The 47,184-nt window shown below is 57.8% G+C and carries 51 protein-coding genes (1 of these 51 only partly in view); 26 read left to right on the top strand and 25 right to left on the bottom strand.

Annotated elements, in window-relative coordinates:
- Positions 1-122: 122 nt before the first annotated feature.
- On the bottom strand, positions 123-2,081 hold the full coding sequence (gene parE, locus GOX73_RS16750; RefSeq protein WP_171135010.1) for a DNA topoisomerase IV subunit B: 1,959 nt from the start codon (positions 2,079-2,081) through the stop codon (positions 123-125).
- A 174-nt stretch (positions 2,082-2,255) separates the two neighbouring features.
- Here parE and GOX73_RS16745 point away from each other — a divergent pair, with 174 nt between their 5' ends.
- Positions 2,256-3,068 (top strand): class I SAM-dependent methyltransferase, encoded by an 813-nt coding sequence (locus GOX73_RS16745; RefSeq protein ID WP_171126457.1) that lies wholly within the window; start codon positions 2,256-2,258, stop codon positions 3,066-3,068.
- A gap of 120 nt (positions 3,069-3,188) precedes the next feature.
- Entirely contained in the window at positions 3,189-3,797 is a 609-nt protein-coding gene (locus GOX73_RS16740; protein WP_171126458.1) for a carboxymuconolactone decarboxylase family protein, read from the top strand.
- Positions 3,798-3,801: 4 nt separating this feature from the next.
- On the opposite strand, the gene GOX73_RS16735 is transcribed toward GOX73_RS16740, so the two are convergent.
- Positions 3,802-4,677, bottom strand: a complete 876-nt coding sequence (locus GOX73_RS16735) for an alpha/beta fold hydrolase (protein WP_171126459.1) — start codon at positions 4,675-4,677, stop codon at positions 3,802-3,804.
- Between the two features lie 126 nt (positions 4,678-4,803).
- Between GOX73_RS16735 and ppk2 the strand changes: the two genes are divergently transcribed.
- Positions 4,804-5,727, top strand: coding sequence for a polyphosphate kinase 2 (gene ppk2, locus GOX73_RS16730; protein WP_171126460.1), 924 nt, complete (start codon positions 4,804-4,806; stop codon positions 5,725-5,727).
- Between the two features lie 104 nt (positions 5,728-5,831).
- Positions 5,832-7,205 carry an MATE family efflux transporter gene (locus GOX73_RS16725; RefSeq protein ID WP_171122076.1) on the top strand — a complete coding sequence of 458 codons (1,374 nt, stop codon included), beginning with the start codon at positions 5,832-5,834 and terminating at the stop codon, positions 7,203-7,205.
- Here GOX73_RS16725 and GOX73_RS16720 read toward each other — a convergent pair whose 3' ends face one another.
- Together GOX73_RS16720 and GOX73_RS16715 are read right to left on the bottom strand one after the other, a co-directional pair.
- Entirely contained in the window at positions 7,206-7,607 is a 402-nt protein-coding gene (locus GOX73_RS16720) for a hypothetical protein (RefSeq protein ID WP_171126461.1), read from the bottom strand.
- A gap of 11 nt (positions 7,608-7,618) precedes the next feature.
- Positions 7,619-8,821 carry a pyridoxal phosphate-dependent aminotransferase gene (locus tag GOX73_RS16715; RefSeq protein ID WP_171126462.1) on the bottom strand — a complete coding sequence of 401 codons (1,203 nt, stop codon included), beginning with the start codon at positions 8,819-8,821 and terminating at the stop codon, positions 7,619-7,621.
- A 91-nt stretch (positions 8,822-8,912) separates the two neighbouring features.
- Here GOX73_RS16715 and GOX73_RS16710 point away from each other — a divergent pair, with 91 nt between their 5' ends.
- The 3 genes from GOX73_RS16710 (at position 8,913) to GOX73_RS16700 (ending at position 10,135) form a co-directional block, all read left to right on the top strand.
- Entirely contained in the window at positions 8,913-9,305 is a 393-nt protein-coding gene (locus GOX73_RS16710; protein ID WP_171122079.1) for a helix-turn-helix domain-containing protein, read from the top strand.
- Entirely contained in the window at positions 9,302-9,559 is a 258-nt protein-coding gene (locus GOX73_RS16705; RefSeq protein WP_171126463.1) for a succinate dehydrogenase assembly factor 2, read from the top strand. Before GOX73_RS16710 ends, GOX73_RS16705 begins: the two co-directional genes overlap by 4 nt.
- Before the next feature lie 78 nt (positions 9,560-9,637).
- Entirely contained in the window at positions 9,638-10,135 is a 498-nt protein-coding gene (locus GOX73_RS16700) for a MarR family winged helix-turn-helix transcriptional regulator (protein WP_171126464.1), read from the top strand.
- Here GOX73_RS16700 and GOX73_RS16695 read toward each other — a convergent pair whose 3' ends face one another.
- Genes GOX73_RS16695 through GOX73_RS16685 form a run of 3 tightly spaced genes read right to left on the bottom strand, consistent with a single transcriptional unit; the run spans position 10,136 to position 11,984 of the window.
- Complete coding sequence (locus GOX73_RS16695) at positions 10,136-10,858, bottom strand: DUF1194 domain-containing protein (protein ID WP_171126465.1); 723 nt, start codon at positions 10,856-10,858, stop codon at positions 10,136-10,138.
- Positions 10,855-11,559, bottom strand: coding sequence for a DUF1194 domain-containing protein (locus GOX73_RS16690; protein ID WP_171126466.1), 705 nt, complete (start codon positions 11,557-11,559; stop codon positions 10,855-10,857). Before GOX73_RS16690 ends, GOX73_RS16695 begins: the two co-directional genes overlap by 4 nt.
- Complete coding sequence (locus GOX73_RS16685) at positions 11,556-11,984, bottom strand: VOC family protein (RefSeq protein WP_171126467.1); 429 nt, start codon at positions 11,982-11,984, stop codon at positions 11,556-11,558. The genes GOX73_RS16690 and GOX73_RS16685 overlap by 4 nt, the downstream gene beginning before the upstream one ends.
- A 175-nt stretch (positions 11,985-12,159) precedes the next feature.
- Here GOX73_RS16685 and thyX point away from each other — a divergent pair, with 175 nt between their 5' ends.
- Together thyX and GOX73_RS16675 are read left to right on the top strand one after the other, a co-directional pair.
- Positions 12,160-13,071 (top strand): FAD-dependent thymidylate synthase, encoded by a 912-nt coding sequence (gene thyX / locus GOX73_RS16680; RefSeq protein WP_171126468.1) that lies wholly within the window; start codon positions 12,160-12,162, stop codon positions 13,069-13,071.
- Between the two features lie 61 nt (positions 13,072-13,132).
- Positions 13,133-13,441, top strand: coding sequence for a hypothetical protein (locus GOX73_RS16675; protein WP_254429224.1), 309 nt, complete (start codon positions 13,133-13,135; stop codon positions 13,439-13,441).
- Between the two features lie 78 nt (positions 13,442-13,519).
- Here GOX73_RS16675 and GOX73_RS16670 read toward each other — a convergent pair whose 3' ends face one another.
- Positions 13,520-13,726, bottom strand: coding sequence for a cold-shock protein (locus tag GOX73_RS16670; protein WP_170382500.1), 207 nt, complete (start codon positions 13,724-13,726; stop codon positions 13,520-13,522).
- Positions 13,727-13,941: 215 nt separating this feature from the next.
- Between GOX73_RS16670 and GOX73_RS16665 the strand changes: the two genes are divergently transcribed.
- Both GOX73_RS16665 and GOX73_RS16660 read left to right on the top strand, forming a co-directional pair.
- A complete protein-coding gene (locus GOX73_RS16665) occupies positions 13,942-14,259 on the top strand; it encodes an ArsC/Spx/MgsR family protein (protein ID WP_171126603.1) in 318 nt (105 codons plus the stop codon).
- A gap of 41 nt (positions 14,260-14,300) precedes the next feature.
- Positions 14,301-14,669, top strand: coding sequence for a hypothetical protein (locus tag GOX73_RS16660; protein ID WP_171122087.1), 369 nt, complete (start codon positions 14,301-14,303; stop codon positions 14,667-14,669).
- A gap of 1 nt (position 14,670) precedes the next feature.
- Here GOX73_RS16660 and GOX73_RS16655 read toward each other — a convergent pair whose 3' ends face one another.
- The 5 genes from GOX73_RS16655 to thrS form a co-directional block, all read right to left on the bottom strand.
- Positions 14,671-15,189, bottom strand: coding sequence for a DoxX family membrane protein (locus GOX73_RS16655; RefSeq protein ID WP_171122088.1), 519 nt, complete (start codon positions 15,187-15,189; stop codon positions 14,671-14,673).
- Positions 15,186-15,947 (bottom strand): DNA-binding domain-containing protein, encoded by a 762-nt coding sequence (locus GOX73_RS16650; RefSeq protein ID WP_171126469.1) that lies wholly within the window; start codon positions 15,945-15,947, stop codon positions 15,186-15,188. The genes GOX73_RS16655 and GOX73_RS16650 overlap by 4 nt, the downstream gene beginning before the upstream one ends.
- The gene (locus GOX73_RS16645; RefSeq protein ID WP_171126470.1) at positions 15,944-16,801 is read right to left on the bottom strand and encodes a DUF692 family multinuclear iron-containing protein; all 858 of its coding nucleotides are present in this window, start codon (positions 16,799-16,801) and stop codon (positions 15,944-15,946) included. Before GOX73_RS16645 ends, GOX73_RS16650 begins: the two co-directional genes overlap by 4 nt.
- A 70-nt stretch (positions 16,802-16,871) precedes the next feature.
- Positions 16,872-17,174 (bottom strand): DUF2282 domain-containing protein, encoded by a 303-nt coding sequence (locus tag GOX73_RS16640; RefSeq protein WP_171122091.1) that lies wholly within the window; start codon positions 17,172-17,174, stop codon positions 16,872-16,874.
- Between the two features lie 220 nt (positions 17,175-17,394).
- Positions 17,395-19,353: a threonine--tRNA ligase gene (gene thrS, locus GOX73_RS16635; protein WP_171126471.1), complete on the bottom strand. Its 1,959-nt coding sequence runs from the start codon at positions 19,351-19,353 to the stop codon at positions 17,395-17,397.
- Between the two features lie 253 nt (positions 19,354-19,606).
- Here thrS and GOX73_RS16630 point away from each other — a divergent pair, with 253 nt between their 5' ends.
- The 4 genes from GOX73_RS16630 to GOX73_RS16615 all read left to right on the top strand — a co-directional run bounded on the left by GOX73_RS16630 (position 19,607) and on the right by GOX73_RS16615 (position 22,780).
- A complete protein-coding gene (locus GOX73_RS16630) occupies positions 19,607-20,356 on the top strand; it encodes a carboxylesterase (protein ID WP_171126472.1) in 750 nt (249 codons plus the stop codon).
- On the top strand, positions 20,353-21,336 hold the full coding sequence (locus tag GOX73_RS16625) for a carboxylesterase (protein WP_171126473.1): 984 nt from the start codon (positions 20,353-20,355) through the stop codon (positions 21,334-21,336). Before GOX73_RS16630 ends, GOX73_RS16625 begins: the two co-directional genes overlap by 4 nt.
- 31 nt (positions 21,337-21,367) lie before the next feature.
- Positions 21,368-21,982 carry a hypothetical protein gene (locus GOX73_RS16620; RefSeq protein WP_171126604.1) on the top strand — a complete coding sequence of 205 codons (615 nt, stop codon included), beginning with the start codon at positions 21,368-21,370 and terminating at the stop codon, positions 21,980-21,982.
- Between the two features lie 81 nt (positions 21,983-22,063).
- Positions 22,064-22,780, top strand: coding sequence for an alpha/beta fold hydrolase (locus tag GOX73_RS16615; protein ID WP_171126474.1), 717 nt, complete (start codon positions 22,064-22,066; stop codon positions 22,778-22,780).
- Here GOX73_RS16615 and GOX73_RS16610 read toward each other — a convergent pair.
- Together GOX73_RS16610 and phaZ are read right to left on the bottom strand one after the other, a co-directional pair.
- Positions 22,771-23,355, bottom strand: a complete 585-nt coding sequence (locus tag GOX73_RS16610; protein WP_171126475.1) for a DUF6151 family protein — start codon at positions 23,353-23,355, stop codon at positions 22,771-22,773. The two genes, GOX73_RS16615 and GOX73_RS16610, sit on opposite strands and share 10 nt — an antisense overlap.
- A 5-nt stretch (positions 23,356-23,360) precedes the next feature.
- Positions 23,361-24,632, bottom strand: a complete 1,272-nt coding sequence (gene phaZ, locus GOX73_RS16605) for a polyhydroxyalkanoate depolymerase (protein WP_171122097.1) — start codon at positions 24,630-24,632, stop codon at positions 23,361-23,363.
- A gap of 110 nt (positions 24,633-24,742) precedes the next feature.
- On the opposite strand from phaZ, the gene GOX73_RS16600 reads away from it, so the two are divergent.
- The 3 genes from GOX73_RS16600 to phaR all read left to right on the top strand — a co-directional run bounded on the left by GOX73_RS16600 (position 24,743) and on the right by phaR (position 27,816).
- Positions 24,743-26,545 (top strand): alpha/beta hydrolase, encoded by a 1,803-nt coding sequence (locus tag GOX73_RS16600; protein ID WP_171126476.1) that lies wholly within the window; start codon positions 24,743-24,745, stop codon positions 26,543-26,545.
- A 130-nt stretch (positions 26,546-26,675) separates the two neighbouring features.
- Positions 26,676-27,122 carry a phasin family protein gene (locus GOX73_RS16595; RefSeq protein WP_171122099.1) on the top strand — a complete coding sequence of 149 codons (447 nt, stop codon included), beginning with the start codon at positions 26,676-26,678 and terminating at the stop codon, positions 27,120-27,122.
- Between the two features lie 139 nt (positions 27,123-27,261).
- Entirely contained in the window at positions 27,262-27,816 is a 555-nt protein-coding gene (gene phaR / locus GOX73_RS16590) for a polyhydroxyalkanoate synthesis repressor PhaR (protein WP_171122100.1), read from the top strand.
- A gap of 62 nt (positions 27,817-27,878) precedes the next feature.
- On the opposite strand, the gene GOX73_RS16585 is transcribed toward phaR, so the two are convergent.
- The 7 genes from GOX73_RS16585 to GOX73_RS16555 form a co-directional block, all read right to left on the bottom strand.
- Positions 27,879-29,093, bottom strand: a complete 1,215-nt coding sequence (locus GOX73_RS16585; RefSeq protein ID WP_171126477.1) for a DegT/DnrJ/EryC1/StrS aminotransferase family protein — start codon at positions 29,091-29,093, stop codon at positions 27,879-27,881.
- Positions 29,094-29,197: 104 nt separating this feature from the next.
- Positions 29,198-30,502: an FAD-binding oxidoreductase gene (locus GOX73_RS16580; protein WP_171126478.1), complete on the bottom strand. Its 1,305-nt coding sequence runs from the start codon at positions 30,500-30,502 to the stop codon at positions 29,198-29,200.
- 9 nt (positions 30,503-30,511) lie between these two features.
- Complete coding sequence (locus GOX73_RS16575) at positions 30,512-31,870, bottom strand: glutamine synthetase family protein (protein WP_171126479.1); 1,359 nt, start codon at positions 31,868-31,870, stop codon at positions 30,512-30,514.
- Positions 31,870-32,550: a type 1 glutamine amidotransferase gene (locus GOX73_RS16570; RefSeq protein WP_171126480.1), complete on the bottom strand. Its 681-nt coding sequence runs from the start codon at positions 32,548-32,550 to the stop codon at positions 31,870-31,872. Before GOX73_RS16570 ends, GOX73_RS16575 begins: the two co-directional genes overlap by 1 nt.
- A 59-nt stretch (positions 32,551-32,609) precedes the next feature.
- Entirely contained in the window at positions 32,610-33,929 is a 1,320-nt protein-coding gene (locus GOX73_RS16565) for a glutamine synthetase family protein (RefSeq protein ID WP_171126605.1), read from the bottom strand.
- Between the two features lie 110 nt (positions 33,930-34,039).
- Entirely contained in the window at positions 34,040-36,226 is a 2,187-nt protein-coding gene (locus tag GOX73_RS16560) for a xanthine dehydrogenase family protein molybdopterin-binding subunit (RefSeq protein ID WP_171126481.1), read from the bottom strand.
- A 3-nt stretch (positions 36,227-36,229) separates the two neighbouring features.
- On the bottom strand, positions 36,230-36,694 hold the full coding sequence (locus tag GOX73_RS16555) for a (2Fe-2S)-binding protein (protein ID WP_171122106.1): 465 nt from the start codon (positions 36,692-36,694) through the stop codon (positions 36,230-36,232).
- A gap of 141 nt (positions 36,695-36,835) precedes the next feature.
- On the opposite strand from GOX73_RS16555, the gene GOX73_RS16550 reads away from it, so the two are divergent.
- The 5 genes from GOX73_RS16550 (at position 36,836) to GOX73_RS16530 (ending at position 41,027) form a co-directional block, all read left to right on the top strand.
- A complete protein-coding gene (locus tag GOX73_RS16550; protein ID WP_171126482.1) occupies positions 36,836-37,438 on the top strand; it encodes a TetR/AcrR family transcriptional regulator in 603 nt (200 codons plus the stop codon).
- 156 nt (positions 37,439-37,594) lie between these two features.
- Positions 37,595-38,629, top strand: a complete 1,035-nt coding sequence (gene dusA, locus GOX73_RS16545) for a tRNA dihydrouridine(20/20a) synthase DusA (RefSeq protein ID WP_171126483.1) — start codon at positions 37,595-37,597, stop codon at positions 38,627-38,629.
- A 31-nt stretch (positions 38,630-38,660) separates the two neighbouring features.
- Complete coding sequence (locus GOX73_RS16540; RefSeq protein WP_171126484.1) at positions 38,661-39,485, top strand: sulfite exporter TauE/SafE family protein; 825 nt, start codon at positions 38,661-38,663, stop codon at positions 39,483-39,485.
- Entirely contained in the window at positions 39,482-40,264 is a 783-nt protein-coding gene (locus tag GOX73_RS16535; RefSeq protein WP_171126485.1) for a hypothetical protein, read from the top strand. Before GOX73_RS16540 ends, GOX73_RS16535 begins: the two co-directional genes overlap by 4 nt.
- Before the next feature lie 34 nt (positions 40,265-40,298).
- Positions 40,299-41,027, top strand: coding sequence for an STAS/SEC14 domain-containing protein (locus GOX73_RS16530; protein WP_171122111.1), 729 nt, complete (start codon positions 40,299-40,301; stop codon positions 41,025-41,027).
- Positions 41,028-41,281: 254 nt separating this feature from the next.
- On the opposite strand, the gene GOX73_RS16525 is transcribed toward GOX73_RS16530, so the two are convergent.
- The 3 genes from GOX73_RS16525 to ccmI are packed head-to-tail and all read right to left on the bottom strand — an operon-like array spanning position 41,282 to position 43,221.
- Positions 41,282-41,515: a DUF1289 domain-containing protein gene (locus tag GOX73_RS16525; protein WP_171126486.1), complete on the bottom strand. Its 234-nt coding sequence runs from the start codon at positions 41,513-41,515 to the stop codon at positions 41,282-41,284.
- 15 nt (positions 41,516-41,530) lie between these two features.
- Positions 41,531-41,995, bottom strand: a complete 465-nt coding sequence (gene ruvX, locus GOX73_RS16520; RefSeq protein WP_171122113.1) for a Holliday junction resolvase RuvX — start codon at positions 41,993-41,995, stop codon at positions 41,531-41,533.
- Positions 41,992-43,221, bottom strand: coding sequence for a c-type cytochrome biogenesis protein CcmI (gene ccmI / locus GOX73_RS16515; RefSeq protein WP_171126487.1), 1,230 nt, complete (start codon positions 43,219-43,221; stop codon positions 41,992-41,994). The genes ruvX and ccmI overlap by 4 nt, the downstream gene beginning before the upstream one ends.
- A gap of 196 nt (positions 43,222-43,417) precedes the next feature.
- On the opposite strand from ccmI, the gene GOX73_RS16510 reads away from it, so the two are divergent.
- From GOX73_RS16510 to GOX73_RS16500, 3 genes are all read left to right on the top strand, one after another.
- On the top strand, positions 43,418-44,662 hold the full coding sequence (locus GOX73_RS16510; RefSeq protein ID WP_171126488.1) for a sarcosine oxidase subunit beta family protein: 1,245 nt from the start codon (positions 43,418-43,420) through the stop codon (positions 44,660-44,662).
- A 76-nt stretch (positions 44,663-44,738) separates the two neighbouring features.
- Positions 44,739-45,068 carry a sarcosine oxidase subunit delta gene (locus GOX73_RS16505; protein WP_171126489.1) on the top strand — a complete coding sequence of 110 codons (330 nt, stop codon included), beginning with the start codon at positions 44,739-44,741 and terminating at the stop codon, positions 45,066-45,068.
- Positions 45,069-45,111: 43 nt separating this feature from the next.
- Positions 45,112-47,184, top strand: the 5' portion of a protein-coding gene (locus GOX73_RS16500) for a sarcosine oxidase subunit alpha family protein (protein ID WP_171126490.1). 942 nt of this gene lie beyond the right edge of the window; the window shows 2,073 of its 3,015 coding nt (coding positions 1-2,073); its start codon is at positions 45,112-45,114; the stop codon falls past the right edge of the window.

Below are 47,184 nucleotides of genomic sequence, written 5' to 3'. Positions count from 1 at the left end.
CTCTGCAATCGCGCTCGCCGCACTCGTTATCTTTTGGCTATGAGTCCTGAGCCTAAAATCGGAGCGTCCGTTGTTTATTTCTGAAAGCCAGTTGCTGCGGTTAATGGCACAGTAACCCTATCTCAAACATCCAACTCCTCCACAAACCGCGCGTTCTCCTGAATGTATTGGAACCGCAGTTCGGGCTTCTTACCCATCAGGCGCTCGACCAGATCGCCGGTTTCGCCGGGTTCGTCCTCATCAATCGTGACGCGGATCAGTTTGCGGGATGCCGGGTCCATCGTGGTCTCTTTCAGGTCTTTGGCGTCCATTTCACCCAGACCCTTAAAGCGCGAGACGTCGATCTTGCCTTTGCCGCCCAGACCTTTCTCCAACCATTCGTCCCGCTCGGCCTCGTCCAGACAGTAGACGCGCTTGGCGCCTTGGGTCAGGCGATAAAGGGGCGGGCAGGCGAGGTACAAGTGGCCCGCGTCGATCATCGGGCGCATCTGGGTGAAGAAGAACGTCATCAGCAAGGACGCGATATGCGCCCCGTCCACATCCGCGTCGGTCATGATGATGATCTTGTCATAGCGCAGGTCGTCGACGTTGAACTTGGTGCCAAGCCCCACGCCCAGCGCTTGGGTCAGGTCGTTGATCTCGGCATTGGTGCCCAGCTTGGAACTGGCCGCGCCCAGCACGTTCAGGATCTTGCCGCGCAGGGGCAAAAGGGCCTGTGTTTTGCGGTCCCGGCCCATTTTTGCGGAGCCGCCCGCAGAATCTCCTTCGACGATGAATAATTCGGTTCCGTCGCGTGTTGGACTAGAGCAGTCCACCAACTTTCCGGGAAGACGAAGTTTTTTAGTGGCGGACTTGCGTTGTGTCTCTTTCTCGGCCCGTCGGCGCAGACGTTCCTCGGCTCGGAGTATCACAAAGTCGAGGATCGCGCCGGCGGATTTCGTATCCGCCGCCAGCCAGTTATCGAAATGGTCGCGGACCGAATTTTCGACCAGTCGCTGCGCCTCGACCGTGGCAAGGCGGTCTTTGGTCTGGCCCACGAACTCCGGCTCGCGGATAAAGCACGAGACCAGCGCGCAGCCGCCAGTGATCAGATCTTCGCGAGTGATCTGCGCGGCTTTCTTGTTGTTGATCAACTCGCCGTAAGCCTTGATCCCCTTGAGGATCGCGGCCCAGAATCCCGCCACATGGGTGCCGCCTTCGGGGGTGGGGACGGTGTTACAGTAGGATTGGATGAACCCGTCGCGCGAGGGCGTCCAGTTGATCGCCCATTCGACCTTGCCCGGTGTGCCGAATTTCTCGGTGAAGTCCACGGTGCCCGCAAAGGGCTGCTCGGCATAGGTGGACGAGCCGTTCATCGTCTCCTTGAGGTAATCGGACAGGCCGCCGGGGAAGTGGAACGTCGCCTCGGTCGGGGTCTCGCCGTCGTCGATATGTGATTTCCAGCGGATTTCGACGCCCGAGAACAGGTAGGCTTTGGACCGGATGGACTTGAACAGTCGTGCCGGTTTGAATTTGTGGTAGCCAAAGATTTCGGCATCCGCATGGAAGGTGACCGTGGTGCCGCGCCGGTTGGGGGCTGCGCCGACCTTTTCCACTGGACCCAAAGGGATACCGCGCGAGAACCGCTGTTCGAACAGCGTCTTGTCACGGGCCACCTGCACAACCATAGAATCCGACAACGCATTCACCACCGAAGCACCGACACCGTGCAGACCGCCCGATGTCTGGTAGGCCTTGCCCGAGAACTTACCGCCCGCATGTAGGGTACACAGGATGACCTCAAGCGCGGACTTGTCAGGGAATTTGGGGTGCGGATCAATCGGGATGCCGCGTCCGTTGTCGCGCACGGTCAGCGCATAATCTTCGTGCAGCTCAACCTCGATCCGGTTGGCGTGACCGGCGACCGCCTCATCCATCGAGTTGTCGAGGATTTCCGCGACCATGTGGTGCAAAGCGCGCTCATCCGTGCCGCCGATATACATGCCGGGGCGTTTGCGAACGGGTTCCAGACCTTCAAGAACCTCGATTGAAGAGGCGTCATATGTAGCGGTCGCGCTGGGCGTCAACAGATCGTCGGGCATCGGTGCTGCTCTTGTTTTTGGGTTTTGCCCATTATGGCAGGTGATGTGGTCCGGGGGAAGAGGGACGCGAAGTGTTGTGGGATTTTGCCAAACCCAGGCCGCCATTCGCGCGTTAGCCCGTTTTCGCATAAGATTGGGACACTTGGCATTATCAATTAATTGGGGGAATTTGAAATGACCACGAACTCGGCCAGTTTCGTAGGAGATATACCGACACATTACGACAAGGGTCTGGGGCCAAATATCTTCGTCGACTACGCGGCACTCATTGCTGAAAAGTGCTGCGATGAGCCCGCCAGTTCGGTGATTGAACTGGCGGCGGGTACCGGAATAGTCAGCAGAGTCTTGCGGGACAAGTTACCGGCAGAGGCAAGTCTGTTGGTGACCGACCTGAACGCGCCGATGCTGGAAGTGGCGAAGGCCAAGTTTTCCGGTGACGAGAACATTCAGTTTGCGGTTGCCAATGCGATGGAGCTTCCGTTTGACGGGCCGGAATTTGACTTAATGGTCTGTCAGTTCGGCGTAATGTTCTTTCCCGACAAAATCGCATCATATCGAGAAGCAGCGCGCGTTTTGCGGCCGGGCGGCAGATATGTCTTCAATGTCTGGAGCCCAATGTCAGAGAACCCATTTTCGCAGATGGCACACGAGCTTATGCAGAAGGTTTTTCCTGACGACCCGCCTGGGTTCTACAAAGTTCCTTTTCACTATGGCGATCCTGCCACCGTTCTTGGCGATCTGTCTTCCGCCGGGTGGAGCAACGTAACGCATGAAACCATTAAAATTCAAAAGAAGATTCAGGATCTGGAGGTTTTCTCCAGATCGTTGGTTTTTGGGAACCCGCTGATTGACGAAATCAATGAACGAGGCGGTGTCGACCCCGAGGACGTCGCGGGGGAATTTGCGACCGAATTGGAAAATCGCTTTGGCCCAGATGGCATGACGATGCCTTTGTCCGCCACAATGTTTGTTTGTCGCTTGGACTGAGAAATCTCGGCACCGCATCCGGGGTGATAAACAGAAAACTGGTCCGCGATAGGCCCTCGTAGATCTTGTCGCGGGCGTCTAAGGTGCGCTCGTTGTGTGTGAAAAAAGCAAGGAAACCGAATGAGTTGGATCAAGACAGTTCCGTTCGATCAGGCATCGGGCAGGTTGAAAAAACTGTACGACCGTGTGACCGGCCCCGGAAATAATGTGGATAATATTATGATGGTGCATTCCTTGCGGCCGCATTCGATGGAAGGCCACATGGCGCTTTATAAGAATGTCCTGCACCATTCTGCCAATACGATCCCGAAATGGTTTCTTGAGGTGCTGGGTGTTTGGGTAAGTTCCTTGAATCGCTGCGCCTATTGCGTTGAACATCATTTCAGCGGATTGCAACGCCTGTTGAACGACCCCGATCGCGGCAATGCCATTCGCGCGGCAATCGAGGCAGGTTCCCCCCAATCCGCCCCACTGGACGCGGCACAAATCGCCGCGATGATGTATGCGCGCAAATTGACAGAAGCCCCGTCAGACATGGTTGCGGCCGATGTCGAGGCGTTGCGGAAGGCCGGGTGGGATGACGGCGAAATCCTCGAGATCAATCAGGTCTGTGCGTATTTCTCCTATGCCAACCGGACGGTTCTGGGGCTTGGCTGTTCGACGGATGGTGATGTTCTTGGGCTATCGCCGAACAACTCGGACGACCCGGCCGATTGGGGGCATCGCTAGGCGGTCAAGACGCCATCCAGTTCTTGATTTCCTGCGCCAAAACCTCGGGGCGCTGATGGTGCAGCCAATGATCAGCGCCGGGAATGTCGATCCTGGTCAGGTCCGGGGCAAAGTCCTCCAGCCCGGCAGTCGACTCGGGCAGCAGCGCGGTGTCTTCGGGTCCCCAAAGCAACAGGTGCGGACATTTGATCATTAGCCGATCCAAGGGCAAGTCCGGCAGGTCAGTCAGGGGCTTATCCGGGTCGGCAACAATCAGAGGTGACGCCCGGTACCAATTCAGCATCGCATCAAGCCGCCCGGGGCGCGCCCATTCGGTGCGGTAGTCCTGCATTTGTTCGTCAGATAGCCAGTCAACCCCCATGCCGCGCCGGAAAAAGCGTTCCAATAGGGAAAAATCATCGGCCGAGAACCGCTGGGCCGCGTTTGGGTCGCGCAGGTCGTTGATGTATTGGGATGCTTTTGACTGTGCGCCTCCTTCCGCAAGGGCACGTTGAAACGGAACCGGATGAACCCCGTTTGCGATAATCAGCTTGCTGACCAGTTCCGGACGGAACATTGCCAGCCCGTAGGCCACTGCCGCGCCCCAGTCGTGACCCAGAACGCAAACGGGTGCACCGACATCCTCGATGAGGGCTGCCATGTCGGAAACCAGTTTGGACAGGGCAAAGTGATCAGTTCCCGCTGGGGCCCAACTTTGACCAAAGCCGCGCTGATCGGGGGCGATGCAATGGAAGTGTTCTGACAGGTGCGGGGCCAGATCGCCCCACGCACCGCCATATTCAGGGAAGCCGTGCAGCATCAGCATCACCGGCAGCGAAGGGTCGCCCCAACTGCGCAGATAAAAACTCTGACCATTAAGCTCGATAAACCTGTTTTCCATAGCGGAACCCCTTGGAGTGTTTACGTAAACGCGACAAGAAAGATGTAGCAGTTTGACACCAATCAAAGCGCGTTTTTTCACATTCTGCTAGATGCCTTGTCGGACAGTGTAGCAAGGAGAGACTGAATGGAAACAGCGGCGCAGATCGAACAGAAAAACGGTCAGGTTCAAATCGTACCACCTTTGGCCGACACAGAACGCCAGCCCAGCCCGGACAAGATTCGCCATGCTTTCGAAAGCGGCAAATATCCTTATGACCGCAAGTTGGCCCGTAAAACGTACGAAGAACAAAAGGCCCAGTTGCAGGCCGAATTGCTGAAAGTTCAGCTATGGGCGCAGGAGACCGGTCAGCGGTTCGTGTTGCTGTTTGAGGGGCGCGATGCCGCAGGCAAGGGGGGGACCATCAAAAGGTTCATGGAGCATCTGAACCCACGGCAAGCCCGCGTTGTGGCCTTGAACAAGCCGACATGGGAAGAAAAAGGCCAATGGTATTACCAGCGTTACGTGCAGGAATTGCCAACGGTTGGGGAAATGGTTTTCTACGACCGCTCCTGGTACAACCGTGCGGGTGTCGAGCGGGTCATGGGGTTCTGCTCTCCGAATGAATACCTTGAGTTCATGCGGCAAACCCCAGAGCTAGAGCGTATGTTGGTTCGTTCCGGCATTCAGCTTTACAAATACTGGTTCTCGGTCACGCAAACCGAACAGCAGCGCCGGTTCAAAAGCCGCGAGACTGATCCGTTGAAGCAGTGGAAGCTGTCTCCCATCGACAAGGCCAGCCTGGACAAGTGGGAGGACTACACCGAAGCGAAAGAGGCGATGTTCTTCTATACAGACACAGCCGACGCCCCGTGGACCATCATCAAGTCGAACGACAAGAAGCGCGCGCGCCTTAATACGATGCTTCACTTCCTGTCGACGCTGGATTATCCGGATAAGGACCATGACATCGTGGGTGAACCCGATCCGCTGATTGTCGGACAGGCACATCACGTGATCCATCGGTCCGAGCATATTCTGGGTAACTCGCTGCACCCTGACGCGCGATAAGGGGTGTCCGGGGCGTGGATTTTGTCTTGGGTTTCATAGTCTCACTGTGAAATTTCACTGTTCTGGTCTTGTCCCGGCCTCTGGCCGGGCATAAGGCTGGGGCAATGAACAAGGTGATGACATATCGCGGCCATTTCCGGGCTATTGCCGTACTGGGCCTGCCGTTGATCGGCGGGCATCTGGCGCAGTTTGCCATCGGTCTGACCGATACCATCATGCTGGGATGGTATGGGGTCGAGGCGCTGGCCGCAGTCACGCTGGCCAGCAGCTATTACTTTGTGTTGTTTCTGTTTGGTGCTGGGTTTGGGTGGGCCGTCATGCCCATCGTAGCCACCGCCGCCGCCGAAGAGGACGAGACGAGCATTCGTCGCTCGACCCGCATGGGGCTGTGGCTGTCGCTGATCTATGCGGCGTTGATGATGCCGCTTTTGTGGTGGTCGTACCCGATCTTGATTGCATTGGATCAGGAGCCGGAGGTGGCCAAAACCGCATCCGAATACCTGCGGGTTGCAGGCTGGGGGTTATTTCCGGCGCTTATAGTAATGGTGTTGAAATCCTATCTGGCGGCGCTCGAACGCACTCAGATCGTGTTGTGGATCACCGTCACAGCCGCCGTGGTCAACGGGTTCACCAACTATGCGCTGATCTTTGGAAACTGGGGCGCGCCAGAGCTTGGCGTTATTGGTGCGGCTATTGCCTCGGTCGTGACACAGATCGTTTCATTGGTATTCGTCGTAATCTATGCAGTGCGCGTTTTGCCTGAACACAGCCTGTTTCAACGCTTTTGGCGGCCGGATTGGGAATTCTTCTTCAGCGTGCTGCGTTTGGGCGTGCCCATCGGCTTGACCACATTGGCCGAGGTAAGCCTGTTTGCAATGTCAGCGATCATGATGGGCTGGCTGGGTCAGGTGCCTCTGGCGGCCCACGGGATCGCGCTGAACCTCGCATCGGCCACGTTCATGGTGCATCTCGGGCTGTCCAATGCGGCCACGATCCGTGCGGGCAATGCGTTGGGGCGCAAAGATCGGGCGCATCTTGAAAAAGGGGCGATCGCGGTGACGGGGATGTCATTGGTGATGTCGATCCTGACGGTGATCCTGTTCCTGACCTGCGCCGAGCCGTTGATTTCTCTGTTCATGGAACCCGATGATCCGCAGCGCTCGCAAATCTTGCTGATCGGCACCGGGCTTCTGGCGATGGCGGCACTGTTTCAACTGGTGGACGGAGCGCAAGTTATCGCCCTGGGCCTGTTGCGAGGGTTGCAGGACGCCAAGATACCGATGGTGATGGCGGGGCTCAGCTATTGGGTAATTGGAATCCCGGCCTCGTATTACTTTGGCTTTGTCCGCGGGATGGACGGCATCGGCGTCTGGCTCGGCCTCGTTCTGGGACTGGCCTGCGCAGCCGTTCTTCTGATGGCCCGGTTTTGGCTACGGTCCGTTCGCGGGGTTCCGATGGCCGCCAGCAATTCGGCCTGATCAGCTTTTGTCCAAGCGATCAGCTTTCTTGCGCACCAGCACCGACCGCAGATCGTGCATCGCCAGCAGCAACCGGTCCGTAACGTCTTCAAGCTGTTCGTCGGTTGCCTTGGATTGCGCCCATTGCGCGGTCAGATTCAGGTAGTCGACCGCCCGGTGAATGTCGTCGATATCCCGGTGGGCCAACAGCTCTTTGCGCTCGTCCATCCACCGCTCGATTTCAGTCCGATCCGCCTCGGACAGCGAGCGTTGGCCATGTGGTTTGACCTCACCGTTGCGGATGTTGATGACAGCGATCTGATCCATTTCGATCCGGCGCTGGCGGTTTTCAGTGTAGATCTTGAAAACCGCTGCACCGTTCTCTCGAACACGGAAATAGTATTCAGGCAACATTGCTGTCATGAAACCTCCGATCAGGTTAGGGACGCGCAAAAGCGTTGTATGCGTGTGCAAGCTTCGGTCAGCGCCTCGTCCGACGTCGCATAGCTGACGCGGAAATTCGGCGACAGGCCAAAAGCTGCGCCGAACACGACGGCCACATCCGCTTCTTGCAGCAGGGCGGTTGCGAACGCCTCGTCGTTTTCGATCACAGTGCCTGCGGGCGATGTCTTTCCGATAAGCCCCGCAATGGATGGATAGACATAGAATGCGCCCTCGGGCGTGGGGCAGGTGATGCCGTCAATATCGTTCAGCATCCGCACCACCAGATCGCGGCGACGTTTGAACGTCACGTTGTTCGGGTCCAGAAACGCCTGAGTGCCGTTCAAAGCCTCGACCGCTGCCCATTGGCTGACGGAACAGGGGTTCGACGTCGACTGAGATTGGATTTTGCGCATCGCCGCAATCAATTCCACCGGTCCCGCCGCGTATCCGATCCGCCACCCGGTCATGGCATAGGCCTTGGACACGCCGTTGCAGGTCAGTGTGCGTTCGTACAGCCCAGGTTCAACCTCTGCCGGCGTGCAAAACTCGAACCCGTCATAGGCCAGGTGTTCATACATATCGTCCGACATGATCCACACATGCGGATGACGCATCAGAACATCCGTCAACGCCTTCAGTTCCGCGCGGCTATACCCTGCGCCGGTGGGATTGGACGGAGAGTTAAAGATGAACCACTTGGTCTTAGGCGTGATCGCGGCCTCAAGCTGGTCTGGGGTCAGTTTGAAACTGTTCTCAAGCGTTGTTTCCACGACCACCGGAGTACCGCCCGCCAGCAACACCATATCAGGGTAGCTAACCCAATAGGGGGCGGGAATAATCACCTCATCGCCCTCGTTCATCGTGGCCATCAGCGCGTTATAAAGCGTCTGCTTGCCCCCGGTGCCAACTGAAATCTGCGCAGGGGTATATTCCAGCCCGTGATCGCGCTTCATCTTGACGCAAGCGGCCTCTTTGAGTTCGGGGATGCCGTCGGGTGCTGTGTATTTCGTCTTGCCCGCGGCGATGGCGGCGACCGCTGCGTCCTTGATATTCTGAGGGGTGTCAAAGTCCGGTTCCCCGGCGCTTAGACCGATAACGTCACGTCCTGCGGCCTTCAATTCGGCGGCTTTTGCCGTCATTGCGATTGTAGGCGACGGTTTTACGCGTGACAGTGTCGCAGACAGGAAACTCATTGGGGCCCTCTGTTTGAATGATCAACTTGTCTGTCATAGGGTGCGCCCGAATGACGTTCAAGCAATATGACCTATAGAATTGGAGACCCGAATGAACGATGAAAACGACTGGTATGGGCCGGACGCTGCAACATTCGGGGATCGGTTGGCTGGCGCGCGGGAAGCCGGTGGAATGACACAGTCTCAATTGGCGCGCCGATTGGGGGTAAAGAAGGCCACGATCGCGGCGTGGGAAAATGACCTGTCCGAGCCTCGGGCCAACCGTCTGTCGATGCTGGCTGGCATGGTCAATGTCTCGATTATGTGGTTGCTGACGGGCGAAGGCGAGGGGATGGATGCGCCTGTCGAAGCCGACGAAAGCGCGCCCGAACTGGCCGAGGTTGTTGCTGAACTACGCTCGATCCGGGGTGAAATGCGCGCCAGTTCCGAGCGCGCAGCGCGTCTGGAAAAGCGCGTCCGACTGATGCTGGAGCAAAGCAAATGACCGAAACCCGGGACGTCAGGATCAAACGCCTGAAAATGCGCTCTATGCGTCGGGGGATCAAGGAAATGGACTTGATTTTGTCGGCATATGCGGATCGGAACCTAGCTGGAATGGATGGGGGCGGGTTGGATAACTATGACGCGCTTCTGCACGAAAATGATCAGGACCTCTATCAGTGGGTGACAGGTCAGGTCGCGCCGCCTGCGCAATATTCCGATTTAATTTCGGATATCGCTCAAACGTTTCAAAAATGACGAGAAACCGGACTTAACTGATTTTTCGGTTTTTCGATTCATGCTGCGTGAAACAGCGCGATTGAATCGGAGGATCGGATGAGTATGGAAATGCAGGTCTCCGCGCCGGCGGCCAAGGGTTGCATGACCAGTTACCTTGAGGCGCTCGCCTTGGTCGAGCGGCTGCACCGTCTGCTTCTGGATGTCATCAAGGATGAGTTTGAACGCGTCGGCGTGTTGGAAATCAACGCTGTGCAGGCGTTGCTTCTGTTCAATATAGGCGATCACGAGGTTACGGCTGGTGAATTGAAAAGTCGCGGCTACTATCAGGGCAGCAACGTCAGCTATAACCTGAAAAAACTGGTGGAAATGGGGTATATGCACCATCAACGGTGCGAGATTGATCGCCGTTCCGTTCGGGTCCGACTAACCCCACAAGGGCGACAGATCCGTGACATCGTATCCGAATTGTTTTCTCGTCATGCCGAAGGTCTGCAATCCCGCGGGGTGCTGGAATTCGAAGGGATCGAGGATATCACGGGGTCACTGCGCCGGGTGGAGCGGTATTGGACGGATCAGATCCGCTATATTTACTAGCTAGGGGCGGGCGGTCCGGCCGACCGCGGACAGGGACAGGCCCTCCAGTTCTCGGATCAGTTTGCGAGTCATCGCAGCTTTGTATTCGTCAAACCCCAGCGCGACTTCCACAAAAGCATCGGGGCCCATTATGACCGAGGTAGTGAAATAGGCCGTCAGTTCACTAACCTGAACCGTGCGCTGATCGGACTGATCGGCGTCGTCGACACCGATGACCAGCCCATTGATGGTGATCCCACTTCGGGATAGCTCGTTCTTGACCTCTTGTGGATGGGGGCCAAGGTTGCGTTTGCCATCCCCCGACAGATCAAGTGTTTGTTTCCAGCATTCGGACTGTTGCGCCAATAGATCGGCCCCGAACCGCATCGCCGACCCTAGCGCCGTGCCTTGCGGCGCGTTGCTGCGGGTCACCGAACTTAATTTGGCTTCGATCCGCGCAAGGTCTTGGCGAACGCGGATATCGGTCCAGTTCACAAGGATACGCTGGTGATGAGTTTCACTCCATTCGAAGATCGCCATTCGCACCGGAGCTAACCCTTCGGACAGGATCAACTGTTGGACTTCCGGGCTTTGCAATGCAGCAGCGACACCGTCCAGTTGCAACCGGTATTCCGCCTGATCGACAGACCCCGATACGTCCAGACCCAGGGCCAGCGCCTGTCTGCAGTCACACGCCGCCGGGCTGCCCAGAAAAGAAGCCGCAATCGCGATCGGGCGTATCATTCGGGGTCGGCATCTTGAAGGGCGCCGATTTGCAGCCCTTTCAGTTCGCGTTCCAGTTTGCGGCGCATTGCGCGCTCAAAGTCCTCGAACCCCTGCGCGACTTCCAGAAACGCGCCGGGGCCATGCAAGACGTTGTTTTCGAAAAACGGGATGAGAAACAACTCTCCCTCAAAATCCGCGGCATTGATGACCAGACCGTTGACCACCGTGTTTTCAAACGGGAAGTGCCTGTACGCGGAATCTGGCCCGTACCCATCGTTGTTAGACCCATCACCAGACAGGTCGATGGTTTGGAACAGGCACGCCGGAGCCTGTTGCATCAACGTCGCCCCGAATGCCAGCGCGTATCCCATGGCGGTGGCTGAACCACTGTCGGTTCTGACCGAACCTTGAACTGTCGCGGCTGCGGTCAGAAGATCAGCCTGCGTTCGGATCATCGTCCAGTCCAGAATGACGTGTTGTGTGTCGCGGCCGCTCCATTCGTAAACGGCCAGGGCAACGGGCATGGGCGACGAGAAAAACGCCTGCGTGACCTCGGGCGCGATAAGGGCAGCGGCTAAACCCTGCCGCTGCAAGATATCCTCGGTCGCATCGACCGAGGTAGAGATATCCATAGCCAGCGCAAGGGCGAGGCGGCAGGTCTCGGCCTTCAGGGGGCCGGCCATAAAGGCCAGACCCAGTGTTGCAAGCCAGCGGATCACCAGTGGCCAGTGCTGTCCATGCTGACCCAGGGCTCTGCCGGGGCCAAAGCTTCACCGTTCTGGAGCAGTTCGACAGAAATATTGTCAGGTGACCGCACGAAAGCCATTCTGCCGTCACGTGGCGGGCGGTTTATAACCACGCCATTGTCCTGCAACTGCTGGCACATGTCATAGATGTTGTCCACGCCATAGGCGAGGTGCCCGAAATGCCGGCTGTCACTGGGCAGCGCATCATCGCCATCCCAATTGTAAGTCAGCTCGATCGGACGATCCTCCTGTCCCGGAGGCGCCATGAAGATCAAGGAAAAACGCCCCTCTTCACTTTCGTAACGGCGTGTCTCTTTCAGGCCAAGCAGCTCATAAAACGCCATGGATTTCTCCAGATCTTTAACACGCACCATGGTGTGGAGGTATGTGAGCCCCATTGCGGCTTCCTTTCTATTTCGGTGATAGCCTGCAGATTAGCGCGCAGACCAAGCGTGTCGAGAGGTCGCCGGGGCACATTTTAAAATTTGCTGTGCAGGGCGCACATATCGCGGTTCCGGTCGTGGTGTTGTCGAGATATAGTGGTGGGCGACTCATTGCTGGAAAGGAATATTCATGCCGCTGTCCACCGACCAACTGGCCGAGATCGAAGCGCAACGGGCGCAATCGCATCCAACACGCCGCGTTGTGGCAGCGGGAATGGAGGATCACCTTTACACCGCGCATCAGGTCCTGGACCACGGTTTTGTGCGCGTGATCGACTATATGGGCGATGACGCCGCCATTTGTCAGGCCGCCCGCGTTTCCTATGGCAAGGGCACCAAGTCCGTTCAGAACGACGAAGGCCTGATACGCTATTTGATGCGGCATTGGCATTCGACCCCGTTCGAGATGTGCGAGATCAAGCTGCACGTCAAACTGCCCGTCTTTGTCGCGCGTCAGTGGATTCGGCACCGGACGGCAAATGTGAACGAATACTCGGCCCGTTACTCGATCCTTGATCGTGAGTTCTACATCCCCGCGCCCGACCACGTCGCGGCGCAGTCCGAGATCAACAACCAGGGCCGAGGTGACGCCCTGCAGGGGGAAGAGGCCGCGCGCGTTCTGGAAATGCTCAAGGCAGACAGTGCCCGCTGTTACGACAACTACGAGGCGATGATCAGTCAGGATGGCCAGCAAGGATTGGCGCGCGAATTGGCGCGGATGAACTTGCCAGCAAATATTTATACGCAATGGTATTGGAAGGTGGACCTACACAATCTGTTCCACTTCCTGCGTTTGCGCGCTGACCCGCATGCTCAGTATGAAATCCGTGTTTATGCCGACACCATGTGCAAGATCGTCGCCGACTGGGTGCCGTTTGCCTATCGTGCGTTCGAAGACTATCGGCTGGGCGCGGTGAACCTGTCTGCGCAGATGGTCGATTGCCTGCGCAGAATGCTGTCGGGCGAGGCTGTGACACAGGAGAATTCAGGGATGACCGCGCGGGAATGGCGCGAGTTTCAGGGTGTCATCCAGAAAGGATGATGCCCGGATAAGGCATATCGGTTGTCTATACATTTTGTCATGAAACTGTTACGATCGGTGCATGAGATTTGTGACACCTCTTAGATACGTATGCGTTGGTATGTTGTTGGCGACTCCGGTTTCTGCCAAGTCGCCAATAGCCGAAGTGATCTGCGAACCGACCCCGAAAATGCATGACAAGCTTCTTCGTCAGTTCGGGGCCAAGCGGCACGCAACCGGCCTGCGTGGACCCGAACAGTTGATGGAGGTCTGGACCAGTAAATCAGGTGACTGGACCATGGTCGTCACGTATTCGACGGGCACGTCATGCATTGTGGCAATGGGACAAGACTGGCATACCCGTGCCGAAGAAAAACCGGCCCGAGGGTAAGGTCGCACACCTTTAGCGGCGGACAACGGCTGAAAATTAGCCGTTGGCCTGTTTTTAGTTCCCGCAGTAACGGGGAAATTAAAGCGGCTTCAAATCAGCAGCCATTTGGCGGCCATCACGTCCGTCTTGCAGCTCGTACGAGATTTTCTGATTGTCAGCGAGCCCGGTCAGACCGGACCGTTCTACGGCCGAGATATGAACAAATACGTCCTTGCCGCCCTCATCAGGGGCAATAAACCCATAGCCTTTAGTGGTATTAAACCATTTCACGGTGCCAGTTGGCATTTCCCGTGTCTCCTTCTACTTACACGTTGTCCCACAAATTGGTGGGGGTAGTGATTGACGCCACCGCAACACATCACCGCCTCGCCCACACGCCACGGCCCGGATTGCGCATTTCGTCTTTTTCAACATTGCACGGTGAAGTAAAAAATCAAGAATTACCGAAAGAAGCAGGCGAAAATGCTAAAAATTGGCTCAAAATCAGGAGTTGCCTAAAAATGCGCCTTTTTGGTCTAAAGACATGTGATACTTGCCGTAAGGCTTTGAAATCACTTCCTTCTGCCGAATTTTTTGATGTTCGCAGCCAAGGCGTGCCTGAATCTGTACTGTCTGAGGCGTTCGATATTTTCGGCGGTGGTTTGCTTAATACACGGTCAACCACATGGCGTGGTCTGGATGAAGAGCAGCGCGCGCGACCTCCGTTGGAGCTGATACAGGATCATCCGACCCTGATGAAACGACCGCTGATTGAACGGGATGGCGCGCTTTTTTTGGGTTGGACCCCGGAAACCAAGACAGCACTTGGCGTTTCCTGAAAGCGTACCTATCTGCTTTGACGCAAGAATGAGGACAAGAAATGCGTAACGCAGCGATGATTTTGGGTGTGATTGCCGGACTGATCGGTATGATTGTCGGCTTTTTTGGCTACGGCTATGTAGAGCTGATTGACCGGTTCGGCGAAGTCGAAGGGCTGGCCGAGCAAGTGGACAACGCCCAGCTTATTCAAACCATGTCCATCATTGCGCCCCTGCTGGCAATCGCGGGTGGGGCCATGGCTCATGCGCGGGCATTGTTCGGTGGGGTCTTACTGCTGATTTCCGCGGCTGGGATGTATTACGCGTTTGGGTTCAATGCGTTTACAATGTTCCCTGTGGCATTTGCTGCAGTGGCGGGCCTCCTTGGGCTGGCCGCGGGTAAACCGGACGAGCCCAAGGCGCATTTCTAGGTCACTTCAGGCGCAGCAGACGATCAAGCGAGATCGGACCTGCGCCGTTGATGACGATCACCAGGAACAGGAACGTCCACATGACGCGCTGATCCATCAGTGTGATGGCGTTGTCGAATAGACCACCCAGTTTCACACCGTGGCCGGTGACATCGACAATGGTTTGCACCCACACAAACCCGATCATGGCCAGCGCCGCGACCCGAGTCAGCAGTCCAACCAGCAACAAGACCGGCAGAACAAACTCGGCAACCGTACCCAGAAAGATCACTATGCGTTGAAAGAAGGTCATCTGGGTGACGTCGTACAAAACAGCCTCAGCCGCCTTGGGGAATATCTGACCGAACGCACCGGCAGAGGCCGAGAAAATAGATCCATCTATTTTTAGCGTCGCAGAGTTCCAATAGTAAACGAATAAAACAGCAACAAAAACCAACCGTGCAAGCGTCGGGGTCAGCCAGTTGGCTGAGCTGTCCAGCCGTCCCAGAACGTTGTTGTGAAGAGAGATCAGGGCAGTCATTGTGCCAGCCTTTCGATAGTCACAGAAGTAATGGCGCCACCTTGCAGCAGTAGCGCCAGAGTGTTCCCGAGATCAAACTCGGGGGTCATCGCAGATGTGTTTTCAAACGCCTGACCAATGGTCAAACCGGTCATCATATCTGCAATCCAATCCGCGCCGCCTGCGGGCAGCAAGTGCGGAGCGGGATCGTATTCGGGTCGGGTGACCAATACATCTTCGCCGATGGCCTGAGGCTTTGGTGCATCGTCTTGCGTATTAAAGCGCCAGATCGAGAATATCGGCCATTTGGACCGGATAATTTGCATCGACGGAGCGAATTCCAGTTTCGCCTGCATGACTTCTTCGGGAGAAACGGCCAGAGCCTCGGCGTCGACTGCCGTGCTGTCAGCGGCGTGGTAAGAGCGGCGCAGCGCCAATTCCAAACGGGCAACATCCGCGAGGTATCCAAGATGCGCCAACTGCTCCATCCCGGTCAGAAACTGGGGAAACTCTTCGCCATAGAACATCATCAGCGGGTTCGTCGGAGGGTGCTTGCGCAGAAATATCCCGGACAGCCCATCCATGTTCTGTGTACCGAGCAGCTTGGTGATCACTGGGAAGGCCTGATGCATCGCTTCGGTCAACGAAACGGCCACGTTATTGCGATAAACGCTGAAACGACGACCAGCAGGTTGATCGGATGAATCCACCAACCCGTCGGGAACCGCTTGGGAGGGATCCAGCAATGCAGTATGGAATGCGGTCTGAGATACACTCATGCCGGAATGCGGTCCAACGCCGTCTGCGCCCGTTCAGCCTCGGCCCTCAAGACAAGCCAGTCCGGTACGTCTGTGTCCCATTCAATCAAAACCGGCTTTGGGCCTGATTTTTCGAGTACATAGTCCAATAGCGCCCAAACAGGGTCAACGACTTCGCGCCCGTGGCTGTCGATCAGCAAGGGGTGGCCGTGGTCATCTTCGTCTTCGTCATGGCCGCCCAAATGAATCTCTCCGACCTTGTCCAGGGGATAGGCATCTATGTAGCCCTGCGGAGAGAAATCCAGATTGGTGGCCGAGACAAATACGTTGTTCACGTCCAGCAACAAACCGCATCCGGTGCGCCGGGTGATCTCGGCCAAAAACTCGGGCTCGGACCAGGTGCTTTCCTCGAAGGCGAGGTAGCTGGAAGGGTTTTCAAGCAGCATCTGCCGGCCAACAACGTCTTGCACCTGATCAATATGCTCGCAAATCCGGGCAAGGGTGGCGTCGGTATAGGGCAGGGGCAGCAAGTCGTTCAGGAAATGGCTGTCATGGGTCGACCAAGCCAGATGTTCCGAGAAACTTGCGGGGTTGAGCCAGCCGACAAGGTGCTTCAGGCGGGACAGATGATCGGAATCCAGCGGAGCCTCTCCTCCGATGGACAGGCCAACGCCGTGAACTGAAATGGGGAATTGTTCTGAAAGGTGACGAAGCTGCGCAAGCGGCCTGCCGCCGTCCCCCATATAGTTCTCGGCATGAATCTCAAGCCAGGCAACCGGGTTCGCGTGCTCGAGGATCTCGGCAAAGTGCTGGGGCTTGTAGCCGACGCCCGGTGCCGAAGGCAGTCTGTTCGATCGGATTGCATTGTCCAGCATGAGAATATTCCCCGGTCACGAAAAAGAGGCGGGCGTTATGGCCCGCCCCTAAATTCTTCAAGGCCTAGGCTTATGCCGGCAGGTCGCGTTCCAGCGGCTCCAGCGAGCCTTTGCGGTCCGAACCATCTGCCGATTTCGGCAGTTCGATATCGGCGCAGGTGCCCGCATCGACAAGGGTCCAGGCGTTGCCCTGATAATCTACGGTCGATGTACCGGCGCAGGTGGTGCCGGGGCCCGCGGCGCAATCGTTTTCACCTGCTAGCGATACGCCATAGCACTTTTCCTTGGCTTGCGCGGTCGCGGTGGTGGCCATGCCAGATACTGCTGCAGCAACGGCACTTGCGATAACGAGGGATTTAGCGGTGTTCGACATCTCGGAAATCCTTTTGATGACTGCGTATGTTTGTGTTTGACAATGACAAAGGTAGTGGCTTTGAAGGCTCAGTTAAATTCACGAGCCCGTGTCTCACAACCCCGTCAGGCAAGGTCATGCCCTCTTGAAGGGTAACACATTGTTTTTGAATTCGAAAATGGAAAATATTTCAATCCGGCCCCGTCTTGGGGCCGGATCGCAGTCAAATTGATGCTGAATGTTACAGCAGATCGGGCGGAGTTGCCGCCTTTGACAGCTCAATTGTTACAGTCTCGAGGGATTGAACCTGAGTTTGTTTTTCACCCAGACGGCGCACGCTGACGGTACGGTCTTCGACTTCGCGGTGACCGACGGCCAAAATCACCGGCACTTTACCGACAGAATGCTCGCGGACTTTGTAGTTGATCTTTTCATTGCGAATGTCCGCTTCGGCACGCACGCCTGCCGCTTTGAGCGTTTCCACCACTTCGGCGACATAGTCATCAGCCTCAGAAGTGATCGAGGCGACGACAACCTGACGCGGGGCCAGCCAGAAAGGCAATTTGCCAGCGTGTTCCTCGATCAGGATGCCGATGAAGCGTTCGAACGAGCCCAGCGTCGCCCGGTGTAGCATGAAGGGGCGGTGTTTCGCGCCATCTGCGCCAATAAAGCTGGCGTCCAGACGCTCGGGCAGGTTGGGGTCAACCTGCAGAGTTCCGCACTGCCATGTACGGCCAATTGCATCGGTCAGAGTGAATTCCAGCTTGGGTCCGTAGAACGCCCCTTCGCCTTCGAGAACCTCATAGTCGTACCCGGCGGCCTTACAGGCATCCCCAAGGGCCTTTTCAACCAGATCCCAACTTTCATCGGACCCGATCCGCTTTTCGGGGCGGGTGGACAGTTTGATCGTCCAGTCGTGGAAGCCTAGATCGGCATAGACCTTGGACAGGAACGCGATGAACTTGGCAGTTTCGGATTCAATCTGATCCTCGGCGCAGAAGATATGGCCATCGTCCTGCGTGAACCCGCGCACCCGCATGATACCGTGCAGCGCCCCCGAGGGTTCGTAACGCGCGCAAGATCCGAACTCGGCCATACGCAGAGGCAGGTCGCGATAGGACTTCAGACCCTGATTGAACACCTGCACGTGGCACGGGCAGTTCATGGGTTTCAGCGCGTTGATCGCCTTTTCGCGGGCGTGTTCCTCATCGACTTCAACGATGAACATGTTTTCCTGGTACTTGTCCCAGTGACCCGAGGCTTCCCACAATTTGCGGTCGACAACTTGCGGGGTGTTGACCTCGACATAGCCGTCACGCTCCTGCATTCGGCGCATGTAGTCCTGAAGGGTGGTATAGATTTTCCAGCCGTTCGGATGCCAGAAGATTTGCCCCGGAGCTTCTTCCTGCATGTGGAACAGGTCCATCTCGCGGCCCAGCTTGCGGTGGTCGCGCTTGGCGGCCTCTTCCAGCATGTGCAGGTGCGCCTTCAGCTTTTCCTTGCCGGTGAAGGCCACGCCGTAGATGCGCTGCAACATCGCGCGGTCGCTGTCACCGCGCCAGTAGGCCCCGGCGATAGACATCAGCTTGAACGCGTCGCCAGGCAGTTGACCCGTGTGCTGCAGATGCGGACCACGGCACAGGTCCTGCCAGTGGCCGTGCCAATACATGCGCAGCGGCTCATCGCCCGGAATGGCTTCGATCAGTTCGACCTTGTAGGGCTCATTGTTGGCCTTGTAGAATTCGATCGCGCGGTCGCGATCCCAGACCTCGGTGGTGACGGGGTCGCGCTTGTTGATGATCTCTTTCATCTTTTTCTCGATGAGGCCGAGATCTTCGGGCGTGAATGGCTCTTCGCGGTCAAAGTCATAGTACCAGCCATTGTCGATCACGGGGCCGATGGTGACTTTGGTGGCGGGCCAGATTTCCTGCACGGCGCGGGCCATGACATGCGCCAGATCGTGGCGGATCAGTTCATTGGCCTGATCTTCATCCTTCATGGTATGGATGGCGATTTGGGCATCTGCTTCGATGGGCCATTGCAGATCCCAATGCTTGCCGTCGACCGTGGCCGAGATCGCTTTTTTGGCCAGCGAGGTCGAGATATCGGCAGCCACCTGCGCGGGCGTTACGCCTGCGTCATAGGAACGTGCATTGCCATCGGGAAAAGTGAGAGAGACGGATTTTGAATCCAGGGCCATGGTTGGCTCTCCTCGTCGGTTTGGCGCCCACTGAACGCCCGGTTGCGGGTTATTTGTGTTTGGCTGCTTTGGCAGGTGGGGGGGCGTGTGTCAAGGGCGGGAGCGAGGGGCGCTGCCCCGCCGCCATTGGCGTTTGAACCAATGGCGCACCAATGGCGGCACCCCGGGATATTTTTAGCCAGATGAAGGGCGGATCGGGGAATTGCGGTTGGGGTTGGGACGTGCATGATGTGGGCAAAGCAAAGAGGGTTTTATGGCTGTGGCTGAATTTCTGGACACCGCGCAGGGGCGGCGGTTGGCGTATCACAAAAGCGAGGGGGCGGGGCCGACGGTGGTTTTTCTGGGCGGTCTCAAGTCTGACATGGAAGGCACCAAGGCGGTGCATCTTGAGGCCTGGGCGAAGGAGCGCGGGCAGGCGTTTTTGCGGTTCGACTATTCCGGGCACGGTGAAAGCGGGGGCGCTTTCGAAGAGGGGTGCATCGGGGATTGGCATGAGGATACAGCGGCTGCGGTTGCCGAGTTAACTGAGGGGCCTTTGATTGTCGTTGGGTCTTCGATGGGCGGATGGCAGGCCTTGTTGCTGGCCAAGATGATGCCGGATCGGATTGCAGGCTTGGTTACGATCGCGGCCGCGCCGGATTTTACCGAGGATGGATACTGGGCCTCGTTCACGGATGCTCAGAAACAGGCGCTGGAGGAGGTGGGGCATGTTGAGCTGCCGTCGGACTATATGGAGCCCTACATCATTACGAAACGGATGATCGAAGATGGCCGTGCCCGACTTGTCCTGCGTAGCCCGTTGGAGCTGCCATTTCCGGTGCGCTTTTTGCAGGGCACCGAGGATACTGCGGTTTCAACGGCAACTGCGGTCAGACTGCTAGAACATGCGTCTGGACCCGACATGAGGTTGCTGCTTGTCAAAGATGCGGATCACCGGTTTTCGGACGGGCCGTGTCTTGGGCTGATCGAGCAGGCCGTCATAGATGTGATGAATGCGTCATGATGCGGCTAATAGGTCGTCTGTGTTTGGCTCTTATCGCTATTGGGGGCCTAATTTACTGGTTTGGCCCACGCGAAGACGTAGACCTTCATCCTCAGTTTGATCCTCGGAAATTTGGCGAGGGCGTCCAAGTCTATTTCGAAAGCGTCGAGTCGGCGTTTGACGATATCGTCCCTGGTGTTGAGAAACGCGTGACCTGGCAGGACGGTTTCAAAGAGCGCAGAACTCCGGTTTCTGTTCTCTATCTGCACGGATTCTCCGCGTCATCCGAGGAAATTCGCCCGGTGCCCGATATGGTCGCTGACGCGCTGGGGGCAAATCTGGTCTATACGCGGCTGCAGGGGCACGGGCGTAGCAGCGAGGCAATGGCGGATGGAACGGCCTCGGGCTGGATGCAGGATCTGGCCGAGGGGCTGGCTGCGGCGCGTGCGGTGGGCGATCAGGTTGTCGTGATTTCGACGTCGACAGGCGGAACGCTGGCGGCAGCCGCTGCCGTAGACGAAGACTTGAGCCGGGATCTGGCGGGTATTGTCTTTGTCTCGCCCAATTTCGGAGTGAACACGCCCGGTGCCTGGATACCTGGATTACCTTGGGCGCGGGATTGGCTGCCTGTTCTGATGGGAGATACACGGGACGTCTCTGGCCCGGATCCGGAGAAGAACCTGTATTGGTCAACGACCTATCCTTGGGAAGCGGTCGTGCCAATGACGGTGTTGGTGGATGCAGTGAATAGGCTTGATTTCTCTGGCGCAAAGGTCCCGGCGTTGTTTTGGTATTCAGATGATGATCAGGTTGTACGGCCAGATATTACGCACGAGGTTGCGGCGGCGTGGGGCGCGCCGTCGACAACAGAATTGGTGACAATGGGCCCCGGAGATGACCCCGCCTCGCATGTTGTCGCCGGGAGGCTGATGTCACCAGGGCAAACGGATGCGACTGTAGCTGGTATCTTGAACTGGCTAGAAACATTGGGGATCAGGTAACGCAGGGGGGGTGATGCGTAAACCAGCCAGCATGTGGAGCCTTGAAACCCTTGGCAGGGTGCGTCTGTCTCGTCATTTTTTTATGCGCGATTTTCTGTATTCTGAGATTGGCAACTTTCACGAAATACAGAACATTCCCGACAATCCCGATTTGGCGATCCAGACGGGTCGTGCCCTGTGCTCAACCCTTCTGGATCCGCTGGAGGAAACCTTTGGCCGGGTCGGGGTGCGGTCTGGTTATCGCTCACCTTCCTTGAACCGGTTCGGAAATGAAAACCGTCTGAACTGTGCCCGAAATGACAATCCTCTGGAATGCCATATCTGGGATCGTGGGGAAGGGGATGAGAGGATCGCCGGGGCCTCGGTCGTGATCCCATGGTTTGCGGATCAATACGAAACCGGACGCGACTGGCGCGATCTTGCGTGGTGGATGCATGACCATCTGGATTACTCCGAAATCTGGTTTTTCCCCAAGCTGTGCGCGTTCAATCTGGTCTGGAGGCCGATACCCCTTCGCCGGATCGACAGCTATATCGTGCCGCGCGGCACCTTGTTGCGCGCAGGTGCCAAGCCGACTGAAAATCTAAGCACCCGGAAGGCGCGTTATGCGGATTTTCCGAAGTTCCGGGGAATAGACTATCCCTGAGTTTTTTCTTGCCGACATTAGAAAAACCTCACATCCTGCGGAAAAGTAACGCCAAGGTGGTCGAATTTAAGGAGGCCCAGCGTGATCGAACCGTTGGTTTTTCTGCCCGGGTTCATGTGCGACGCGCGGTTGTTCGGAGCTCAGATACTCTACCTGTCTTACCAGCGCGCGGTGACGGTTGCCCCGGTGACGACGGGTGACCGCATCGAAGAGATCGCCTCTGGCTTGCTGGACCAACTACCGCATCGTTTTGCCCTGGGTGGGTTCAGCATGGGCGGCGTTGTCGCGTTGGAGATCGTTCGGCGTGCACCTCAGCGCGTGTCCCGCTTGTGCCTGATGTCGACAGACGCGCAGGCCGATACACCTCAGATCGCTGCGGACCGGGAAGAGCTTATCGTAGGCGCAAGGTCGGGGCGGCTTGAGGATGTTATGAACAGGTTGATTGGTTCCGAGACTTTGGCACCGGGTCTGGGGCGCGTTCCCGTCTTGAAAGAAGTCATGGCGATGGCAAGGGAAATGGGGGCGGACGTCTTCGAACGCCAGATGCGCGCCCTGCAACGGCGTCCTGATCAGCAAGGCGCGCTGAGGCATATCAATATACCAACGCTGGTTTTATGCGGGGCGCACGATCAGCTTACGCCCGTGCGTCGGCATGCGTTCATGGCGGAAATGATCCCAAATGCCGAGTTGAAAGTCATTGACGAAGCTGGGCATCTGCCCCCGCTCGAGGCACCTGCAGCCGTGAACACGGCACTTGAATCCTGGCTGAACACCCCGGTTCGGCTGCCCTATTTGTAAAACGCTGCCCGTTCAGATTGGCTAAGGATTACAGGCGTTGCCACGGGCTGTCTGGTATTGGGGTCGAAGAAGACGGAGTTCTTCCAACTTCCGGAAATCCGCGACTTGAGCACGCGCGAAATCAATCCTTTGACGGCTGGCCCCAGCTTTTCATGGGACTGTTTGCCGTCGGGTTGCGGAACAAACCCTCGGGTCGTGATGGGACCCAAACCGCTTGGGTCTGCAATTCGCTTCACGATGAACCCCGCAAAGGGGAATTTCGGCGTTCGGGTCGTTACCGCAAGTGGCGCGTTACAGCAACTTGCGTACCAGCGCAGCATACCCTTGGGGCTGAGCTGCATCAGCGCCAAGTGTTCGGCCCCGCCGTCGAGCCTGATTTCTTCTGGCAGCATTTGCAGCACCTCGACAGGGCCGGGGGCAGGGTCGGGTTGTCCGAAATACAGCTTAGCGGCGCGGCAGTCATGGCAGAAACACACAGTATGCGTTGCAGATTTCGCCCCCGCAGCGGTGATCGCGCCGCGAAGCGCGCCACAATTGCAGGAAAAAGCGAAATCTTTCGCCGTGGAATTTGGCATGGTGATCAGGCGACTTTGTTCTTGTTCGCCGCCCGACGGCGCGGTTTACGCGTGTTGGCGTTCATGAAGTCGATGACCAGCGGGCGGATGTTGTCGCGCCAACTGCGGCCAGCAAAGATACCGTAATGTCCCGCGCCGGGTTCAACATGGCTTGCCTTTTTCGAATCTGGCAGCCCGGTGCACAGGTCAAGCGCCGCGATACATTGACCGGGGGCAGAGATATCGTCATTTGCCCCCTCGACTGTTTTCACGGCGACGTCGGTGATTTTCCCGATATCGACCTTGTGGCCTGCAACGACAAACTCGTTCCGCGCAATTTCGCGGTTTTTAAAGACACGTTCGACCGTTGACAGATAGAATTCCGCGGTCATGTCCATCACCGCCAGATACTCATCATAGAACCGGTTATGTGCGTCATGATCCGACGCCTCACCGCGCATGACGCGCTGAATCTGGTCCGAAAACGCCTTGGAATGGCGATCCGCGTTCATAGACATGAATGACGCCAGTTGCAGCAGGCCGGGATAAACCATGCGACCAACGCCTTTGTACTTGAAGCCGACGCGCTGAATCATGGTCTCTTCCAGCTGGCCCATTGTCACGCGGCGGCCAAAATCGGTTACGTCAGTGGGTGTTGCGTCCGGGTCAACAGGTCCGCCGATCAGCGTCAGCGTGCTGGGCTGCGCTTTGGGCTCTACCTCGGCCAGATACGCGGTTGCGGCCAATGTCAGCGGGGCGGGTTGGCAAACTGCAACAACATGAGTCTCTGGTCCCAGTTCTTTCATGAAATCGACAAGATAGAGGGTATAGTCCTCTACATCGAACTTTCCTTCGGACACGGGGATATCGCGCGCATTATGCCAGTCGGTGACGTAGACTTCGCAATTGACCAACAGGCTTTTGACTGTCGAGCGCAGCAGCGTTGCATAGTGGCCGGACATGGGAGCGACCACCAGAACCTTGCGCGCTTGTTCTTCGCGCCCGTTCACGCGGACGTGGATCAGGTCGCCGAACGGACGCTCCAACACGGGGACGATATCGACAATATGGTCCCGGCCGTCCTCGCAGGTATAGGTGCGAATGCCCCAGTCGGGTTTGGCAATCATGCGCTGAAAGGTGCGTTCTGTCACCTCGCCCCAGGCCGCCATCATGCTGAACACTGGATTGGGAACCATCGAAAACAGTGGGTAAGAGGCCATCGCACTGGCGGTTGCACCCATCCACTGGTTGGTGTTGCGCATGGTTTCCATCAAGTCGTAGGTCATCATGTAGCGCATAAAATGGGTCTCCTGGGTATCAGTCTGAAAGTTCGGACCATTCGCCGCTTTGCCCATGGCATTTGCGACGTTATTCTGCATAGCAGCGAGGTTAGGGGGGAATTGTTAAAATGACAACAAGTCAAGACCAGAGTCCGGAGCTAACCGAGGAACACCTTGAACGGCTTAAAGAAAATATGAACAAAGTCGAAGAGCTTTCAAAGCGTCTGGTGGAAGTGATGGCCGGAAAAAAGGGCCACAACCCCGCGCTGGACGGTCCGAATCAAGAGCTTTTTGCACGAGCAGCAACAGCGTATTTTTCCGAAGCATGGCAAAATCCCGCCAAGCTGATGGAACATCAGATCGAATTCTGGGGAAAATCCGTTCTAAACTTTGCTGAAGCGCAGAAGGCCATGACGACGGGCGAAGTTGATGACAGCGATACCGCCCCTAAAGACAAGCGCTTCAGCAATCCTATGTGGGAAGTAAATCCCTATTTCCGCTTTATCCGCCAGCAGTATCAAACCAATGCCGAGGTCATCACACAGGCCGTCGCGTCGGTTGAAGATATGGACGACAAGGACAAAAAGCGCCTGCGGTACTTCTCGCAACAGATCATCGACATGATGTCTCCGACCAATTTTCTGGCAACCAATCCGGACGCTTTGGAGAAGGCGGTCGAAACCGAGGGGCAATCGCTGATCAAGGGGCTGGAAAACCTGGTTGCCGATCTTGAAGCCAATGATGGTGAAATGGTTGTCAGGCTGGCGGATGAGAGCGCCTTTGAAGTGGGTGGCAACATCGCCACAACGCCGGGTGAGGTTGTGTATCGCAACCGGCTAATGGAATTGATCCAATACAAGCCTGCAACCGAGACAGTTTGCGAAACGCCGCTTGTTCTGTTCCCGCCCTGGATCAACAAGTTCTACATTCTGGATCTCAAGGCGCAGAACAGTCTGATCAAATGGGTGACCGAGCAGGGATATACCTTGTTTGTCGTAAGCTGGGTGAATGCAAATGAATCCCACGCTGATATTGGTATGGGGGATTACGTCGAAGAAGGGTTCCTGACCGCGATCGAACAGGTCAAGTCGATCTGCAAGGTCAAGCAGGTGAACGCTGTAGGTTACTGTATCGCGGGAACCACGCTTAGCCTGACCCTGTCCCTTCTCAAGCAGCGGGGGGACAAGTCGATCAAGTCGGCCACGTTTTTTACCGCCCTCACGGATTTCGGCGATCAAGGAGAGTTCACGCCCTTCTTGCAAAACGACTTCGTGGACGGAATCGAAGATCAGATTTCCAAGGATGGAATTCTGAAAGCCTGGCTGGTTGGACGAACGATGTCGTTCCTGCGCTCGAATGATCTGATCTATGGTCCTGCGATCCGCAGCTATATGATGGGCGAGACACCACCCGCATTCGACCTGCTGTTCTGGAACGGAGATGGTGCGAATTTGCCCGGTCGCATGGCTGTGGAGTATCTGCGCGGCTTGTGCCAGAGCAACGACTTCGTCAACGACGGGTTCGAGTTGCTGGGGCATAAACTGCATGTCCGTGATGTCGACGTTCCGTTGATGGCCATCACCTGCGAAACGGACCACATTGCAGCATGGAAGGATTGCTATCGCGGCGTGCAGCAAATGGGATCGAAGTCAAAGACGTTCATTGTGTCAGAATCCGGCCATATTGCGGGGATCGTGAACCCGCCCAGCAAAAAGAAATATGGCCATTACACCAACACCAATTTGAAAGCGGATGCCGAGACTTGGATGAAAGAGGCCGAGTACCATCAGGGATCGTGGTGGCCCCGCTGGGAGGCCTGGCTAAAAAAGCGGTCAGGCAAACAGGTTCAGGCCCGTACACCGGGCGATTCGGATCATCCGCCACTGGCGCCCGCGCCCGGAACGTATGTTTTGGTTAAGTCAACGAATTGATTTTGTGTGAGTTTTTATTTTTTGCTGCGACGCAGCAATAAATTTCTTGCAATGCTGCGATGCAGCAACCATATTGTCCTCAAGCTGATGAAAACCGGGGTGGGCCCGGTTCGGCAAAAGGATTAGGACAATGGCAAAGACTCAAGACTTTACCGCGACCCTGAAAGACATGATGGGCGCGTTCCCTGTTGACACCACCGCTCTGGAAGGTGCCTTCAAGTCGACCGCAAGCCTGAACGAAAAGCTGTCGGGTGTTGCGCTGGACGCCGCTGAAAAGTCGGCTGAAATCTCGAACAAATGGACCAAAGACACTCTGGCCAAACTGACCGAGATGTCGAAAGCAAAAGCAGAACCTGCTGAATACGCAAAAGCTGCGACTGATTTCGCTAGCGCGTCGGCTGAAGTTGCTGCAGAAAACCTGGCGGCCTTCGCTGAAATCGCGAAAAAAGTTCAGACCGAAACTGTTGAGCTGCTGATGGCTGCTGGCAAAGAAGCTGCGGAAGACGCAACTGCTGCTGTCAAGAAAGCAACCAACGACGTGACAGCCGCTGCCAAGAAAGCAACTGCTGCCAAGTAAAAAAATGAATGCCGCGAGGCGCACCCATTCCTCCCAACCGGTGCAATCGCGCAGGGCAGGTCGAAAGACCTGCCCTTTCTTTTTGTGCTGCAGTCGCATAACCTCTGCTGCAACGCATCATCCTTGGGGAGGGAAACCGGTGGCAGACCAGGAAAAACCGTTACTAATCAAACGATATGCCAGTCGTCGGCTGTATAACACCGAGACCAGCGATTACGTCACGCTCGAGGATATCGCGGCGTTTATTCGTGACGGGCGGGAAGTGCAGATTATCGACCTGAAAACCGGGGATGATCTGACACGGCAATATCTGCTTCAAATCATTGCTGAACATGAAAGCCGGGGCGAGAATGTGCTGCCTGTGAATGTGCTCAATGATCTTGTGCGCAGTTACATGTTGCCGGGCGGGGGTATGATGCCTCAGTTCCTGCAAAGCTCGTTCGAGATGCTGCGCGAAAGCCAAAGCAAAATGATGGAAAACATGAGCGCAATGAACCCCATGTCTCAGATGCCGGGGTTCGAGGCAATGCAGGCGCAGCAACAGGCATTTCTTAAAGCGATGACCGGTGGTTTGTCCGGCGGTTGGTCCGGTCCGGACAAGGAAGATGAGGGTAAGTCAGAGCCGAAAGAGGATCTGGACGATATCAAAAAGCAGCTTGCCGAATTGCAGCAGAAATTGTCCAAGCTGAACTGATCCAGCCTTCCAAAACGAATAAAGCCCGCCTTTTGGCGGGCTTTTTTGTGATGGGCTGTGGTTCAGGTGCCGAAGGCCATCGCTGGTGCGGTAACCTCGCCGACGGATGCCAGCAGAATATCGGCAATTACGTCCAATTCTTCGCGGGTCAGGCGCACAGGCAAGCGAACGTCGCAAGCCTTCATCAACATTGCGCGGGTTTGCGGCAATTCGACCTGCTCAGGCAGGAATTGCCAGTTCCAAAAGGCGCGGGCATTGTCTTCGCTCAGACCAAAAACCTGGACTTTGACCCCGCGCGCCTCTGATGCCGCCGCAAAAGCGCGGATGTCATCATCGCTGAGGTCGACCAAGTTGAACTGGATCGAGTCCGGGGCCCGGCGTTCGGGCGACAGCGGGGCGGGCACGTCGATATTCGGCGACGTGTTCAGGCGATCCGCGACATAGTCGTGATTGGACAGACCGTCGCGCACGCGACGCGCCAGTTCAGGGATCTGTGGTCGGATCACGGCGGCGCTCAGGTTGCTCATCCGCAGATTATACAGCGGTAGCTGGTTCTGCCAGCGAGCAAAGGCCTGCTCCAACTCGGGCGAGTTGTCTCCGTGAGGGCCTTTGTGTTTTTTCCAGTTATGCTCATAAGCGCCCGACATGATGACGGCGCGCGCCACCAAATCCGCGTCATCGGTGATCAGAATGCCGCCTTCGCCCGCGTTGATCATCTTGTAGGACTGGAACGAGAAACAGCCGACCTTACCGATCGTGCCAATATTGCGCCCGTGCCACGTGGTGCCCAGCGAATGGGCTGCATCCTCGATTACGGGAATGTCGCGAGCGTCACACAGCGCCATGATCGCGTCCATGTCGGACGTGTGTCCGCGCATGTGGCTGATGATCACGGCCTGAACATCGTCCAGTTTGGTGGCAAAGTCTGCCATGTCTATGCGGTAATTGTCGGCAACTTCGCACAGTACCGGAATGCAATCTGCGTGAACGACCGAGGACGGAACAGCCGCAAAGGTAAAGCCGGGGATCAGGACACGTGCGTCGCGCGGCAGGCCCAAGGCTTTGAGCGACAGGAACAGCGCAGCCGAGCAGGACGAAACCGCCAGCGCATATTTGGTACCTAGCAACTCGGCGAATTCAGCCTCAAGCAAAGCAACCGGCGCGTCTTGCGGCGCGGTATAGCGGAACAGGTCGCCCGACTGCATCAAGGCGTCGATGGCTTCGCGGGCGGCAACGGGGATGGGTTCGGCGTCATGAACGTTTGGAGGAAGCGTCATATTTGGTTTTCCCGAATTCTATCTTTGGGAAAGATAAAGCTAATCCTCGGTCAATCCAAGTCTTCATTCGCCCTTACGGCGAAATTTCACCAATCTGTCGTAAATCAAAGGCCCAGCCGGTCCCGCAGCGCAAACCATGTCATCGCCAGCACCAGCAGGGGGCTGCGCAGGGCGGCGCCCCCTGGGAAGGGTAGGGTTGGGACGCGGGTCATCGTGTCGAACCCTTCGGCCTGCCCTTGAATGGCCAGCGCCATCAATTGCCCTGCATGGGTCGCAGTTCCAACGCCGTGACCAGAGTAGCCCGAAGCTGACAGGATATTGGGCGCAACCCGCGTCAGATAGGGCATCCGCCGCATGGTGATCGCTAGCGTACCACCCCAGGCATAGTCGATCTTCACATCGCGCAGATGCGGAAAAATCTCGACCATCGGTTTGCGCACTTTGGCGGCGATGTTCGCAGGGAAGCGATAACCATAGCTCTCGCCGCCGCCAAACAGCAGCCGGTTATCGGCGCTAAGGCGGAAGTAGTTCACCACGAATTTCGTATCGGCCACAGCGACGTCGCGCGTCAGCACACGAGCGGTGTCAGTGCCCAATGGTTCAGTCGCAGCGATGAAATTGTTGATCGGCATGACCCGCGCGGCGACCTTGCCGTTCAGGCCGCCCAAGTATCCGTTGCAGGCCAGAATGACGTGATCCGCGGTGACTTTTCCCTGCGCAGTATGGACGATGGCGGGCGTGGCTTCCTCGATCCCCGTCACCTCGGTGCTTTCATAAATCCGCACGCCCGCTTTGGCTGCGGCCTGCGCCAGACCCAAAGCATAGTTCAGCGGGTGCAGATGGGCGGCCCCCATATCCAGATAGCCTCCGCGATAGGCAGGCGAGGGGCATAGGCCATGGCCCGCGCCTTCGTCCAGCAACTCCATCTGGTCATAGCCATAACGCTCGGCCAGATGTGCCGCATGGTCGTGTAATTCCTGCTGTTCGCCGGTGCTGAGGCCCAGAACGGCAACGCCCGGTTTCAGGTCACAGTCGATCTGGTGCTTGGCGATCAGGGATTTGACCAGCGCCTTCGCGTCTTCGGCCAGATCCCACAGCTTCAACGCATCGTCATCGCCCACCAGTCGCTCAAGGTCTTCCTGATCCATCCGCTGCGCGCTGCCCAATTGACCGCCATTGCGACCCGACGCGCCGAAGCCCACGCGATGCGCCTCAAGCAGGGTCACGCTGAATCCGGCTTCGGCCAGATGCAGCGCAGCGGACAAACCCGTGTATCCGCCGCCGACCACGCAGACATCCGCCTTTTCGTCGCCCGCCAGAACAGGAAAACGGTCGATCGGATTGGCCGTGGCCGCGTACCAACTGGCTGGGTATTCGGCCTTGCGGTCGTTGGAATAGAGCAGGTTCATCGCAATGCCTCAGACATTCAGCAGCAGATGCTCACGCTCCCACGGAGAGATAACCTGCAGGAATTCTTCATACTCGGCGCGTTTGACGATGCCATAGACGCGGGCAAACTCGGGGCCCAGAACCTCGTGCAAGGCGGTCGCCTCATCAAACAGGTCCAGCGCATTGCCCATGACCTGCGGGATATCGCCTTCGCCTTCGTAAGCGTCGCCATAGAACTGACGGCGTGGGCGTTCCTGTTGAACCAGTCCCAGATAGCCGCAGGCCAAAGACAGGGCGATGCCCAGATAGGGGTTGCAGTCCATCCCGGCGATGCGGTTTTCGACCCGGCGCGCTTCGGGGCCGGACAGCGGCACGCGGATGCCGGTGGTACGGTTGTCGCGCGCCCATTCCAGATTGATCGGAGCGGCATGGTCTTTCACGTAACGGCGGTATGAATTCACATAAGGCGCCATCACCGCCAGCCCCGAGGGCAGGTGGTTCTGCAACCCGGCGATGAAGTGGTAAAACGCGTCCGTCTCACCCCCTTGCGGGCCGGAAAAGATGTTCTGCCCGGTTTCCATGTCGATGATCGAGTGGTGGATATGCATGGCCGAGCCCGGCTCATCCACGATCGGTTTCGCCATGAACGTGGCAAAGCAGTTATGGCGCAGCGCGGCCTCGCGGATCAGGCGTTTGAAGTAAAATACCTCATCCGCCAGCTTGACCGGGTTGCCGTGGCGCAGGTTGATTTCCAACTGCCCGGCGCCGCCTTCTTGCGTGATGCCGTCAATCTCGAACCCTTGGTGTTCGGCGAAATCATAGATGTCGTCGATCACCGGGCCAAATTCGTCCACGGCAGTCATCGAGTATGCCTGACGCGCCGCCGCCGGACGGCCCGAACGCCCCATCATTGGCTTGATGCCTTGCGCGGGGTCCACGTTGGGGGCGACCAAAAAGAACTCCATCTCGGGCGCAACGACCGGTTTCCAGCCCTTGTCGTGATACATCTGCACCACGCGTTTCAGCACGTTGCGCGGGCTGAACGGGATCGGGTTATCATCGCGGTCATAGGCGTCGTGAATCACTTGCAACGTCCAGTCGCCAGTCCACGGCGCGGCCGATGCGGTCGAGAAATCGGGTTTCAGGATCATGTCCCGCTCGATAAAGCCGTCCTCGCCCGCGGCCTCACCCCAGTCGCCGGTGATGGTCTGGTAGAAAATGCTGTCGGGCAGGTGGAAATAGGTTTGCTTGGCGAATTTCGAGGCTGGCACCGCTTTGCCCCGCGCAATACCGGGCAAATCCGAGATGATGCATTCAACCTCGTCCAAACGCTGACCTTCGATATAGGACTGTGCTGCCTGCGGTAGTTGATCTTTCCAGTCGGCCATCAGGCCCTCTCTTTCTTCAAAAACTCCGCCATGAATTGCCCGATCTTGGGGTTGTCGTCGTTGGCGGGCAGGCGGTTGGTCGCGGCCTGCATTAATTCATCTGGCACAAGACCTTTACCACGCGTGTCCATCAAACCTTTGATGAACCCGTCGCCGTATTCCGGATGGGCCTGAACGGTCCAAATTGAATCACCATAAGCGACCATGGCGTTCTGGCAGAAGTCGTTGGTGCCGGTCACGCGAGCGCCGTCGGGCAGGGCAACCACCTGATCCTGATGCCACGCGTTCAGCGTAACGGTCTGCCCATCCAGGTCATAGTCGGTGCGTCCTACCGCCCAGCCACCTGTGAACTTTTCAACCTTGCCGCCCAAGGCTTGCGCAATGATCTGGTGGCCAAAGCAGACCCCGATCAGTGGCTGGCCCTTGTCGCGGATCGCGCGGATCAATTCTTCCAGCGGCGGTATCCACGCATGGTCCTCGTACGCGCCATGACGCGAGCCGGTGATGACCCAGCCATTGGCTGCATCGGTGCTGTCGGGGAACTGCCCGTCCACCACGTTGAAGGTTTCAAACGTAAAGGCGTTGCCACCCAGCAGGGTACGGAACATGCCGTCATATGTGCCGAATTCTGAACGCAGCTCATCGGGGGGGTGGCCGGTTACAAGGATGCCGATTTTCATGGGTCACCAAATTTGATCAAATTTATTCTAGCCGACCGCGCCGGGCCGGGCAAGAGGGGTCAGACGGCTTCGACATAACTCAGCCAGTGGTCCTCGGGCGGGCGCTCGGCAAAGCGGCGGATTTCCTGCCGTTTGGTCATCGCCAGAAAGCGGATCAGATCGGCAGGGAAGATGCGCGCGACATGTGGATCGGATTCAAAGACGGCGACGGCGGCCTCCCAATCGCTGGCCAGTTGCGGCAGGCCGTCAATGTCGTAGGCGTTGCCGGTGATCGGCGCTGGCGGCTCGGTTCCATCATCGATCCCGTTCATTGCTGCCCCCAAAACGGCGGCCAGCATCAGGTAGGGGTTGATATCGCCACCCGCGACGCGATGCTCAATTCGGCGGGCAGCGGGTGCGCCGCCGGGAATGCGCAGGGCGGCGGTGCGGTTCTCATAGGCCCAGCTTGCACCAGTGGGCGCGTGGGCGCCGGGCACAAGTCGGGTATAAGAATTGCCGTGCGGCGCAAAGATCAACGTGCTGCCGGGCATCGCCGCCAGACATCCCGCGATGGCGTGGCGCAACGTATCTGTCCCCTCGGGGCCGCCATTGTCAAAGACGTTCTGGCCGGCCTGATCGACGACCGAGAAATGCACGTGCATCCCATTGCCTGCATCGTCAGCATAGGGTTTGGACATGAACGTCGCGGTGAACCCGTGTTTGCGCGCTAGCCCGCGTGTCAACACTTTGAAAAGCAACGTATCATCAGCGCAGCGCATTGCGTCCTGATGGTTCAGGTTGATTTCGAACTGGCCAATACCGCTTTCGGATATGGCGGTCTGGGCGGGGATGCCCATCGCGGCGCAACCATCATAGAGGTCGGTGAAAAACGCATCGAACGCGTCCATCTCGGCCATGGACAGCACCGCCTCATCCACCAGCCTGCGCCCTGTCAATGGGTTCAGCGGCGGCTGCGGTTGCGCGCCGGACGAATCCAGCAGCGTGAACTCCAACTCGGTCGCCGCGATCACCGACCACCCGCGCTGGGCGTATCGGTCCAGTACCGCGGTCAGCGCGTGACGGGGATCCCCAGCAAAGGGTGTGCCGTGGTCATCATACAGACACATGGGTACCAGTGCGGTGTCTACATCCAGCCATGGCATCGGAACGGGGCCGCGCTCGGTCGGCAGCAGCACACCATCGGCATCACCGGACTCAAAAACCAGCGGGCTACCGTCAATATCCGCACCCCACAGGTCCACGTTTAGCGCCGAAAACGGCATCCGAACGGAACCCTTTTCCAGTTTGTCGGCGTAAGAGGGAGGCACGCGTTTGCCCCGCAGTTGACCGTTAAGGTCACAGGCTGCAACGCGAAAACTGTGCAAGGCGCTCAGGTCCATCGGGGTCTCCATCACTCTGGTTTCCCGAGGTGTAGTCGACGCAAAGCGTCTTGTCACGAAATTTGATCAAATTAACCCCGCGCCGAGAGGAGAAGGCGCGGGGTTTGGCGTCAAACAAAGTTGATGCCGTTTTCGGCCATCGGATGCGAGGCCACAAGAGTACCCGTCATCGCGTGGATGGCATTGGCCAGCGCCGGTGCCGAAGGAGGCGTTCCGGGCTCACCGACACCCGTCGGTGCCTCCGCCGAGGGTACGATGTGTACGTCGATGGCAGCGATGTCGCCGATGCGCAGCGGTTCGTAATCCGGGAAGTTGGATTGATCGACTGCCCCGCTTGTCAGCGTGATCTGATCGCGCATGACATGGCCGATGCCATAACCGATGCCACCTTCCATCTGTGCCTTAACCACATCGGGGTTCACCGCAATGCCGCAATCGACGGCGCAGGTGACCTTTTCGATCTTGATGCCACTTTCCGCATCGCCCGAGATTTCAACAACCTCAGCCGCATAAGACCCAAAGGACTTATGCACCGCGATCCCTTGCGATCGGCCAGCAGGTGCGTTGCCCCAACCGGCTTTTTCAGCGGCCAGTTTCAGAACAGCCGCCTTGCGCCGCTGATCGGGGTTGGTGTCGTCGGACAGGTGGGCCAGACGGAACTCGATCGGGTCACGGCCCACAGCCTCAGCGACCAGGTCCATCATGGTCTCCATCGCATAGGCCGTATGGGTGTGCCCCACCGAGCGCCACCACAGAACAGTGGTTGCTTTGGGCGTGTCGGTCAGGCCAAGCGCCATGCCGGGGATGGCATACGGGCTATCGGCCACACCTTCGACCGAGCTGTGATCGACACCGTCATGGACCAGCGCCGCCTCGAACGCAGTGCCCTTGATCACCGATTGCCCGGCGATCTGGTGCTGCCATCCGACGATGTTGCCGTCCGAATCCAAACCCACGCGGACCTTGTGACCGAAAGCGGGGCGGTAATATCCGCTGCGGATATCGTCTTCGCGTGTCCAGACCAGTTTAACCGGGCGCGAGCGGTCGGTGACCACAAAGGCCAGCGCCGCTTCGACCTGATAATCCGCATCAGGTGTGGCACGGCGGCCAAATGATCCCCCGGCCAGCATGGTCTTGATGTGGATTTTCTCAGGCGGCAATTGGAAGATTTGCTGGTAGGCCATATGCGGACCGGTCGGCATCTGCGCACCGTCATGCAGGACAATGTCGCCCTCAGCGGTTTGTTCGATGGTGCAGTTCAACGGCTCCATCGGGGCGTGGGCCAGCAGCGGGAAGTAGAAGGTCTTTTCGACCACCTTATCCGCCCCGTCGATGGCCGCCGAAACCGCCGCCACGTCTGCCTTGTTCACGTTGTACGTGGGCTCAGAATCCAGTGCGGCCATGATCTCGGCCTTGATCTGATCCGAGTCGCGGGTCTCACCGCCTGACATGTCCCATTCGACCTCAAGCGCGTCGCGCGCTTGAATGGCAGCCCATGTGTCTTCGGCATAGACCGCAACACCCGCCTGATTGGGCAAGATGGCGGCATTGATATAGCCTTTGACCTCTTTTGACGCGTTGTCGTCAAAGCCTTTGGCGATACCGCCCTTGGATTCGGGGCGCTTGATCATGGCGACCATCTGGTTTGGCAGATGCACATCCATCGCATACATCGCCTGACCGTTGCCCTTGATGGCCGAGTCCTTACGGCGCACGGATTCGTTGCCAATCAGGCGGAATTCGGACGGATCTTTAAGGCGCGGCTCGGCAGGGGTCTCAAGCTGCGACGCCGCAGCAACGAACTCTGCAATCGGTGCGGATTTGTCACCGGCCTTTACGATGCCTTCCTCGATGGTGATGCCCGATGCGTCCACGCCCCAACTTTGGGCGGCGGCATTGATCAGCATCTCGCGCGCGGCGGCACCGGCCTGACGGTATTGCAGCCAGGAATTCGCCATCGCGGTCGATCCGCCTGTGCCCTGGAACGGACCGAACAGCAGGTTGTTATAGACGTTGGGATCAGAGGGCGCGAATTCGTATTCGATCTGATCCATGGTCAGGCCGATTTCCTCGGCGATCAGCGTCGGCAGGCCGGTGGCCGGGCCCTGACCCTTTTCAAAGTGTTTGACGATGGCGGTTACAGTGCCATCGGCGTCGATCTTTACGAACGGGTTAAACTGCGTGGTTTCGGACGAGGCTGCCGCCAGCGCGCCATCGGGGCGTGCGCCGACCAGCAGCACGGCACCGGCCGCAGCGGCGCCTTTCAGAAATCCACGGCGTGAGGTGTTGATGGTCATTGATCAGGCCTCCAGAATCTCGGACGCGCGCTGGATTCCGGCGCGGATACGTTGATAGGTGGCGCAACGGCAGGCGTTGCCGGACATGTATTCGTCGATCTCTTCGACCGACGGCTTGGAGTTCTCGGACAGCAGCCCGACTGCGGACATCACCTGACCTGACTGGCAATAGCCACACTGGACTACATCCAGTTCGACCCAGGCCTGCTGGACGGCCGCGCCGATCTTGTCGTCGCCCACGGCTTCAATCGTGGTGATCTCGGCATCTTCGACGTCTTCGATATATGTCTGGCAAGAACGCACAGGCTCGCCATTCAGATGCACGGTGCAGGCGCCGCACGACGCAACGCCGCAGCCGAATTTGGTTCCGGTTAGCTTAAGCTCATCCCGGATCACCCACAGAAGGGGCGTGCCGGGTTCGGCGTCGACCGTGTGGGTCTGGCCGTTCAATTTCAAGGTCAATGACATGAGGGGGATTCTCCATGTTGGGCTGGTTACCCGAGTCGGTAAACTGGCGGGTTTACCGTATGCGACAAATTCTACTCTGTAAACCCACCAGTTTACGTAGGGTTTGACCTCGATCTGTCAATGGGACTATAGCTATGAAATATGAATGACGTCAGCGCGCCGAATGCGGCCAAACATGCTCAGATCATCGAAGCAGCGGTTTCCGAGTTTCAGGACAAGGGATTTGCGGCGGCCAGCATGGATCGTATTTCCCTGCGGGCCGAAGTCTCTAAGCGCACGTTGTACAAGTACTTCGAAAGCAAGGAAAACCTGTTTCGCTCCATCGTGTTAGAGCTATCCAACAGGTTCGCCGGAGTGCAGGATGTTCGCTATCAGAAAGGCCGCGATATCCGAGAGCAATTGACTGAGCTGGCATGGGCCGAAGGGCGCATTCTGATGTTGCCCGAGGTCATGGCCATGTCGCGGATGGTGATCAGCGAAACCTTGCGCAACCCTGATTTGGCGGCCGCGGCACAGGGCAAGCTGGACAAGACCGCGATTTTCGCCGCCATGCTGAAAGACGCCGCAGATGACGGGCAATTGCGGATCGAGGACCCTCAGGCCGCAGGGCAGGAGTTTATCGGCCTCATCAAAGCCAAGGCGTTTTGGCCGATTATTTTTTCCGGTGACGTTCTGAGCAAGGACGAGATGGAGGCCACCATCAACAGCAGCGTTGACATGATCCTTAGCCGTTACGGGGTTTGACAGTTTCGATGTCTCAACCGGCGGCCCCGCCGGAGAGCGTGCTGAGCTTTTGCCCGACTTTTGTCATTCCGTGTGGCGTTTGATCCCGAAACAGTGGTAGACGGCAACCTTGGAAACGGATCGTCTTGTTCAGGTTCGTGGCGAAAGTCGGGAAAGATGTCGGACGTAACAAAGACCCAAAAGCCATCGCAAGCTGAGATTTGGCGCGCGGCGCGACTGTCGGTTGCGCCGATGATGGACTGGACCGATCGGCATTGCCGTTACCTGCATCGGATGCTCAGTTCTCAGACCTTGTTGTACACAGAGATGGTCACCGCCCCCGCGTTGGTGCGTGGTGGGGCGTTGCATTTACTGGACTACAACCCACAAGAGCATCCCGTTGCGCTGCAACTCGGTGGGTCTGACCCTCAGGAACTGGCACAGGCCGCACGTTTGGGCGCTGAGGCCGGGTATGATGAAATCAACCTGAATTGCGGCTGCCCCTCGGATCGGGTGCAGTCCGGCACGTTCGGTGCCGTGCTGATGAAAGATCCGGCTCGAGTTGCGGAATGCGTGGCCGCGATGCAAGAAGCGGTTGATGTCGAAGTCACTGTCAAGTGTCGGATCGGGGTCGATGAACAAAACCCGGAAGAGGTCCTGCCCGAATTTCTGACCGCCATCCGTGATGCAGGGTGCAAACGCGTGACGATCCACGCGCGAAAGGCGTGGTTGCAGGGGCTTAGCCCTAAGGAAAACAGGGATATTCCACCGCTGGACTATGATCTCGTCCACCGAATGAAGGCGGATTTCAACGCGCTTCACATCTCGATCAACGGTGGGATTGCCACGCTGGAGAAAGCGCAGGCCCATCTGGATGCTGGGCTGGATGGGGTCATGATCGGACGGGCGGCGTATCACCAGCCTACCGAGATTCTGGCCGGGGCAGATCATCTAATCTTTGGGTCGGGCCAAGTGGCTGATCCGGTTGATGTCGTTCAAAAAATGGTGCCCTATGTTGAACGGCACCTTGCCGAAGGTGGCCGTTTGCACCAAATCACGCGTCATATGCTGGGCCTGTTCGCCGGGCGTCCCGGCGCACGGGCTTGGCGGCGAACTTTGTCCGAAGGCGCGGTGCATGAGGGGGCTGGGTCCGAGGTTATGTTGCAGGCGCTCGAGCGCGTTGCGCCTTTGGCCGAGGTGGTGGTGAACTAGGATACGGCGATTAGGCCGGTATGGGGGAAGAATGCCCGAGACGATGTTGCTGGCCCAGATGTTGGGCCTTTTGCTTGTGATCGGGGCGCTGGCCGGTGTGCTGGCCGGATTGCTTGGCGTGGGGGGCGGCATCGTTCTGGTTCCGGCCTTTTTCTATGCTTTTCAAACGCTCGGGTATGGTGGGCCGCAGTTGATGCAATTGTGTCTGGCGACCTCGTTGGCGACGATCATCGTGACCTCGATCCGCTCGGTTCTGGCACATAACAAGAAAGGTGCCGTGGACTGGGATATCCTGCGCGGCTGGGGGCCGGGGATCGCCGTGGGTGCCGTTATTGGCGTGATGGTGGCGTCCGCGCTGCGGACCGAAGCGCTTCAGGCTTTGTTCGGTGTTCTTGGGATGGTCATTGGCGCCTATCTGGGGCTGGGTAAGTCTGAGTGGCGTTTGGGCGATGCCATGCCCAAAGGTGTCCGCCGGGCCGTTCTGTCGCCCAGCGTTGGGTTTCTGTCTGTATTGATGGGGATCGGTGGGGGCAGTTTTGGCGTTCCGCTGATGAGCCTGTTCAACACGCCCATTCACCGCGCCGTGGCAACCGCAGCCGGGTTTGGTGTGATCATCGCGGTTCCGTCTGTTCTTGGGTTTCTGTTTCTTGAAATCGCGCCCGAGCATCGGCCCCCGTTGACGATCGGTGCGGTCAATCTTGTGGCCTTTGCGATTGTAGTCGCTATGACGATGATCACGGCTCCTTGGGGGGTGAAACTGGCGCACGCGATGGACCCGAAACCTCTGAAACGAGTATTCGCTGTGTTCCTGACGCTTGTCGCCCTGAATATGCTGCGCAAAGCACTGGGGCTGTGAGTGATTTTTGGCAATCGGGTTGGGTGAAATTCCCCTTTGATCCAGCCCTTGCGGATTGGGCGACGCATGCCCTTCTCGCTGCGCGCGCTGCGATTTCGGACCCCGCCCATGCCAAGTGGCTGGATTGCGAAGGCACGTGGTTCATCGGTGTGGATGCGCTGGAAAATGACGAACAGGGCAGGGTCGGTCAGTCCGGGGATCTGTCCGGGACTGCCATGGATTTCACCCGTGAACATTACGGCGACTTGCCACTGCACAAGGGACAGGTTTCGGTCATTTATCCCGGCTACCCGCGCCCACGGCGCGGTGAAAGCGACGCGGCTGGTCGGTACAGGTTGAATCGCGATGCCGCCCATGTGGATGGGTTGCGTCCAACGGGCCCCGATCGTCGGCGGCGTGTGGATGAGCCACATGCCTGGATTCTTGGCATTCCCCTGACCGAGGTCAGTGATAACGCGTCGCCCATGGTTCTGTGGGAAGGCAGCCATAGAATTCTGGGGCCCGCGTTCGCCAAGGCGTTGCAAGACACGCCAAAAGAAACAATGCACGAAGTCGATATCACTGACATCTATCAGGCCGCCCGCCGCGAGGTGTTCGAGATGTGCCCCCGTATCGAACTGCCTGCCAAGCCGGGCGAGGCTTATCTGCTGCACCGTCACTGTCTGCACGGCGTGGCGCCATGGCCTGACAGTGCTTCGGCAGGCCCGGATGGACGGATGATCGCCTATTTTCGCCCCGAATTCACCGATGGTGTAGCCGCTTGGATAGAATCCCCGTAACCTCCGGCCATTGTTCAGGTTAGGAGGTTTTTCGATGATGACGATCCATACGAATTCAGATGGTGCCTTGATCGAAGTTGAATTGTCGGGCGAAGTCACCAGCAGCGATTACAATGACACGCTTATTCCAGCTATCGAAGCAGCCTTGGCCGAGCATGACACGGTTCGTCTGATGGCCGTGGTTCAGCCGGAATTCAAGGGATACGACATCGGAGCCGCCTGGTCGGACACCAAGCTGGGACTAAGCCATTGGCGCGGGTTTGACCGTATTGCGGTAGTGGCCGATCAGGGTTGGGTGCAGACGAGCGTTCGGTTTGCTGCCCCGATCATGCCGTGCCCGATGCAGGTGTTCGAGCTTTCCGAGATCGAATCTGCCAGACGTTGGATGCGCGAGTCGCTCGGCTCGATCCACGTGACCGATTTGGGCGGTCCCTGCGTGCAGATCAGTCTGTTGGGCAAGCTGGATCCAGAGGAATATCAGAAGGCCGAGGCGAACCTGGACGGTTTGCTCAGCGCCAAAGACGGTTTCCGTTTGCTGATCGACCTGCGGGAATTTGACGGGTGGCAGGGATTAACCGCGTTAGCGGCACATTTCCGTCTTGCGCGCGGGCACGTTGGTATGCTCGACCGGGCCGCTATTGTTGGCGACAAAGCCTGGCAGCATCTGGCGCAAAGAGTCGCCAGTCATATTCTGGGGGCAAGGACGCAGTTTTTCCCGTCGGAAGAGTATCAAAACGCCAAATCCTGGCTGTCGGCTGGGTAACGGGGCAACCAGTTCAAACCGCGATGCCTTTTGACGTTCAATAAGACGTATTGTGTCCTTATTTTTGTTGATTGATGAGTCAGCAACGGCCTATGTTGCTGGTGTTTTGCCGTGATACCACTGCGGGAAAACACCAAAGCTGAAGAGCGCTGCCGCGGGTTGCCACACACTCGACACACGTCGCTGGACTTTACCCCCTCGAAGTTCAGACCGACCCGCGGCAGCGCAGGCTCAGCCAGACCAAGCGGGCAGTTTCAGGATTTGTTTAATCGGGCCGAGCGACCGCCGCGGCGTTTGGCAAGTTGAGGCTTGCGGGAGGGCAGGGCCTCCATGATCTCGGCGCGTTCCGAGCTGTCCATTTTGGACCAGCGCGAGATTTCGTCGATGGTGCGGTAGCATCCGGTACAGATACGCTCGGTCGGGTGCACGACGCAGATCTGGATACAAGGGCTTTCGACCTCATTCCTTTTCCAAACCATGTTCGTCATTGGCGTATTCCGATCCTAAAGAAAGCGCAGCCTGTCCAGCGCTCCTTGCAAGATATAACCAGCAGCGACGTGATCAATAACCTGTCCGCGACGTTTTCGTGTCGTATCCGCCTCTAACAGTGCTTTTTCTGCCGCAACTGTGCTGAGGCGTTCGTCCCAGAACCCGATGGGAATATCCGTCAAACGCGCCATGTTTCGCGCAAATGCACGTGTAGATTGGCAACGCGGACCTTCCGAACCGTCCATGTTCTTGGGCAGCCCCAACAAAAGTCCACCAATTTCGCGGTCTGCGATGAGTTCCAGAAGCCGGGCTGAATCCAGCGTGAATTTCTTGCGGCGCACGGTTTCCAGTGGGCTGGCAACACCGCGCATTCGGTCGGACACCGCAACCCCGATGGTCTTTTCCCCCAGATCAAGCCCCATCAGGGCGGTCATGGGGGGCAGCGATGCAGCAAAGTCTTCGAAAGCGTCGTGGATCATTGCAAAATTCCGGCTCGTTGAGCAGCAGCAGAAAGAGTTTGCAGCGCGCCTTCGTTACCTGCGAAAACGGACAGAGACTCTTCATAGATGGCTACCGCGCGGCCCCGATCTCCGACTACGCCGAGGGCATTGATCAATCGCGCCCATTCTTCGGGCGCGCCGCCCTCGGTTGCCAGTCGATCCGACAATTGGTTGATCATCCCGCGGATCATCTCCTGACGTTCTTCGGCGGACAGTTCTGCCGCGGCGTCGATGTCATCCTGACTGGGGCCTGAAGGCGTTGAAGCAGAAGGGATGTCCGGAGGATTGAAGACACCTGCCCGAAACGCGAGATCATCCAGTTGAGCGCGAATGGCGTCGGCCCAAGGTGCCCCTGCTGGGGAATCCCGCAGGGTGTCCACCCATATGCGGTAAGCGATATCTGGACGCCCTAGCTGTGCCATCATTTGCCCCAAGTAATACTGCGCCGGGCCGTGCCGGGGATCGCGGGACAGGGCTTGTCTCAGCGCCTCTTCCGCCTCGGGCGAGACATATCCATTTGCGGCCAGAATCATCATTTCGGCCAAGTGTGAATAGGCGTCTGCCGACGCTGTCGAACCAGACAGCTCAATGACGCGCTCCTGCGCCTTGTAGGCCGCAGAAAAGTTTCCTGCATTCGACTCGTGCTGCGCCAAAAGAACATGACCCTGCAGGTCATCGGGCCGTTCCGCCACGGTGTCGCGCAATTGTTGCAACAAGGTGGCATAGCTTTCGTCCAACTGTGGCCGGGGTGCAGATGGCAAATCCGCTTCGAACTCAGATTGGCTGGGACGTTCTGCGCGCAAAACCTCGGCTCTTTCTATGCGTTGCGCCAAGGGCTGGTCTGGCAGTCCGGCGGCCCCTGTCTGTCGATACATCCACGCGCCGCCGCCAACCAGCACGGCTGCCACCACGACAATCGCAACACACGTGGCCCAGCGGGGTGCGCCGCTTTGCGTCGTTTGTTTCTGCATCTGTGCGTCGGCTGCCAAAATGCGTCGCGAAATTTCCGTGCGGACGCGTTCCGCGTCGGCCTGAGCGATCACTCCTCTGGCCAGATCGCGATCAACGCTGGCAAGCTGTTCGCGATAAACGCGCAGGTCGTATGCCGCGGCAGGCTCGCGCGTTTTCTGTCCACGCAGCATCGAGTAGCCAAGAAACAACGTGATCAGCAAAGCTGTCAGAATTATAAGGGCCCAGAAGGTCATTGTATCTCCAAGATGGCTGCTCTGACTTAGACCTCTGCACCGCCAGAAAAAAGGGACAAATGGCCGCGAACCGACTTCATGTCGCAATAATTGGGGCTATGTCGCAATAGTGCGATATTACGGCGTTGCGTGGCAGGGGACTATTGTAGTTACACGGCATATCTTTGGCCAATCACCGAACCGGATGGATTCGCTTATGAAACACTATTCAGCCTTTGCTGTGGCGCGCGAAGCGTTGCGCTATCACACCGGATGGGAACGCGCGTGGCGTTCGCCCGAGCCCAAAAAGAAATATGACGTCATCATCGTTGGCGCTGGTGGTCATGGTCTGGCTACCGCGTATTACCTGGGCAAGAACTACGGCATCCAGAATGTAGCCGTGATCGAAAAGGGCTGGCTGGGCGGTGGCAATACCGGCCGGAACACAACCATTATCCGGTCGAACTATCTGCAAGATCCTTCGGCGGCGCTGTATGAAAAGGCGCGCGGCTTGTATGAGGACCTGAGTCAGGACCTGAACTACAACGTTATGTTCAGCCCGCGCGGCGTGATCATGCTGGCGCAGACTCAGCACGAAATTCGCGGTTATCAACGCACGGCGCACGCAAATGCTCTGCAAGGCGTAAAAACTGAGTGGATTGGGCCTGAGCGCGTCAAACAGTTGGTCCCGATCATCAATCTGGACGGCCCGCGTTATCCGGTTCTGGGCGGTCTGTGGCAGGAACGCGGTGGCACCGCGCGTCACGATGCGGTGGCCTGGGGCTATGCCCGCGCGTGTTCGGCCATGGGCATGGACATCATCCAGCAATGCGAAGTCACTGGCGTACGTCAGGACAACGGTCGCGTTATCGGCGTCGACACCACCAAGGGTGCGATCGACTGTGAAAAACTGGGCATCGTGGTCGCGGGACATTCCGGTCAACTGGCTGAGATGGCCGGTTTCCGTCTGCCGCTTGAGGCCGTGGCGCTGCAAGCGCTGGTGTCCGAGCCGATCAAACCCTGCATGGATGTGGTCGTGATGGCCAACACCGTTCACGGCTATATGTCGCAATCCGACAAGGGTGAGATGGTGATCGGTGGCGGCACCGACGCCTATAATAACTTCACTCAGCGCGGTTCGTTCCACCATATCGAGGAAACCGTGCGGGCGTTGGTCGAAACTTTCCCGATGATCTCGCGCCTTAAGATGCTGCGACAGTGGGGCGGGATCGTGGACATGACCGGCGACCGCTCGCCAATCCTGTCCAAGACGCCTCTGCAAGGCTGCTTCATCAACGCGGGCTGGGGCACCGGCGGCTTCAAGGCCATTCCGGGCTCGGGCTGGGGTATGGCTCAGCTGATGGCCACGGGCCATTCGCCGCTGACCGAAGCCTTCACGCTGGATCGTTTCAAAGAGGGCCGCTTTATCGACGAAAGCGTTGCCGCCGGGGTGGCGCACTAAGGGCATTGTCCGAGGTGACCACAACACAGAATACAGGTCGGCCCATGTGCCGACCGACCGACAAAAGGATGAACACATGCTGATCCTGAATTGCCCCTATTGCGGCGTCGATGCCGAAGAAACCGAACTGACGGCTGGTGGCGAAGCGCACCTAAAGCGCTTTGGCCCCGGCTCGTCGGATGATGATTTCCACGACTACCTGTTCATGCGTGAAAACCCCAAGGGCGTTCATTTGGAACGCTGGCGCCATGCAAATGGCTGCGGCAAATGGTTCCACGCGGCGCGCTGCACAAACACGCTTGAGGTGTTCGGCACATATTCGGCGCAGGTGTCTGAACCGCCGCAAGAGATCAAGGATGCCATCACCGCCAAGCGTCCCGGCTGGACCTGGAGAGAGTTCGAATGATCCGCCCAGCCAACAATAACTCCGCCTGCGAAAGGTCCGCAACATGAGCACCCGTCTCGCAAATCAAGGCCGGCTGATCGACCGGTCGAAACAGGTTACATTCACCTTCAACGGCACCTCGATGCAGGGCTATGAAGGCGATACGCTTGCCTCGGCCCTGCTGGCAAATGATCAGATGATGATGGGCCGGTCGTTCAAATATCACCGTCCGCGCGGCGTTGTTGCCAGCGGTGCCGAGGAACCGAACGCTCTGGTCGGTTTGGGGCAGGGTAATCGGTTCGAGCCGAACCAGCGCGCCACCACGACCGAGCTGTTCAACGGTCTGACATCCGTGTCGCAGAACCACTGGCCGAACCTCGAGTTCGACATCGGGTCGATCAACACTCACCTGTCGCGCTTCCTGCCGGCGGGTTTCTACTACAAGATGTTCATCCATCCGAAGCCGTTCTGGAAACACGTCTACGAGCCGTTCATCCGTCAGTCTGCCGGATTGGGCAAAGCGCCCGAAAAGGACAGCCGCGATGCGGACACCTATGAGCATTTCTATCACTTCACCGATGTTCTGGTGATCGGCGGTGGTGTGGCCGGTCTGCAGGCGGCCAAAGCCGCGGCTCAATCCGGAGCCAAGGTCTTGCTGATTGAACAGACCGCCCATTGGGGTGGCCGCGCTCCGGTTGATGGCGGCACCATTGATGGCGCGCCTGTGGATAAGTTCGTGGAACAATTGGTTTCTGAACTGGAAACAATGGATAACGTCATCCTACGCAACCGCTGCATGGGTGCGGGTGTCTACGACCATGGGTATGTGTTGGGCTATGAGCGTCTGACGGACCACAAGCCGGGCACCCAAGGTCCGCGCCACCGCCTGTGGCGCGTCCGCGCGAAACAGATCGTGACAGCCACCGGCGCGATCGAGCGTCCGCTGTCCTTCGCGGGCAACGACGTGCCGGGTGTCATGTTGGCCTCGGCCATGCGCGACTATGTTGTGAACTGGGGCGTGACCCCGGGTGAACGTGTGATTGTCGCCACCAATAATGATGACGCTTATCGCACAGCCATCGCCTTGAAGAAGGCTGGTGTAGACGTGCTGCGCGTGGTCGATGCGCGCGACACGGCTGGTCCGCTGGCGGATGAGGCGCGCGAACTGGGTATCCGTGTCGACCCCGGCAAGGCGATTGCCAAGGTCACGGGCGGCAAGCGTGTCAAGAAAGTTGCCACTTGTAACCAGGAAGGCATCGGCGGCGCGCGCGAAGAGGTTGAATGCGACGCGATCGCCATGTCGGGCGGCTGGTCTCCGGTCGTGCATATGTGGTCGCATTGCGGCGGCAAGCTGATCTGGGATGATGCTAACGCGCATTTCCGCCCCGATCCGTCGCGCCCCCCGCTAGGGGCCGATGGGGAAGGGTTCGTGCTGGCGGCGGGGTCGTCCAACGGCCCGCTGGCGCTGGGCGACGTTCTGACCGACGCAGATGCGGCGGGCAAGGCAGCAGCCAAGGCGGCTGGCTTCACAGCGAAACGCACCAAGGCACCGGTGGGTGAGACTACGGCCGAAGCTCCGATGGCCGCCGTCTGGCTGATGCCTGCCAACGCCGAGATCGGGCTGCGGATGAAGTCGTGGCTGGATTTCCAGAACGACGTCAAAGTAACTGACGTTCAACTGGCGGCGCGCGAAGGTTACGAAAGCGTTGAACACACCAAGCGTTATACCACACTGGGCATGGCGACCGACCAAGGTAAGTTGAGCAACATCAACGGCTTGGCGATCCTTGCTGATGCGCTGGATTCGGAAATTCCGAAGGTCGGCACCACCACGTTCCGCCCGCCCTATACGCCTATCTCTCTGGCGTCGATCGGTGGCGAGGCACGCGGTGAGGTATTCCAGCCGATCCGCCAAACCCCGATGCACAACTGGCACGACAAAAACGGTGCCGATTGGGAGCCGGTCGGCCATTGGCGCCGGACCTATGCCTATGTCCGTCCCGGTGAATCTGTGCATGACGCCGTGAACCGCGAGGTGAAGAACACCCGTGAAAACCTCGGCCTGCTGGATGCTTCGACTCTGGGCAAGCTGATCGTCAAAGGTCCTGACGCGGGCAAGTTCCTGGACATGATGTAC

Origin of the sequence: Ruegeria sp. HKCCD7221 (assembly GCF_013031225.1) — a bacterium.
In the GTDB taxonomy this organism is placed as follows: Bacteria; Pseudomonadota; Alphaproteobacteria; order Rhodobacterales; family Rhodobacteraceae; genus Ruegeria.
The sequence above is the reverse complement of the archived record's forward strand: the minus strand, read 5'-3'. Positions and strand labels throughout refer to the sequence as shown.

Coding starts and splice junctions, on each gene's coding strand:
- parE (WP_171135010.1), bottom strand. CDS start 2,081: ATGCCCGACGATCTGTTGACGCCCAGCGCGACCGCTACATATGACGCC.
- GOX73_RS16745 (WP_171126457.1), top strand. CDS start 2,256: ATGACCACGAACTCGGCCAGTTTCGTAGGAGATATACCGACACATTAC.
- GOX73_RS16740 (WP_171126458.1), top strand. CDS start 3,189: ATGAGTTGGATCAAGACAGTTCCGTTCGATCAGGCATCGGGCAGGTTG.
- GOX73_RS16735 (WP_171126459.1), bottom strand. CDS start 4,677: ATGGAAAACAGGTTTATCGAGCTTAATGGTCAGAGTTTTTATCTGCGC.
- ppk2 (WP_171126460.1), top strand. CDS start 4,804: ATGGAAACAGCGGCGCAGATCGAACAGAAAAACGGTCAGGTTCAAATC.
- GOX73_RS16725 (WP_171122076.1), top strand. CDS start 5,832: ATGAACAAGGTGATGACATATCGCGGCCATTTCCGGGCTATTGCCGTA.
- GOX73_RS16720 (WP_171126461.1), bottom strand. CDS start 7,607: ATGACAGCAATGTTGCCTGAATACTATTTCCGTGTTCGAGAGAACGGT.
- GOX73_RS16715 (WP_171126462.1), bottom strand. CDS start 8,821: ATGAGTTTCCTGTCTGCGACACTGTCACGCGTAAAACCGTCGCCTACA.
- GOX73_RS16710 (WP_171122079.1), top strand. CDS start 8,913: ATGAACGATGAAAACGACTGGTATGGGCCGGACGCTGCAACATTCGGG.
- GOX73_RS16705 (WP_171126463.1), top strand. CDS start 9,302: ATGACCGAAACCCGGGACGTCAGGATCAAACGCCTGAAAATGCGCTCT.
- GOX73_RS16700 (WP_171126464.1), top strand. CDS start 9,638: ATGAGTATGGAAATGCAGGTCTCCGCGCCGGCGGCCAAGGGTTGCATG.
- GOX73_RS16695 (WP_171126465.1), bottom strand. CDS start 10,858: ATGATACGCCCGATCGCGATTGCGGCTTCTTTTCTGGGCAGCCCGGCG.
- GOX73_RS16685 (WP_171126467.1), bottom strand. CDS start 11,984: ATGGGGCTCACATACCTCCACACCATGGTGCGTGTTAAAGATCTGGAG.
- thyX (WP_171126468.1), top strand. CDS start 12,160: ATGCCGCTGTCCACCGACCAACTGGCCGAGATCGAAGCGCAACGGGCG.
- GOX73_RS16675 (WP_254429224.1), top strand. CDS start 13,133: ATGAGATTTGTGACACCTCTTAGATACGTATGCGTTGGTATGTTGTTG.
- GOX73_RS16670 (WP_170382500.1), bottom strand. CDS start 13,726: ATGCCAACTGGCACCGTGAAATGGTTTAATACCACTAAAGGCTATGGG.
- GOX73_RS16665 (WP_171126603.1), top strand. CDS start 13,942: ATGCGCCTTTTTGGTCTAAAGACATGTGATACTTGCCGTAAGGCTTTG.
- GOX73_RS16660 (WP_171122087.1), top strand. CDS start 14,301: ATGCGTAACGCAGCGATGATTTTGGGTGTGATTGCCGGACTGATCGGT.
- GOX73_RS16655 (WP_171122088.1), bottom strand. CDS start 15,189: ATGACTGCCCTGATCTCTCTTCACAACAACGTTCTGGGACGGCTGGAC.
- GOX73_RS16650 (WP_171126469.1), bottom strand. CDS start 15,947: ATGAGTGTATCTCAGACCGCATTCCATACTGCATTGCTGGATCCCTCC.
- GOX73_RS16645 (WP_171126470.1), bottom strand. CDS start 16,801: ATGCTGGACAATGCAATCCGATCGAACAGACTGCCTTCGGCACCGGGC.
- GOX73_RS16640 (WP_171122091.1), bottom strand. CDS start 17,174: ATGTCGAACACCGCTAAATCCCTCGTTATCGCAAGTGCCGTTGCTGCA.
- thrS (WP_171126471.1), bottom strand. CDS start 19,353: ATGGCCCTGGATTCAAAATCCGTCTCTCTCACTTTTCCCGATGGCAAT.
- GOX73_RS16630 (WP_171126472.1), top strand. CDS start 19,607: ATGGCTGTGGCTGAATTTCTGGACACCGCGCAGGGGCGGCGGTTGGCG.
- GOX73_RS16625 (WP_171126473.1), top strand. CDS start 20,353: ATGATGCGGCTAATAGGTCGTCTGTGTTTGGCTCTTATCGCTATTGGG.
- GOX73_RS16620 (WP_171126604.1), top strand. CDS start 21,368: ATGTGGAGCCTTGAAACCCTTGGCAGGGTGCGTCTGTCTCGTCATTTT.
- GOX73_RS16610 (WP_171126475.1), bottom strand. CDS start 23,355: ATGCCAAATTCCACGGCGAAAGATTTCGCTTTTTCCTGCAATTGTGGC.
- phaZ (WP_171122097.1), bottom strand. CDS start 24,632: ATGCGCTACATGATGACCTACGACTTGATGGAAACCATGCGCAACACC.
- GOX73_RS16600 (WP_171126476.1), top strand. CDS start 24,743: ATGACAACAAGTCAAGACCAGAGTCCGGAGCTAACCGAGGAACACCTT.
- GOX73_RS16595 (WP_171122099.1), top strand. CDS start 26,676: ATGGCAAAGACTCAAGACTTTACCGCGACCCTGAAAGACATGATGGGC.
- GOX73_RS16585 (WP_171126477.1), bottom strand. CDS start 29,093: ATGACGCTTCCTCCAAACGTTCATGACGCCGAACCCATCCCCGTTGCC.
- GOX73_RS16580 (WP_171126478.1), bottom strand. CDS start 30,502: ATGAACCTGCTCTATTCCAACGACCGCAAGGCCGAATACCCAGCCAGT.
- GOX73_RS16575 (WP_171126479.1), bottom strand. CDS start 31,870: ATGGCCGACTGGAAAGATCAACTACCGCAGGCAGCACAGTCCTATATC.
- GOX73_RS16570 (WP_171126480.1), bottom strand. CDS start 32,550: ATGAAAATCGGCATCCTTGTAACCGGCCACCCCCCCGATGAGCTGCGT.
- GOX73_RS16565 (WP_171126605.1), bottom strand. CDS start 33,929: ATGGACCTGAGCGCCTTGCACAGTTTTCGCGTTGCAGCCTGTGACCTT.
- GOX73_RS16560 (WP_171126481.1), bottom strand. CDS start 36,226: ATGACCATCAACACCTCACGCCGTGGATTTCTGAAAGGCGCCGCTGCG.
- GOX73_RS16555 (WP_171122106.1), bottom strand. CDS start 36,694: ATGTCATTGACCTTGAAATTGAACGGCCAGACCCACACGGTCGACGCC.
- GOX73_RS16550 (WP_171126482.1), top strand. CDS start 36,836: ATGAATGACGTCAGCGCGCCGAATGCGGCCAAACATGCTCAGATCATC.
- dusA (WP_171126483.1), top strand. CDS start 37,595: ATGTCGGACGTAACAAAGACCCAAAAGCCATCGCAAGCTGAGATTTGG.
- GOX73_RS16540 (WP_171126484.1), top strand. CDS start 38,661: ATGCCCGAGACGATGTTGCTGGCCCAGATGTTGGGCCTTTTGCTTGTG.
- GOX73_RS16530 (WP_171122111.1), top strand. CDS start 40,299: ATGATGACGATCCATACGAATTCAGATGGTGCCTTGATCGAAGTTGAA.
- GOX73_RS16525 (WP_171126486.1), bottom strand. CDS start 41,515: ATGACGAACATGGTTTGGAAAAGGAATGAGGTCGAAAGCCCTTGTATC.
- ruvX (WP_171122113.1), bottom strand. CDS start 41,995: ATGATCCACGACGCTTTCGAAGACTTTGCTGCATCGCTGCCCCCCATG.
- ccmI (WP_171126487.1), bottom strand. CDS start 43,221: ATGACCTTCTGGGCCCTTATAATTCTGACAGCTTTGCTGATCACGTTG.
- GOX73_RS16510 (WP_171126488.1), top strand. CDS start 43,418: ATGAAACACTATTCAGCCTTTGCTGTGGCGCGCGAAGCGTTGCGCTAT.
- GOX73_RS16505 (WP_171126489.1), top strand. CDS start 44,739: ATGCTGATCCTGAATTGCCCCTATTGCGGCGTCGATGCCGAAGAAACC.